Origin of the sequence: Verrucomicrobium sp., from assembly GCA_028283855.1 — a bacterium.
Lineage (GTDB): Bacteria > Verrucomicrobiota > Verrucomicrobiia > Methylacidiphilales > GAS474 > GAS474.
Genome location: JAPWJX010000003.1, coordinates 1 through 57175, shown reverse-complemented (window position 1 = coordinate 57175; position 57175 = coordinate 1). Strand labels below are relative to the sequence as shown.

The 57175-nt window shown below is 62.8% G+C and carries 51 protein-coding genes and 1 tRNA gene; 30 read left to right on the top strand and 22 right to left on the bottom strand.

Going from position 1 to position 57175, the window contains the following annotated elements; translation table 11 throughout:
- Window positions 1–53 precede the first annotated feature (53 nt).
- The 3 genes from PW734_01615 to PW734_01605 are packed head-to-tail and all read left to right on the top strand — an operon-like array spanning window position 54 to window position 2035.
- Entirely contained in the window at window positions 54–1172 is a 1119-nt protein-coding gene (locus PW734_01615; GenBank protein ID MDE1169900.1) for an LptF/LptG family permease, read from the top strand.
- A gap of 3 nt (window positions 1173–1175) precedes the next feature.
- On the top strand, window positions 1176–1496 hold the full coding sequence (locus tag PW734_01610; protein MDE1169899.1) for a multidrug efflux SMR transporter: 321 nt from the start codon (window positions 1176–1178) through the stop codon (window positions 1494–1496).
- Window positions 1497–1540: 44 nt separating this feature from the next.
- Window positions 1541–2035 (top strand): hypothetical protein, encoded by a 495-nt coding sequence (locus tag PW734_01605; protein ID MDE1169898.1) that lies wholly within the window; start codon window positions 1541–1543, stop codon window positions 2033–2035.
- Window positions 2036–2048: 13 nt separating this feature from the next.
- On the opposite strand, the gene PW734_01600 is transcribed toward PW734_01605, so the two are convergent.
- On the bottom strand, window positions 2049–4727 hold the full coding sequence (locus PW734_01600; GenBank protein ID MDE1169897.1) for a glucosidase: 2679 nt from the start codon (window positions 4725–4727) through the stop codon (window positions 2049–2051).
- 97 nt (window positions 4728–4824) lie between these two features.
- On the opposite strand from PW734_01600, the gene PW734_01595 reads away from it, so the two are divergent.
- Window positions 4825–6171, top strand: a complete 1347-nt coding sequence (locus tag PW734_01595) for an outer membrane beta-barrel protein (GenBank protein MDE1169896.1) — start codon at window positions 4825–4827, stop codon at window positions 6169–6171.
- An 85-nt stretch (window positions 6172–6256) separates the two neighbouring features.
- Window positions 6257–7072 (top strand): hypothetical protein, encoded by an 816-nt coding sequence (locus PW734_01590; protein ID MDE1169895.1) that lies wholly within the window; start codon window positions 6257–6259, stop codon window positions 7070–7072.
- Here PW734_01590 and PW734_01585 read toward each other — a convergent pair.
- Genes PW734_01585 through PW734_01540 form a run of 10 tightly spaced genes read right to left on the bottom strand, consistent with a single transcriptional unit; the run spans window position 7069 to window position 16213 of the window.
- A complete protein-coding gene (locus tag PW734_01585) occupies window positions 7069–8169 on the bottom strand; it encodes an 8-amino-7-oxononanoate synthase (protein ID MDE1169894.1) in 1101 nt (366 codons plus the stop codon). The two genes, PW734_01590 and PW734_01585, sit on opposite strands and share 4 nt — an antisense overlap.
- 14 nt (window positions 8170–8183) lie before the next feature.
- The gene (locus tag PW734_01580; GenBank protein MDE1169893.1) at window positions 8184–8840 is read right to left on the bottom strand and encodes an SDR family oxidoreductase; all 657 of its coding nucleotides are present in this window, start codon (window positions 8838–8840) and stop codon (window positions 8184–8186) included.
- Complete coding sequence (locus PW734_01575) at window positions 8837–10048, bottom strand: amidohydrolase family protein (GenBank protein MDE1169892.1); 1212 nt, start codon at window positions 10046–10048, stop codon at window positions 8837–8839. The genes PW734_01580 and PW734_01575 overlap by 4 nt, the downstream gene beginning before the upstream one ends.
- Window positions 10049–10057: 9 nt before the next feature.
- On the bottom strand, window positions 10058–10690 hold the full coding sequence (locus tag PW734_01570) for a phosphatase PAP2 family protein (protein MDE1169891.1): 633 nt from the start codon (window positions 10688–10690) through the stop codon (window positions 10058–10060).
- A gap of 3 nt (window positions 10691–10693) precedes the next feature.
- Window positions 10694–11431 carry a lysophospholipid acyltransferase family protein gene (locus PW734_01565; GenBank protein MDE1169890.1) on the bottom strand — a complete coding sequence of 246 codons (738 nt, stop codon included), beginning with the start codon at window positions 11429–11431 and terminating at the stop codon, window positions 10694–10696.
- Window positions 11413–12318, bottom strand: coding sequence for a phytoene/squalene synthase family protein (locus PW734_01560; GenBank protein ID MDE1169889.1), 906 nt, complete (start codon window positions 12316–12318; stop codon window positions 11413–11415). Before PW734_01560 ends, PW734_01565 begins: the two co-directional genes overlap by 19 nt.
- Complete coding sequence (locus PW734_01555) at window positions 12315–13361, bottom strand: polyprenyl synthetase family protein (GenBank protein ID MDE1169888.1); 1047 nt, start codon at window positions 13359–13361, stop codon at window positions 12315–12317. Before PW734_01555 ends, PW734_01560 begins: the two co-directional genes overlap by 4 nt.
- A gap of 7 nt (window positions 13362–13368) precedes the next feature.
- Window positions 13369–14535 carry a cysteine desulfurase family protein gene (locus PW734_01550; protein ID MDE1169887.1) on the bottom strand — a complete coding sequence of 389 codons (1167 nt, stop codon included), beginning with the start codon at window positions 14533–14535 and terminating at the stop codon, window positions 13369–13371.
- A 1-nt stretch (window position 14536) separates the two neighbouring features.
- On the bottom strand, window positions 14537–15319 hold the full coding sequence (locus PW734_01545; GenBank protein MDE1169886.1) for a dienelactone hydrolase family protein: 783 nt from the start codon (window positions 15317–15319) through the stop codon (window positions 14537–14539).
- Between the two features lie 6 nt (window positions 15320–15325).
- The gene (locus PW734_01540; protein MDE1169885.1) at window positions 15326–16213 is read right to left on the bottom strand and encodes a serine O-acetyltransferase; all 888 of its coding nucleotides are present in this window, start codon (window positions 16211–16213) and stop codon (window positions 15326–15328) included.
- Window positions 16214–16312: 99 nt separating this feature from the next.
- Between PW734_01540 and pdhA the strand changes: the two genes are divergently transcribed.
- From pdhA to PW734_01500, 8 genes are all read left to right on the top strand, one after another.
- Window positions 16313–17368 (top strand): pyruvate dehydrogenase (acetyl-transferring) E1 component subunit alpha, encoded by a 1056-nt coding sequence (gene pdhA / locus PW734_01535; protein MDE1169884.1) that lies wholly within the window; start codon window positions 16313–16315, stop codon window positions 17366–17368.
- A gap of 16 nt (window positions 17369–17384) precedes the next feature.
- On the top strand, window positions 17385–18362 hold the full coding sequence (locus PW734_01530; GenBank protein ID MDE1169883.1) for a pyruvate dehydrogenase complex E1 component subunit beta: 978 nt from the start codon (window positions 17385–17387) through the stop codon (window positions 18360–18362).
- A gap of 48 nt (window positions 18363–18410) precedes the next feature.
- Window positions 18411–19658 (top strand): pyruvate dehydrogenase complex dihydrolipoamide acetyltransferase, encoded by a 1248-nt coding sequence (locus tag PW734_01525; GenBank protein ID MDE1169882.1) that lies wholly within the window; start codon window positions 18411–18413, stop codon window positions 19656–19658.
- Window positions 19659–19691: 33 nt separating this feature from the next.
- The gene (locus PW734_01520) at window positions 19692–20753 is read left to right on the top strand and encodes a hypothetical protein (GenBank protein ID MDE1169881.1); all 1062 of its coding nucleotides are present in this window, start codon (window positions 19692–19694) and stop codon (window positions 20751–20753) included.
- A 25-nt stretch (window positions 20754–20778) separates the two neighbouring features.
- The gene (locus tag PW734_01515) at window positions 20779–21639 is read left to right on the top strand and encodes a Ku protein (protein ID MDE1169880.1); all 861 of its coding nucleotides are present in this window, start codon (window positions 20779–20781) and stop codon (window positions 21637–21639) included.
- A 9-nt stretch (window positions 21640–21648) separates the two neighbouring features.
- The gene (ligD, locus tag PW734_01510; protein ID MDE1169879.1) at window positions 21649–22692 is read left to right on the top strand and encodes a non-homologous end-joining DNA ligase; all 1044 of its coding nucleotides are present in this window, start codon (window positions 21649–21651) and stop codon (window positions 22690–22692) included.
- Window positions 22693–22779: 87 nt separating this feature from the next.
- Window positions 22780–23856, top strand: coding sequence for a transporter substrate-binding domain-containing protein (locus PW734_01505; protein ID MDE1169878.1), 1077 nt, complete (start codon window positions 22780–22782; stop codon window positions 23854–23856).
- A gap of 78 nt (window positions 23857–23934) precedes the next feature.
- Window positions 23935–24939, top strand: a complete 1005-nt coding sequence (locus tag PW734_01500) for a D-alanyl-D-alanine carboxypeptidase (protein MDE1169877.1) — start codon at window positions 23935–23937, stop codon at window positions 24937–24939.
- A 6-nt stretch (window positions 24940–24945) separates the two neighbouring features.
- Here the strand turns inward: PW734_01500 and PW734_01495 are convergent, their stop codons facing one another.
- The 9 genes from PW734_01495 to PW734_01455 all read right to left on the bottom strand — a co-directional run bounded on the left by PW734_01495 (window position 24946) and on the right by PW734_01455 (window position 36890).
- A complete protein-coding gene (locus PW734_01495; protein MDE1169876.1) occupies window positions 24946–26976 on the bottom strand; it encodes a GxGYxYP family putative glycoside hydrolase in 2031 nt (676 codons plus the stop codon).
- Between the two features lie 118 nt (window positions 26977–27094).
- Entirely contained in the window at window positions 27095–27580 is a 486-nt protein-coding gene (locus tag PW734_01490) for a VOC family protein (GenBank protein ID MDE1169875.1), read from the bottom strand.
- The gene (rnhA, locus tag PW734_01485) at window positions 27577–28086 is read right to left on the bottom strand and encodes a ribonuclease HI (protein MDE1169874.1); all 510 of its coding nucleotides are present in this window, start codon (window positions 28084–28086) and stop codon (window positions 27577–27579) included. Before rnhA ends, PW734_01490 begins: the two co-directional genes overlap by 4 nt.
- 110 nt (window positions 28087–28196) lie before the next feature.
- Window positions 28197–28481 (bottom strand): hypothetical protein, encoded by a 285-nt coding sequence (locus PW734_01480; GenBank protein MDE1169873.1) that lies wholly within the window; start codon window positions 28479–28481, stop codon window positions 28197–28199.
- Between the two features lie 110 nt (window positions 28482–28591).
- A complete protein-coding gene (locus tag PW734_01475) occupies window positions 28592–30301 on the bottom strand; it encodes a DEAD/DEAH box helicase (GenBank protein ID MDE1169872.1) in 1710 nt (569 codons plus the stop codon).
- A 34-nt stretch (window positions 30302–30335) separates the two neighbouring features.
- Window positions 30336–32444: a glucans biosynthesis glucosyltransferase MdoH gene (mdoH, locus tag PW734_01470; protein MDE1169871.1), complete on the bottom strand. Its 2109-nt coding sequence runs from the start codon at window positions 32442–32444 to the stop codon at window positions 30336–30338.
- A complete protein-coding gene (locus PW734_01465; protein MDE1169870.1) occupies window positions 32435–32983 on the bottom strand; it encodes a hypothetical protein in 549 nt (182 codons plus the stop codon). The genes mdoH and PW734_01465 overlap by 10 nt, the downstream gene beginning before the upstream one ends.
- A 1-nt stretch (window position 32984) precedes the next feature.
- Window positions 32985–34541 (bottom strand): glucan biosynthesis protein, encoded by a 1557-nt coding sequence (locus PW734_01460; protein MDE1169869.1) that lies wholly within the window; start codon window positions 34539–34541, stop codon window positions 32985–32987.
- A gap of 24 nt (window positions 34542–34565) precedes the next feature.
- On the bottom strand, window positions 34566–36890 hold the full coding sequence (locus PW734_01455) for a glycoside hydrolase family 3 N-terminal domain-containing protein (protein ID MDE1169868.1): 2325 nt from the start codon (window positions 36888–36890) through the stop codon (window positions 34566–34568).
- A gap of 619 nt (window positions 36891–37509) precedes the next feature.
- On the opposite strand from PW734_01455, the gene PW734_01450 reads away from it, so the two are divergent.
- The 5 genes from PW734_01450 (at window position 37510) to PW734_01430 (ending at window position 41700) form a co-directional block, all read left to right on the top strand.
- Window positions 37510–38565: a tyrosine-type recombinase/integrase gene (locus PW734_01450; protein ID MDE1169867.1), complete on the top strand. Its 1056-nt coding sequence runs from the start codon at window positions 37510–37512 to the stop codon at window positions 38563–38565.
- 10 nt (window positions 38566–38575) lie between these two features.
- The gene (locus PW734_01445; protein ID MDE1169866.1) at window positions 38576–39433 is read left to right on the top strand and encodes a hypothetical protein; all 858 of its coding nucleotides are present in this window, start codon (window positions 38576–38578) and stop codon (window positions 39431–39433) included.
- A 346-nt stretch (window positions 39434–39779) separates the two neighbouring features.
- Window positions 39780–40538 (top strand): hypothetical protein, encoded by a 759-nt coding sequence (locus PW734_01440; protein MDE1169865.1) that lies wholly within the window; start codon window positions 39780–39782, stop codon window positions 40536–40538.
- 118 nt (window positions 40539–40656) lie between these two features.
- Window positions 40657–41121, top strand: a complete 465-nt coding sequence (locus PW734_01435) for an ATP-binding protein (GenBank protein ID MDE1169864.1) — start codon at window positions 40657–40659, stop codon at window positions 41119–41121.
- Between the two features lie 105 nt (window positions 41122–41226).
- On the top strand, window positions 41227–41700 hold the full coding sequence (locus PW734_01430; GenBank protein ID MDE1169863.1) for a hypothetical protein: 474 nt from the start codon (window positions 41227–41229) through the stop codon (window positions 41698–41700).
- A 21-nt stretch (window positions 41701–41721) separates the two neighbouring features.
- On the opposite strand, the gene PW734_01425 is transcribed toward PW734_01430, so the two are convergent.
- Complete coding sequence (locus tag PW734_01425; GenBank protein ID MDE1169862.1) at window positions 41722–42432, bottom strand: sigma-70 family RNA polymerase sigma factor; 711 nt, start codon at window positions 42430–42432, stop codon at window positions 41722–41724.
- A gap of 75 nt (window positions 42433–42507) precedes the next feature.
- Between PW734_01425 and PW734_01420 the strand changes: the two genes are divergently transcribed.
- From PW734_01420 to PW734_01370, 11 genes are all read left to right on the top strand, one after another.
- Window positions 42508–43431, top strand: coding sequence for a WG repeat-containing protein (locus tag PW734_01420; protein MDE1169861.1), 924 nt, complete (start codon window positions 42508–42510; stop codon window positions 43429–43431).
- A 151-nt stretch (window positions 43432–43582) separates the two neighbouring features.
- Window positions 43583–43771: a hypothetical protein gene (locus PW734_01415; GenBank protein ID MDE1169860.1), complete on the top strand. Its 189-nt coding sequence runs from the start codon at window positions 43583–43585 to the stop codon at window positions 43769–43771.
- A gap of 383 nt (window positions 43772–44154) precedes the next feature.
- A complete protein-coding gene (locus PW734_01410; protein MDE1169859.1) occupies window positions 44155–44949 on the top strand; it encodes a hypothetical protein in 795 nt (264 codons plus the stop codon).
- A 1-nt stretch (window position 44950) separates the two neighbouring features.
- Window positions 44951–45868 (top strand): SUMF1/EgtB/PvdO family nonheme iron enzyme, encoded by a 918-nt coding sequence (locus tag PW734_01405; protein ID MDE1169858.1) that lies wholly within the window; start codon window positions 44951–44953, stop codon window positions 45866–45868.
- Between the two features lie 124 nt (window positions 45869–45992).
- Window positions 45993–46445: a very short patch repair endonuclease gene (locus PW734_01400; protein MDE1169857.1), complete on the top strand. Its 453-nt coding sequence runs from the start codon at window positions 45993–45995 to the stop codon at window positions 46443–46445.
- Window positions 46442–47971 carry a DNA cytosine methyltransferase gene (locus tag PW734_01395; protein MDE1169856.1) on the top strand — a complete coding sequence of 510 codons (1530 nt, stop codon included), beginning with the start codon at window positions 46442–46444 and terminating at the stop codon, window positions 47969–47971. The genes PW734_01400 and PW734_01395 overlap by 4 nt, the downstream gene beginning before the upstream one ends.
- Window positions 47968–49461 (top strand): ATP-binding protein, encoded by a 1494-nt coding sequence (locus PW734_01390; protein MDE1169855.1) that lies wholly within the window; start codon window positions 47968–47970, stop codon window positions 49459–49461. The genes PW734_01395 and PW734_01390 overlap by 4 nt, the downstream gene beginning before the upstream one ends.
- Window positions 49458–52313: a Z1 domain-containing protein gene (locus tag PW734_01385; GenBank protein ID MDE1169854.1), complete on the top strand. Its 2856-nt coding sequence runs from the start codon at window positions 49458–49460 to the stop codon at window positions 52311–52313. The genes PW734_01390 and PW734_01385 overlap by 4 nt, the downstream gene beginning before the upstream one ends.
- On the top strand, window positions 52310–53314 hold the full coding sequence (locus PW734_01380; protein ID MDE1169853.1) for a PD-(D/E)XK motif protein: 1005 nt from the start codon (window positions 52310–52312) through the stop codon (window positions 53312–53314). The genes PW734_01385 and PW734_01380 overlap by 4 nt, the downstream gene beginning before the upstream one ends.
- Window positions 53311–55305: an AIPR family protein gene (locus PW734_01375; GenBank protein MDE1169852.1), complete on the top strand. Its 1995-nt coding sequence runs from the start codon at window positions 53311–53313 to the stop codon at window positions 55303–55305. The genes PW734_01380 and PW734_01375 overlap by 4 nt, the downstream gene beginning before the upstream one ends.
- Window positions 55306–55388: 83 nt before the next feature.
- A complete protein-coding gene (locus tag PW734_01370; protein ID MDE1169851.1) occupies window positions 55389–55850 on the top strand; it encodes a hypothetical protein in 462 nt (153 codons plus the stop codon).
- Between the two features lie 228 nt (window positions 55851–56078).
- On the opposite strand, the gene PW734_01365 is transcribed toward PW734_01370, so the two are convergent.
- Window positions 56079–56154, bottom strand: a tRNA-Gly gene (locus PW734_01365).
- Between the two features lie 613 nt (window positions 56155–56767).
- Between PW734_01365 and PW734_01360 the strand changes: the two genes are divergently transcribed.
- Window positions 56768–57175, top strand: a 408-nt coding sequence (locus PW734_01360; protein MDE1169850.1) for a hypothetical protein, incomplete at its 3' end; no start/stop codon positions are given.

The window sequence follows — 57175 nt, the reverse complement described above, 5'->3', positions numbered from 1 at the left end:
AAAGGCTTACAAGCGGTCCCAAATAAGTTATTAGAAACGGTCCGCCATCGCCCGTGAAAATCTTTTACCGCTACCTCTACCAGGAGATCCTCGTCGTCTCGCTGGCGGCCACGGGCGTGCTGACTCTCTTCCTCCTCATCGCCAACGCGTTCCGGGACATCTTCGCCCTCCTCCTCAACAAGGAAGTGCCCGTCCTGGTCATCGTGAAGCTGGTCTGCCTCCTCATCCCCTTTATCCTCACCTTCACCCTGCCGTGGGGGCTCCTCCTGGCGGTCCTCCTGGTGTTTGGAAGATTGTCGCGCGACCAGGAGCTGACCTCCCTCAAGTCGAGCGGCATCGGCCTGGCCCCGCTCATCGCGCCGGTCATGCTCCTGGCCTTCCTCTTCAGCCTCTTTTCCTTCTGGATCAACGCCTCCCTGGCCCCGCGCAGCCGCGAGGCGTTCAAGGAGAACTTCGCCGAGCTGCTCCGCAGCGATCCCTTGAGCTTCTTCACCACGGGCCGGGTCATCGACGAGTTCGACGGCTTCCGCCTCTACGTCGGCGAGCGCAAGGGGGCGGAATTGACCGATCTGCACATCTGGGAGATCGACGACCACAACCGCGTCCTGCGCTCCATCCGCGCCGCCCACGCGGAGATCGTCCCGGACCTGCCGAACGACCGCATCCTCCTGAACCTTTCCGACGCGCAGCAGGACGAGCGTTCCAGCGTCGCCCCGGACGACATCCACCGCATCTCCTCCGGCACGCGCGCGCGGCAGCTGCCGCTGCAGATCTCCCTCACCCCCATCATCGCCCGCCTGCGGGAGCACAAGAGCGTGGGCGTCCTGACCCTGGGGGAGATCGGCCGCCTCATCTTCGACCCCCTCCAGATCATCCGCACGCCGAACATGACGCCGCTCCTCACCGAGCTGCAGAAGCGCCTGGCCCTTTCCATGGCCTCCTTCACCTTCGTCCTCGTCGGCATCCCGCTGGCCATCCAGGCCCAGCGGCGGGAAACCTCCGTGGGCCTGGCCCTCTCCCTGGGCATCGTCACCACCTACTACCTGGTCATCGTCGTCGCGGAGGCGCTCAAGACCCGCACCCACTTCCTGCCGGAGATCATCATTTGGATGCCGAACATCGTCTTCGAGATCGTCGGCTTCGTCCTCATCATCCGCGCCAACCAACGTTAATTTATGAAGTGGCTCTTTCTGGCTTTGGCCATCGTCTTTGAGATCGGCGGCACCACCTCCATGAAGCTTTCCGACGGCTTCAAGCACGGCAAGTGGGTCGCCTCCATGATGGTTTGCTACATCGGCTGCTTCGTCTTCCTCACCTTCACGGTGAAGCGGATGGAGGTCAGCACCGCCTACGCCATCTGGAGCGGCGTCGGCGTCGCCCTCCTCTCCCTGATCGGCTACTATTTCTTCAAGGAAACGATGACGCCGGTGAAGATCGGCGGCCTCCTGGCCATCATCGTCGGCGTCGTCGCCCTGCGGCTCGGCGGCGCGCAGTAATTTTTTAAGCGGCGCGGGAAAAATAGCCGAATTACTCCGTACCCATGAGCCGTCCGTCCTTAAAGAGCGTCGATCTGAGCCAATACTGTCACTTTAGCGCCAGCCGCCTGGCCGACGTGGCCCCCCGCATCCTGGACGCCAAGAAAGTCCACGCCTCCGGCGACGCCGAGCGCCAGGCCACCGCCTTTTACAACACCCTGCGGAACGCAGCCGACGGCCTCGTCTCCCGCTCCATGCTGGCGAAGGCCTCCCGCGCCGATTACGCGGAGATCGGCCGGCTCGTCTGGAAGCAGACGCCCCAGGCGCTGCGGGAGCCCATCGCGGCCAAGGCCCGGGAAAATCTGGAAGCCATCCGCCGCAGCGCCGATCCGCGCGGCCTCTTCACCTCCTCCCCGGCGTCCGTCCAGGCCCGCCATGACCACTTGAAGGCCTCCCTGGCCTCCTTCGGCCTGGACCTCTCCGGTTCCACCCGGCGGCCCGCGGGCGAAGGCGCCCGCCGCGTCGCCGAGGCGCTGCTGATGGCCGCCCGCTGCTGCTAGGCCTAGGCCTCGGCTAGCCTTTTTTATCCGCCGCCGCGCGGCGTTCCGCCTGCTGCTCCAGCAGCTTGGCGACCAGGGCGGTCCAGCCCGTCTGGTGGTTGGCGCCCAGCCCCGCGCCGGTGTCCCCGTGGAAGTATTCGAAGAAGAGGACTTCCTTCCGCCCTTTCCAGAACTCCCGCGCCGTGCCCTGGCCCATCCAGGCCGCGCCGCCGTCTTCCTGTGGCTCAAAGAGGCGCATGAGGCGTTTGGAGAGCTCGTCGGCCACGCACTTGAGGGTCATGTATTGGCCGGAGCCGGTCGGGCACTCCACCTTGAAATCGTCCCCGTAGTAGTGGTGGAACTTTTGCAGCGACTCGATGAGGAGGTAGTTGAGCGGGAACCAGATCGGCCCGCGCCAGTTGGAGTTGCCGCCGAAGAGGTTGCTCGTCGACTCCCCCGGCTCGTAGCTGATGCAGGCCTCCGTGCCGTCCTGGCGGAAGACGTAGGGGTTCGCCTCATGGTCCTTGGAAAGGGAACGGATGCCGTAGTCGCTCAGGAATTCGTTGGGATCGAGCATGCGGGCCAGGAGCCGCTTCATCCGGTGGCCGCGGACCAGGGCAACGAGGCGGCGCGACTTCTGCCCCGGCTCCTGCCAGTGGGAGATGAGGCCGGTCAGGTCGGGACGGTGGGTCAGGTACCAGTCCATCCGGCGGTGGAATTCCGGGAACTCCTCCAGCCGCTCCTCCTCCACCGTCTCCACCGCCAGCAGGGGAATCAGGCCGACGAGGGAGCGGACGCGCAGCGTCTGCGCGCGGCCGTCCGGCATGGAAAGGACGTCGTAGAAGAACTGGTCAGCCTCGTCCCACAGGCCGCGCCCCTGGCCGCTGAGGCGGTTGAGCGCCTCGGCGATGCCCAGGAAGTGCTCGAAGAACTTGGTGGCGATGTTCTGGTAGACGGGGTTTTCCCGCGCCAGCTCGATGGCGATCTTCGTCATGTTCATGGCGAAGAGGCCCATCCAGGAGGTGCCGTCGCTCTGCTCCAGCGTGCCGCCGCCGGGCAGCGGCTTGGAGCGGTCGAAGACGCCGATGTTGTCCAGGCCCAGGAAGCCGCCCTGGAAGATGTTGCGCCCCTCGGAGTCCTTCCGGTTCACCCACCAGTTGAAGTTCAGGAGCAGCTTGTGGAAGACCGTCTCCAGGAAGGCGCGGTCCGCCCGGCCGCCCCGGCGCTTGGCCTCGATCTTGTAGACGCGCCAGGCCGCCCAGGCGATGACGGGCGGGTTCACGTCGCCGAAGTTCCACTCGTACGCGGGGAGCTGCCCGTTGGGATGCTGGTACCACTCCCGCAGGAGGAGGTCGATCTGCCCCTTGGCGAACTCGGAGTCGACCAGCGCCAGCGGGATGCAGTGGAAGGCCAGGTCCCAGGAGGCGTACCAGGGATACTCCCACTTGTCCGGCATGGAGAGGACGTCGCTGTTGTAAAGGTGGTGCCAGTCGGCGTTGCGGCCGTATTTGCGCTCGTAGGGCGGGCTGGGCTGGGTGGCGTCTCCTTCCAGCCACTGGTGGACGACGAAGTGGTAATACTGCTTGTTCCACAGCAGCCCGGAAAGGGCGCGGCGGTGGATGTGGCGTTCGGCCTCCGAAAGGTGGTCGCTTTGGATCTCGCCGTAGAAGCGGTCGGCCTCCTCCCGGCGGCGGGCAAAGGCGGCCTCCGCCGGGGAGAAGGGATCGGCCAGGGGCGTTTCCTCCGGCTTCTCCTCCCGCAGGCGGAGGCGCCACAGGCGGCTCTCCCCGGCGGGAATGTCGGCGAAGAAGTGGACGGCGGCCTTCGTGCCGGTCCGCTGCGGGTTGACGGCATCCTTCCTGCCGCCGACCAGCCACTCGTGGACGCCGTCCTTGAAGAAGCCGGTCTTGCCGTCCTGGTAGAGGCGGGCGGTGTTCGTCTCGTTCTCCACGAAGAGGGCCTCTCCGCCTTGCTCGAAATAAAGCCGGTACGGGGCGAAGCGGTTTTGCGCCGTGGGCAGGGCCTCCAGGAAGTTGCCCGCGCCCGCCCGCAGGACCGGCTTTTCCCGGTCCTTCGCCCAGCTCCAGGTGTTGCGGAACCAGAAGGTCGGCAGGAAGTGGAAGGGGGCCGATTCCGGTCCCCGGTTGGTGACGCGGACTTCCACGTGGAGGTCGGTCGGCCCCTCCTTGGCATAGGCCACGTCGATCTCGAAGTAGCGGTTTTCGGCGAAGGCGCCGGTTTCCCAGATCTCGTATTCCGGCTCCTCCCGGGTGCGTTTTTGGGAGGTCTTTACCAGGTCCTCGTAGGGGAAGGCCTTTTGGGGATAGAGGTAGCGGGCGGAGAGGGAGGTGTGGGCCGGGGTGTTGTCCTGGTAAAAGTAGGCCTCCTTCACGTCCTCCCCGTGGTTCCCCTCCGGCCCGCTGACGCCGAAGAGCCGTTCCTTCAGGTAGGGGTCCCGGCCGTTCCAGAAGGCGTAGGCCAGGCAGAGGATCTGCCGGTCGTCGGAAATGCCCAGGAGGCCGTCCTCATTCCAGCGATAGGCCCGGGAGCGGGCGTGGTCGTGGGGGAAATAGTCCCAGGCCTCCCCGGTGGGGCTGTAGTCCTCCCGGACGGTTCCCCAGGCCCGCTCGCTTAGGTAAGGGCCCCAGCGGAGCCAGGGCTCCGGGTTCTCCTTCCGGTAGGCGGCGTCCAGGCGCTCCTGTTCGGGATTCATGCCTGTTCACTATACGAACAAAAGGAGGAAGGCCGCAACCGGCAGGAAAAAGTTGACTCCCCGGGAAGGTACGCCACCCTTTCCCGCCCCCAAAGCCATGAAAGCCTTCCTCGTCCGCGCCGCCGCTTTCCTCGCCCTGGTCGCCCCGTTCACGGCGGCGGCCCAGGATGAGACGAACGCGCCCGCCGCCGCCTCCTCTTCCATGAGCCAGGAGGAGATGCAGAAGCTCATCCAGGACCAGGGCATCTATCTGAACACGTCCAAGCCGGGCATCGTCCTCTCCGGCTACGTCGACGCCAGCTACACCTACGGCTTCCAGGGCAATTCCAGCGCCGTCCCCTCCCGCCTCCCTGCCGACGGCAAGCCGGGCAGCAACTTCAACCTCAACGCCCTGAAGCTGGCCCTGGAAAAGCCCCTTTCCGACCAGAACGAGATGTCGGCCGGCTTCCGCGCCGACGTCATGGTCGGCCAGGACGGCTCCTCCATCGACGGCACCACCAGCGGCGCGACCGACGGCGGCTACTCCGGCGCCAACAACGTCTTCCTGGAGCAGGCCTTCGTCCAGCTCAACGCGCCGGTCGGCAACGGCATCAAGTTCATCATCGGCAAGTTCGCCACCCCCCTGGGCTACGAGGTGATCGAGCGCCCCTCCAACGCCAACATCACCTACGGAAACCTCTACTCCCTGACGCCCAACTTCCACACCGGCGTCCTGGCCAGCTACAAGTTCAACGACAACATCGACGTGAAGGGCGGCGTGGTCGACGGCTGGAACAGCTCCACCGGCACCTCCTTCGGCAACGCCACGGGGACCGACGGCGCGGGCATCCTGGGCACCATCAATTTCACCGCCCCCGGCGGCAACGCCAACCTCCAGCACGGCGGCTACGTCGGCCTCAACCCCTCCTCCAACACCTCCGGCACCGGCAACATCCTGGGCAACCCGAACGACGGCTCCGCCTACACCGCCTCCCGCCGCACCGCCTGGCTCTACGACGTCTGGGGCCAGTGGAAGCCGAAGTTTGCCGGCAACAAGCTCTCCCTGGGCTTCAACGGCGACCTGGGCTCCTACGCCACCTCCGTCCCGGGCGCGGGCGACAACAACACCACCTGGACCGGCGCCGCCCTTTACGCCAAATACCAGTTCAGCAAGCTCTGGAGCCTGGCGGGCCGCGCCGACTGGATCCACAGCGACGATGGGCAGAAATTCCGCAACATCAACGCGGGCAACCTGACCGGCAGCCAGGACATCTACAGCTACACCCTTACCGCGGAATTCAACGCGTGGGAGAACGTCCTGCTCCGCGCCGAATACCGCCTGGACTGGGGCGCCACGGCGACCGACCTTTCCCCCAGCGCCTCCACGCCCACCGTGGCCAGCACCGTCTCCACCGGCAGCGGCCCCGCCCAGCTGGTTGACCTGGAAGTGGTGTACAGCTTCTAAGACGGCCACGCTGCCGCCTAAGTCCACCTCCCTAAGTAATCGCCCCATTTGCGGGGCTTTTCCTCCCGGCTTAAATTAAGCCGGTATGATCAAAAGCTACGCTCCGGGCCGCGCCGTCCTCTTGGGAGACGGCGTCGAAGGGCCCGCCCTCTTCATCGCCATCGAGCAGGGCATCCTCCTTTCCGGCAGCCGCCGGGACAATGACGAGATCCTGGTCTACGCCCGGGATATCCCGGCGACGTATGAGGGGTCGCTCCGCCGCCTGGAACCCTCGGCGGAAAAGCCGTGGGCCGACCCGCTCCTGGCCGTCTTCTCCGTCTTCCGCCGCAAGGGATTGCCCGTCGGCGGCGCCAACCTGACGATCCAGAGCGACCTGCCCGCCGGGGAGGGGCTGGGCGGCCCCGCCGCGCTGGCCTCCGCCGCCGTCCTCTTTCTCCACCGGGCCTTTGCGCCGGACCAGCCGGAGCCCGACGCCGCCGCGCTGGCCCACCTGGTCCAGGAAGCCCTGCAGGAATTCGCGCCCGGCCCCGTCGCCCTGGCCGACACCCTCTCCCCCTTCTTCGGCCGCGCGGGCCACGCCGCGCGGATCGAAAAGGGATCGGAGGAGATCGAGTATCTGCCGCTGCCCGCCGGGGCCAGCTTCGTCATCGCGCCGGTCGACGGCGACGAGAACCGCCGGGAGGACGCGCGGGTCGAGGCGGGGGCCGAGGCGCTCCGCCGGGGGGACGCGGCCGCCTTCGGCGCGCTCCTGGCCGACGCGGGCCGCGAAGGCATGGTCCCCATCCAGATGATCGACGCGGGGCGGGAGCCCCAATTCCTCAAGGCCCTGAACGCCGCCCTGCCGGGCGTCTCCTGCCTTTGCACGCAGGCCGCCGCGGCGGCCCGCGTCGACGGCTACTAAATATTCCGCAGCGCGTCGGCCAGCGCCGCGATCTCCCCTTCCGCCGCGGCGGCGGTGAGGGTCACCCGCAGCCGGGCCTGCCCCCGCGCCACGGTGGGATAGCGGATGGCGGGAATTTGAAACCCCTTTGCGGCCAGTGCGGCCTGGGCGGCCACCGCGCGCTCCTCCGCCCCGCAGAGGACGGGGAAAATGGGGGAAGGGGAGGAGAGCCCCGTGAGCGCGCCGAAGCGGGCGGCGTTCTCCCACAGCCGGCGGCAGAGCCGCTCCCCCTCTTCCGAGGCGGCCAGATCCAGAGCCGCCCGGGCCGCGCCGCAGGCGGCGGGATTCGGGCCGGTGGAGTAGATGAGGCTCCGCGCGTGGTTCAGGAGCGTGTCGACGAGCGCGCGCGATCCGGCGACGAAGCCGCCGCTGGTCCCCAGCGCCTTGCTGAGGGTGCCCAGCTGGACCTCGATCCGGCCGGTCAGCCCCTCCGCCTCCGCCAGGCCCCGGCGGCCGGGGCCGTAAATGCCGGTGGAGTGGGCCTCGTCCACCAGGAGCCACGCGCCGTGGCGGTCCTTCAGGTCGGCCAGGGCGCGCAGCGGGGCCAGGTCGCCGTCCATGGAGAAGACCGACTCGGTGACGATGAGGGTCCTCCGGTATTTCGGCGCGGCGGTTTTTTGCAGGAGCTTTTCCAGGTAGTCCAGGTCGTTGTGGGGAAAGACGCGGAGCGTCGCGCCGGAGAGGCGCGCGCCGTCGATGAGGGAGGCGTGGGCCCGCTTGTCCAGGAGGACGGCGTCCTCCTTGCCGGCCAGGGCGGGGATCGTCCCCAGCGCGGCGGCGTAGCCGGAGGAGAAGGAAAGGGCGGCGGGGCGGCCCTTGAAGGCGGCCAGCGCCTCGTCCAGCGCGGCGTGGGGTTCCAGGTTGCCGCCCGCCAGCCGGGACGCGCCCGCCCCCGCGCCGTAACGCGCGGCGGCCTCCCGCGCGGCCTCGATGAGGCGCGGATGGCGGGAGAGGCCCAGGTAGTCGTTCGTGCAGAAGGCGCGGGAAAGGCCGTCCGCGGGCGGGGCCAGGCGGCGGCGCAGCCCGGCGGCTTCCCGCGCGGCGAGGTCGTTTTCCAAGTCCCAGCCCATGTTCAGGACCAGCGGTCGACGCGGGAGTCGAATTGGAAAACCTGGCCGGAGACGTTCTTAAGGGTGGCCAGGAGCGCCAGGCCCCGCGCGGCTTCCTCCGGCGTGTTGAAGCGGCCCAGGGCGTGGTCTTCCAGCGCGCGGTGGCGGGCTTCCGGAGTCAGGGAGTCGGTCATCCGCGTTTCCAGGAATCCGGGAAGGACGACGTTGCAGCGGATCCCCTCCGGGCCCCACTCCCGCGCCAGGGACTGGGAGAAGCCGATGAGGCCCGCCTTGGCCGCCGCGTAGGCCGCCTGGCCCGCCGGGCCGCTGCGGGCGGAGCGGGAGCCGAGGAAGAGGATCTGCCCCCGCGCGGCGCGCAGGAGCGGCAGGGCGGCGCGGGCGCAGAGGAAGGCCCCGCGCAGGTTGGTCCCCACCACGCGGTCCCAGGAGGCCTCCGTCAGGGAGGGGACGGGGCGGTCGTCGATCACCCCGGCGTTGGCGATGAGGAGGTCCAGGGGCTCCGGGCGCGCGGAGAAATAGGCGTCGACGGAGTTTTCCTCCAGGACGTCGAGCGCCTCGCGCCCGGGCCGATCCACGTGCCAGCCCGCCGCTTCCAGCTCGTGGGCCGCCGCGCGGGCCAGGTGGCCCGCGCCGCCGGTGATGACCGCGCGGCCGCTCATGGCACGGAGAGGGCCTGGCCGTTGACGACGAGGAGGCCGGGTCTGCCGGCCGATTCCAGCAGGCTGGCGAACGGGTCGCCATGGGGAAGGAAGGGGAAGGCGACGAGGTCGGCCAGCGCGCCGGGGGAGATTTCCCCCAGCCGCCCGGCCTGGCCCAGGGCGCGGGCCGGGTTGCGGGTGATCATCCGCCAGGCGTCGGCGTCCGTCAGGCCCGGGTGCGCGGCGATCGCGGCGCGCGCCTCCGCGCGGAGGTCCAGGCTGGTGTTGCTGGCCAGGCTGTCGGTGGCCAGGCAGAGGTTGATCCCTTCCCCCTGCATCCGCTCCAGCTCGAAGGGGGCGTAGCCGAAGTAGGCGTGGGACTTCGGGCAGTGGACGACGCTGGCCCCGCTGGCGACGAGCAGCGGCCAGTCGTATTCCTGGAGGTAGTTGAGGTGGACGGCCAGGCAGCGCGGGGTGAGGAGGCCGTTCTCGACCAGGTGGGAGAGGGGGGAGCCCTGGCCGCAGTCGGAGGTGTCCCGGCCCAGCTTGTGCATCATCTCGTAGAGGGGCCCCTGGCCGTAGAGGAACATCTCCTGTTCCTCCAGGGATTCGGCGATGTGGGTGGTGAAGGGCATCCCGTATTCCTCGCTGCACCGCTTGGCCAGGTGGTAGAGGTCCAGGGAGGCGGTGTAGGGGGAGTGCGGGGAAAGGCCGAAGCCGCCCAGCCAGTCGGTCCGCTCCTGAAAGAAGGAGAGCATGCCGAAGTAGTATTCGTCCTGCGGGACGCGCTGGCGCAGGTCGGTCAGCTCCAGGAACCACCAGGCGCGGATCGGCGGCGGGCCCAGGCGGGGGAGCAGCTCCGGGAAGCTCTCGATGTTGGCTACCGTCGTCGTCCCGCCCTGCTGGAGGAGGGTGAAGCCGTAGGCGATCGCCTCCAGGTAGTCGTCGTCGGAAAAGCTCCGCTTGAGGGCGTTGATCGACTCGATCCACCGGACGAAGCGCTGCCCCGGCAGGAGGCCGCGCATGCGGGAGTAGTCCAGGTGGCAGTGGGCGTTGATGAAGCCGGGGGAGAGGACCTGCGGGCCCAGGTCGCGGACCTCCTCGCCCGGCAGCGGCGGCAATTCCGCGGCGGGGCCGACGGCGGCGATCCGCTCCCCTTCCACGCGCACGGCTCCGTCGGCGACGGGGATCCCGTCCCCGGCCAGGACGACGGCGGCGCGGTAGAGCATGCGGGAAGACTAGGCCGCCTTGCCCCAGAGGGGCAACAAATCCGGATGGGCTGCCCGCCAGCGGCGCGGCGTCCAGTGGTTCCAGGCCAGCCGCGCCAGGGCCAGCAGGGCCAGGGTATAGGCGGCGGAGAAGAGGGCGGAGAAGAAGACGTCCGTGGGATAGTGGGCGGCCAGGTAGACGCGGGAATAGCCCATGAGCGCCGCCCAGAGCCAAAGCCACCAGGCCCGGCGCAGGCCGTAGACCGCGCAGGCGACGACGGCCAGGGCCACGTTGTTGCACGTGTGGCCGGAGGGGAAGGAGCGCCGCCCGGGATGGGGGAGGACCTGGGATTCCTTCAGCCCCTGGCGGCTGGGCATGCGCAGCCCGGCGATCGCCTCGTTCGGCCGCGCGCGGCGGACCCATTTCTTCCCGTGCTCCACGATGACGCCGTCTCCCACGCCCACGGCCAGCAGGATGAGGAAGACGAAAACCCGCCCCCGGAACCCGCCGAAGAGGAGGAAGAGGACCGCCGCGATCAGGATGGGCCAGCGGAAGAAATTGGGATCGGAGACGATCGGCATCAGCCGGTCGAAGAAGGGGTTGGCCCAGGCCAGGTTGATCTGGCGCAGGATGGCGAGGTCGAGGGTGTGGAGCAGGTGCATGGTCTAATTGCTGGGATCGAAGCCGCGGAGCCTACCCGTCGCGGCGCGGCAGGCCCATTCCCATTTTTTGTTGATGGAAAGGCGGGGCGGCAGCAGGGGGGCGAAGCCGGCGAGGTCCCGCGCGCGGGCGGCCTCCGCCAGGCGGTCGGCGGCGGCCTGGCCCGCCGCGCGGAGCGTCTCCGCGTCCGGACTCTCCAGCGGCGCGCCGATTTCGATCAAAGCCACGGGCAGGTCGTCCCGGAAGAACTCGTAGCGGAAGGCGACGGGCAGGATCACGGCGCGCGGGGCCCGGCGGCAGAGGAAGGGGAGGCCGGGCCGGATTTCCAAGGGCTCGTAGGGCGTCGCCAGCCGTCCCTGGGGAAAGATCCAGAGAAGGGCGCGCGGGTCGTCCAATAGGCGCAGGGCGTAGCGGAGGGCGGCGGGATCGGGCCGCTCCAGGTCGACGCCGAAGCCGCCGATGGCGCGGAAGAAGGGATACTTGCGGAGGTGCTTCTCCTCCATCATGCCGTAGCACCGCTTCGGGATCTCCCGGGTCAGGCGGTAGAGGAGGAGGAGGTCCCACCAGTTCGTGTGGTTGGCGTAGGCGATCACGGGACGGTCCGCCGGGAGCGCGGCCAGACGGCCGGCCCCGCGCAGGTAGACGTTCTGGAACCGCTGCCGCAGCTTGCGCCGCAGGTAGGGGTAGAAGAGCGCGTCCAGGACGCGGCTGGGCCGGGCGGGGATCACCGGCTTTTCCTCCACGCGCGGAAGGCCAGCAGTGCCTTGCCCGCCGCGCCGACGCGGGCCCGGCGGGTGAAGACGTCGCTGCCGGCCGCCTCGATCCGGCCCAGGATGCCGCCGTAGACCTCCCGCATCGTCCAGACGGTGCGGCGGGTGCCGTCGCGCGGCAGCGCGTCGATGCCCGGCTCCGCCCGCCGGTAGTGGTCCCGCGCGCGGGCGATCTGGACGGCCATGAATGCCCGCCAGGCGGGGGTGACGCGGCCCGCGGCCAGGTCGGCCTCCGTCACGCCGTGGGCGGCCAGCTCGTCGGCGGGGAGGTAGACGCGGTCCCGGGAGAAGTCCTCCCCCACGTCGCGCAGGATGTTGGTCAGCTGCATGGCGGTGCCGAGGTCCCGGGCGGGGAGCAGGAGGCGCTCCTCCGGCTCCCGCAGGAAGACGTGGGTCATGACCAGGCCGACGACCCCGGCGACGTGGTAGCAGTAGCGTTCCAGCTCGGCCCAGTTTTGCAGCCGGACGCGGCCCCGGTCCATGGCCATGCCGGCGAGGAGGTCTTCCAGGTAGCGGCGCGGGATGCGGGCCCAGCGCCAGACGGCGATGAAGGCGGGCGCCCACGGCAGGCTCCCGGCGCGGCCCCGCTCCAAGTCGTCCAGGAGGGTGCGCTGGCGGTCGAGAGCGGCGGCCAGGGCGGCGCCGTCCGGGGCCAGGTCCACGGCGTCGTCGACGTGGCGGCAGAAGGCGTAGACGGCGTAGGCCGCCTGGCGCTTGCCGCGCGGCAGGGAATGGGAGGCGTAGTAGAAGCTGCGGGCGTGGCGGCGGGTCATCTCCTCGCACGGGGCGACGAGGCGTTCCCAGGCCGCCTCGGAGGCGACGGCCCCCTGCCACAGGGGGGGCGCGGCGGCTTCTCTCATCCGCGCAGGATGCGCCGGGCCAGGGAGACGACCTCCCCGCACGGCGCGGGGCCCGCCTGGGCGCGGGCCAGCAGTTCCTCCTGCCGCCGCTCCAGCGTGGCGGCGGCGCCCGATTTCTCGATCAGCTCGCGGATTTTCCGCAGGGAGACGCCCCGGCTGCCGGGCGCGTCGAGGCAAAGCTGGAGGAAGGAGCGGTCGGTCTCGCCCAGCCCCTCGTAGGCCGCGCGGAGGAGGAGGGTCTTCTTCCCCTCCAGCAGGTCGGTTTGAAGGGCGGGGTCGAGCAGGTCGAAGTGGGCGTATTCCTCCAGGTCGTTGCGGATCTGAAAGGCGAGGCCGAGGAGCTCGGCGGACGCCGCGAGGGCCTCGGCCGTCTCCGCGGGCGCTCCCGCCAGGAGCGCGCCCAGGAGGAGGGGCGCCTCGAAGGTGTAGCGCGTCGTCTTCAGGTGGTACATCCGCTCGATCTCCTCCGGCGTGACGCGGGCGATGTCCTGGGTGGAGAGGAGGATGTCGAGCGCCTCGCCGCCGCCGGTGTCCCCGGCGTATTGGAGGAAGCGGCGCAGGGCGGCCTCCCGGACGGGGGCGGGGAAGTCGGCCTCCAGCAGCGTGTCGACGGCCAGGGCGTGGAGCATGTCTCCCAGGACGACGGCCAGGTTTTCCCCCAGCCGGTCGGCGCCGGGCAGGCGGCCCAGCCGCTCCGCCATCCGGCGGTGCAGGGTGGGGCGGCCCCGGCGGCGCTCGGCGCGGTCGATCACGTCGTCATGGATCAGGATGAAGGAGTGGAGGAGTTCCAGCGCCGCCGCGGCGCTCAGGAGGCCGGGATCGTTCCACGGGCGGGCGCCGCCGCAGAGCCGGTAGGTTCCCAGAAAGAGGAGGGGGCGCAGCCGCTTGCCCCGGTGGAGGAGGTGCTCGGCCAGGTCGTCGTAGAGGGGTTCGAAGAGCGCGCCGTAGGCGTACCGCTCCGCGTTGCGGTGGAGGAAGCCGGAGAGGAACTCCTCCAGCCGCGCGGAGGCTTCCTGCAGGTCGGGAAGGAGGGCCGCGGTCATGGAAGCCTTAGGTTACGGCGGTTCCGCCGCGCTGCAAGGCGGCTTGCCGGGCGACGACGCGGGCGGTCCGGCGGACGGCCTCGTCGACGTCGGCCTCCGTGGTGGAGCGGCCCAGGGAGAAGCGGACGGCGGCGCGGGCGCGCTCCTCCGGCACGCCCATGGCCAAAAGGACGTGGGAGGGCTCCACCGAGCCGACCAAGCAGGCGGAGCCGGAGGAAAGGGCCAGCCCCTCCAGGTCGAGGGCCATGAGGAGGGCTTCCCCATCCAGCCCGGCGAAGGTGGCGGAGAGGGTGTTGCAGATCCGGTCGGCGGGATCGCCGTGGCGGGCCGCGCCGGGCAGGCCGCGCAGGCCCTCCCACAGGCGCTCGACGAGGGCGGCCTGCCGGGGCGCCTCCGTCTCCCGCGCGACCTCCGCGCGGGCCAGGGCCTCCGCCAGGCCGACGATGGCGGCGACGTTCTCCGTGCCGGGCCGCCGGGTGTTCTCCTGGCTGCCGCCGTGGTGGAGGCGGGCCAGGGGCTCCCCGGCGCGCAGCCGCAGGACGCCGGCGCCCGCCGGGCCGTAGAACTTGTGCGCGGCCAGGCTTAAGGCGACGACGCCGCCGCCCGTGCCGGGGAGGGGCTCCTTGCCCGCGCTCTGCACGGCGTCCGTGTGGAAGCGGACGCCCCGCGCCGCGCAGAGGGCCGCGGCGGCGGCGACCGGCTGGCGCGCGCCGGTCTCGTTGTTCGCCGTCATGAGGGTGGCCAGCGCGGTGTCCGGCCGCAGGGCGGCTTCCAGCGCGGCCAGGTCGATCCGCCCCTCCGGGCCGACGGGCAGGACGGTGAGGGCCCAGCCCTCTTTTTCCAGCGCGTGGCAGCAGTCCAGGACGGCGTGATGCTCCGTGGCGGCGGTGACGAGGTGGCCGCGCGCGCCCCCGGCGGAGGCCAGGGCCAGGCCGCGGATGGCCAGGTTGCAGCTCTCCGTGCCGCCGGAGGTGAAGACGATTTCCCCCGGCTTGGCCCCCAGGAGGGCGGCGACGCGGTCGCGCGCGTCGTCCACGGCGGCGCGGGCGCGGCGGCCCTCCGCGTGGATGGAGGAGGGGTTGCCGCCCTGGCCCAGGTACGGCTCCATCGCCGCGCGGACGGCGGGGTCCAGCGGCGTGGTGGCGTTGTGGTCCAGGTAGAGGCGCGTCGTCACGTCACCGGGCGAAGAGTTCTTCGAAGAAGTCGCGCATCGCCTGCCAGGAGCGGCGGTCTGCCTTGGCGTCGTAGACCGCGCCGGGGATCTTCAGGGCGTCGACGTCCTTGTCCGTGAAGGCGTGCTGGGCGTGGCCGTAGGAGACGATCTGGTAGTCGACGCCGCCGTCCCGCAGCTGCTTTTCGAAGGCGACGAGGTCGACGGCGGGCTGCATGGGATCGTCCGCCCCGCAGAGGGCCAGGACCTTGGCGCGGATCGCCTTGCCCGCCGGGCTGGGCTGGGCGTCCAGGCCGCCGTGGAAGCTGACGACGCCCAGGAGGGGCAGGCCGTCCCGCGCCATCTCGACGACGCCCGTGCCGCCGAAGCAGTAGCCGATGGCGGCGGTGCGGGCGGCGTCCGCCTGGGGCTGGCGGAGCAGCTCCTTGTAGGCCGCGCGGGCGCGCTCCCGGTAGAGGGCGCGGTCCCCCTTGTAGATTTTGATCTGCGCCACGTATTCCGGGACGCTCTGCGGGCGGACGCTCTTCCCGTAAATATCGGCGACGAAGGCGACGTAGCCGAGCTGCGCGAGCATGTCGGCCCGCTCCTTCGGCGTGGCGGTCATGCCGCGCCAGTCCGGCAGGACGACGACGGCGGGGCGCTTTCCGGAGACGGCGTCGTCATAGGCCAGGTAGCCCTGCAGGGCGGTGCCGGCCTCGTCGGCGTAGTCGACGTCGCGGGTGACGAGCTTGGCCCAGGCGGGCAGGGGCAGGCAGGCCAGGAGGAGGAACAGGAGGGGCTTTTTCATGAAGGCTTAAATTTCCCAATCGCCGCCGGCGGCGTGGTGGTTGCGGATCTGCATCCGCTGCTCCGGCAGGATGACCTGGGAATCGGGCGGGACGGACTGGACCAGCCAGACGTTGCCGCCGATGACCGTGCGGGCGCCGATGACCGTTTCCCCGCCCAGGATGGTGGCGCCGGGGTAGATGGTGACGTGGTCTTCCAGGGTGGGGTGGCGCTTCCTGCCGCGCAGCTGCTGCCCGCCGGAGGTGGAGCGGGCCCCCAGGGTGACGCCGTGGTAGATCTTCGCGTGGTCGCCGATCTTGCAGGTTTCCCCGATGACGATGCCCGTCCCGTGGTCGATGAAGAAATGGGTGCCGATCTCCGCGCCGGGATGGATGTCGATGCCGGTGCGGCCGTGGGCCCACTCCGTCATCATGCGGGGGAGAAGGGGGACCCCTTTCTTATAGAGAAGGTGGGCCATCCGCTGGACGGCGATCGCCTCGATGCCCGGATAGGCCAGCATGACTTCCTCCGTGCTGGTGGCGGCCGGATCGCCGTCGAAGGCGGCCTCCACGTCCGTCTGCAGAATGGCGCGCAGGGGTGCCAGCTCCTCCAGGAAGTCTTCCGCCAGGGCGGCGGCGTCTCCTCCGGGGGCGGCGAATTCCAGGCTCTTGGCGATCTCCACTTCCAGCCGGGGCCGGAGGGAGTCGAGGAGCCCGGAGAGGAAGGCCGGGACCTCCCGGGGCGCCAGGGCCTGCCCGGAGAAAAAGCCGGGAAAGAGGAGGTGGAGCAGCTCCTCCGTCAGGGCGCCGACGGCGGCCCGGGAGGGAAGATTGGCCCCCTGCAGGTGGTTGATCCCTCCGCAGGCCGCGTAGGAATCGAGCAGGGCGTCCAGGGGGCTGCGGCGGGTTTCGGCCATGGCCTGAACCTAGTAGGTATCCTAAAACGATCAATCCCTTCTCTTATTACGCGACGTGCTTGAAAAGCGCCTTGTCCCCCGCCATACTCTCCGCCGTATATGAGTTCCGCCGAGACCAAGTCCGCTCCCCAAAAAGGTTCTTCTCTGGAACTGCCGCCTGCGGAAAAGCTCCGGCTTTACCGCCAGATGCTGCTCATCCGCCGCTTTGAGGAAAAGGCCGCCCAGGCCTTTACCCAGAGCAAGATCAAGGGCTTTTGCCACCTTTACATCGGCGAGGAAGCCCTGGGCGTCGGCACCATTTCCGTCCTCCAGCCGGATGACGCCGTCATCACCGCCTACCGCGACCACGGCCACGCCCTGGCCCGCGGCATGACTCCGAAGGAGTGCATGGCCGAGCTCTTCGGCAAGGCCACCGGCTGCTCCAAGGGCAAGGGCGGCTCCATGCACTTCTTTTCCAAGGAAAAGCACTTCTACGGCGGCCACGGCATCGTCGGCGGGCAGACGCCGCTCGGCGCAGGCCTGGCCTTTGCCCAGAAGTATCTGGGCACCCAGCGCGTCACCCTCTGCTACCTGGGAGACGGCGCGGTGAACCAGGGCCCCTTCCACGAGTCGCTCAACCTGGCCGCCCTGTGGAAGCTGCCCATCATCTACATCATCGAAAACAACGAGTGGTCGATGGGCACCAGCCTGGCCCGCTCCTCCGCCGGCCTGCCGCTGGTCAACCGCGCCCACGGCTACGACATGGCCGGCCTGGTCGCCAACGGCATGGACCTGGACGACGTCCGGGCGAAGACCGCCGAGGCCGTCGCCCTGGCCCGCACGGAGAGCATGCCCACCCTCATGGAGATCCGGACCTACCGCTACCGCGGCCACTCCATGTCCGACCCCGGCAACTACCGGACCAAGGAAGAAATCGAAAAGCACAAGGAGTCCGACCCCATCCTCCTCTACAAGGCCCGCCTCTTGGAGCAGAAGGTCGTCAAGAACGAGGGCGATCTGGAAAAGCTCGACGAAGAGGTGAAGCAGGAAGTCCAGGAAGCCTACGACTTCGCCGAGCAGAGCCCGGAGCCCGATCCCTCCGAGATCTACGACGACATGCTGTCCCCGGAGGACCAGATCCCCGAGATCCCGCGCGGCAACTACAACCACTTCTAGAAAGACCTTCCCGACGATGCAGACGATCACGATGCGCGAGGCGCTCAACCAGGCCATGGCCGAGGAAATGGAGCGCGACGAGAAAGTCTTCCTCATGGGCGAGGAAGTGGCCGAGTACGACGGCGCCTACAAGGTCAGCCAGGGCCTCCTCAAGAAATTCGGCCCCAAGCGGGTCATCGACACCCCGATCAGCGAGGCAGGCTTCGTCGGCCTGAGCGTCGGCGCGGCCACCTACGGCCTGCGCCCCATCGTCGAGTTCATGACGTGGAGCTTCTCCCTCGTCGCCTTCGACCAAATCGTCAACAACGCGGGCCAGATCCGCTACATGTCCGGCGGGCAGTTCTCCGTGCCGCTGGTCCTGCGCGGCTCCTCCGGCGGCGGCCTCCAGGTCGGCGCCACCCACTCCCACACCCCGGAGAACTGGTACGCCAACGTCCCCGCCCTCACCGTCATCACCCCGGCCTTCCCGGACGACGCCAAGGGCCTGCTGAAGAGCGCCATCCGCTCCAACAACCCCGTCTGCTTCATCGAGAACGAGAAGCTCTACGGCTTTAAAGGCGAAGTGCCGGACGAAGGGGACTTCCTCGTTCCCATCGGCAAGGGCCGCATCCGCCGGGAAGGCTCCTCCGTCACCCTGGTGGCCAACAGCGCCTCCACCCACCGCGCCCTGGCCGCCGCCGAGGAACTGGCCAAGGACGGCATCGAGGCGGAGGTCATCGACCTGCGCACCATCAAGCCCTACGACTTCGACCTCATCGCCGAGTCGGTCGCCAAGACCCACCGCCTGGTCATCGTGGAAGAGAACAAGCCCTACGCCGGATGGGGCGCGCAGGTCGCCTACGACGTCCAGCGCCGCCTCTTCGACGAGCTCGACGCCCCGATCACCCGCGTCACCGGCATGGACGTGCCCCAGCCCTACAACGGGCGGATGGAACAGGCCGTCATGCCCAACGAGCAACGGATCATCGCCGCCGTCCGGGACGTGCTGCAATAACCCGCGGCGCTTCCCGCACCGCTTCCCAGAGAGAAAGAAAGACCCCCTATGGCTAAAGACGTCACCATGCCCCTTTTGAGCCCCTCCATGACGGAGGGCACCCTCGTCAAATGGCTTAAAAAAGAGGGCGACAGCGTCAAATCGGGTGATGTGATCGCCGAGGTTGAGACGGACAAGGCGACGATGGACCTGGAGGCCTTCGACTCCGGCATCCTGCGCAAGATCTTCGTCGCCGCCGGCTCCAAGGCCGCGGTCAATTCCCGCATCGCCATCATCGGCACCGCCGACGAGAAGATCGACGAGAGCGCCCCCGCCCCCGCCGCGGCCCCGGCGGCTCCCGCCAAGGCCGAAGCGGCCGCCCCCGCCAACGGCTCCGCCGCCCCGGCCCCCGCGCCCGCGGCGGTTTCCGCCCCGGCCTCCGCCGACCGCGCCAAGGCCTCCCCGCTGGCCAAGAAGGTCGCGCGGGAAATGAACGTTTCCCTTTCCGGCCTGATCGGCAGCGGCCCCGGCGGCCGCATCGTGAAGAAAGACGTCGTCGCGGGCGGATCTCGTGCCGGCTCCGGCGGCGGCTGGGGACTGCATCCCGCCGGCGCCATCGCCAAGGAGGAGAAGATCTCCCTCTCCAACATGCGCCAGACCATCGCCCGGCGCCTCCTGGAGAGCAAGACCACCATCCCCCACTTCTACCTGGAGATCGAGGTCGACGCGGCCCCCCTCGTCGCCCTGCGCGCGGAGCTCAACGCGGGCTTCGAGAAGCTGCCCAAGCCCTTCAAGCTGAGCCTCAACGACTTCGTCCTGAAGGCCACCGCGGAGGCCATCCGCCGCGTCCCGGCGGTCAACGCCTCCTTCCTGGGCGATTCGATCCAGCAGTTCGCTTCCGTCCACCTCGCCTTCGCCGTCGCCATCGCCCAGGGGCTCATCACCCCCGTCCTGCGCGACGCCCAGGACAAAAGCCTCAAGGCCCTCAGCGACGAGGCCAAGGCCCTGGCCGTCCGGGCCAAGGAAGGGAAGCTCAAGCCGGAGGAATACACCACCGGCACCTTCACCATCTCCAACCTGGGCATGTACGGCATCGACCGCTTCTCCGCCATCATCAACCCGCCCCAGGCGGCCATCCTGGCCGTCGGCAACATCGTGAAGAAGCCCGTGGTGAACGAGGAAGGGGGGATCGTCGTCGGCCACCGCCAGAGCTTCACCCTTTCCTGCGACCACCGCGTCGTCGACGGGGCGATCGGCGCCCAGTTCCTCCAGGAGCTGCGGACCCTGATCGAAAAGCCCGCGCAACTCCTCCTCTAAGGGGAAAGGCGGAAGGCCGGAACCGGGGCGGCCATGGGACCCACCGTCGCCTTCACCATCGCCATCGGCCCGGAGGCGCGCGCGGCGGCCAGGCTGCTGCGCCTCACCTTCAAGGCGCATCATCCGGAAATTCCCTTCCTCCTGATCGACGACGCCCTTTACGCCGCGTTCGCCGGGCAGGAGGAGATCGGCCATCCGGGGGAGATCGTCGGGCTGCGCCTGGTCGTCGGCGGTTTTCTTTCCCGCCTCTACGGGCGCGTCCTTTACTTCGACTCGGACGTTCTCATCCTTGACCGCCTTCCCGCCCTGACGGAGGGGGAGGAAAAGGCCCTCTTTACCCACGACGTGCAAAACGTCGACTACGGCCTGCCCGTCGCCCCCATCAACATCGGCGTCTTCGCCCTTTCCGATCCGGATATCTGGCGGCTCTGGATGGTGACGAATTATTCCCACCTTATTCCGCCGCTCGGCATTTTCTTCGACCAGTTTTCCCTGCGCATGCTCTGCATGAACAAGGCGGTGCCCTATCAAATGGTACCGGAGCGGGAGGCGCGCGATTACTACAATATCTCCTACTATGACGAGCCCGGCCCCTGGAGCTGGGACGGCGCGGTTCTGCGAAAAGGGGAAGCCCGCGTCCGGCTCTGGCATTGGGCGGGCTACGCGCAAAAGACCACCGTGCAGGAATTGCCTCCGGCCGTCGGACAGGCCTTTCAGGCCACGCTGGCCCATAAGGCCTCCTCCGGCGCCGCCGAGGCGGACCGCCGGGAGATGGAGCGTTTCCGGCGGGCCCTGGCCGACCTGGGCCCCCTCTTCCGTTTCGAGTTGCGGCAGGAATTCGCCTCCTTCTCCACCCATCCCCTCAAGAACCTCAAGAAGGACGGCGTGGCGGTCCAGACGGCCCTCTTCTGCGTCGACGCCCCCGCCTCTTTCGAGATGCTGCGGCCCGCCCTGCCCGGCCTCCACCGCCGCTTCCTGCCGCGCGCTTGCCGCTATTTCTATTCGGAAGATCGGGCCGTCCTCTACGGTCCGGAGACAGATTTCTACGACCAGCCCTGGCTCCGCGTCGCTCCAGCTTTGGGCCAATTTGCCTAAGCGCCTTTCCGGCTTACATTGGGCGATGAGAGCGCTCTGGAAAGGTTCCATCACATTCGGCCTCGTCACCATCCCCGTCGGGCTTTTCCCGGCCACCCGGCGGGAAGAGCTGTCCTTCCGCCTGCTGCGGAAGTCGGACCTTTCCCCGGTCAACTACAAGCGCGTCGCCGAAGCGGACGGAAAGGAAGTCCCCTGGGAGGAGATCGTGAAGGGATACGAATACGAGAAGGGCCGCTTCGTCGTCCTGAGGGAGGAAGATTTCAAGCGGGTCGACATCGAGGCGGCGGCGCAGACGGTCGACATCCTCGACTTCGTCCCCCAGGAGGAGATCAACCCGATGTATTTCCGGAAACCCTACTACCTGGAGCCGCAGAAAGGCGGCGACAAGGCCTACGCCCTCCTGCGCGAGGCGCTGCGTAACTCGGGCAAGATCGGCATCGCCAAGGTCGTCATCCGCGCGCGGGAGCACCTGGCGGGGCTCAAGGCGCAGGGCCAGGCCCTGGTCCTGGAGATCATGCACTTCGCCGACGAATTGGCCGACCCCTCCGAGATCAAGCTGCCCAAGGCCGCGCACACCCGGCCGCGGGAGGTCGACATGGCCCGCAAGCTGATCGACGGCATGACGCGGGAGTGGAACCCGGAGCGCTACAAGGACGAATACAAGGAGCAAGTCCTGGCCATGATCGAGGAGAAGGCCAAGCACCCCCGCAAGAAGGCCCCCGCCGCCAAGGAGCCGAAGGCGAAGGCCTCCGGCGTCGACCTGGTCTCCATGCTGGAGCGCAGCGTGCGGGAATATCAGCGGGGCAACCGGATGGCCGCCCCGCGCCGCGGCGTGGCGCCGAAGGGGACCTCCACCCGCCGACGCGCCGCCAAGCGGAAGCGCTAGGAGCCCGCCATGCGCGCAGGCTTCGTCGAGCCGATGAAGGCGGCCGTCACCGCGCCGCCGCCCCACGACGGCCGCTGGCTCTACGAGGTGAAGTTCGACGGCTTCCGCGCCCTGGCGGTGAAGCGGGGGAAAACGGTCCATCTCTGGTCGCGCAACCGCAAGCCGCTGGAGGAGCGCTTTCCGGAGGTCGCCGCCGCCGTCGCCCGGTTGCCGGTGCGGGAGTGCATCCTCGACGGGGAGGTCTGCGCCCTGGATGCCAAGGGAGCTTCCTCCTTCCAGATCTTGCAGAACCAGGCGGAGAGCGGAGCGCCGCTCGTCTACTACGTCTTCGACGTCCTCATGGCGGAGGGAAAAGACCTGCGCGCCCTGCTGCTCCTGGAGCGGAAGGAACGGCTGGCCGCGATCCTGGCCCGGGCGCGCGATCCCGTCCGCCCCTCCGCCTTCTTCGCGGAGGACCCGGCCCGGGTCCTGGAGACGCTGCGGAAGCTCGGCGGGGAGGGGGCCATCGCCAAGCGGAAGGACTCCCGCTACGAGGCCGGCCGCCGTTCCCGCGCGTGGGTGAAGATCAAGTTCGTCCGGGAGCAGGAATTCGTCGTCGTCGGCTACAGCCTGCCGCGCAAGAGCCGGAAACACTTCGGCGCCCTCCTCCTGGGCTGCCGCGACGTCCGGGGAAAACTGGTCTACGTTTGCAAGGTCGGCACCGGCTTTAACGGCAAGTCCCTGGCCCTGCTCCACAAGAAGCTCCTGGCGCTGGAGGTGCCCGCGCCGCGCTTCGAGGGATTTCGGGAACCAGGCGGCCGCTGGCGCCCGCCCGGCTGGAAGCCTTCGGAAAACCGCTGGGTTAAGCCGAAGCTGGTCGTCCAGGTCCGCTTCACCGAATGGACCGATGACGGCGCGCTGCGGCATCCCTCTTACATCGGCCTGCGGGAGGACAAGGGCGCTCGAGGGGTGATCCGGGAGCCTGCCCCGCCGCCGTCGAGGGAGAGGCCTTCTCCCCAAGCCGCCGTGGAGCGGCGGCCCCGTGGTAAAGCTTCATCCCGGCGGCATTCGTAAAGTCCGCTGCGCCGCCCTTTCCCGATAAGGCCGGTAGAGGGGCGGCCCAGCCTTGTCTCGCCAGAGATCCGGCGTAAGCTGGCCCGCATGCTCCGGGTTTTCCTCGGCTTTTTCCTGGCCGTCTTCCTTTGCGGCGCGCGGGCGGCTCCCGCGCATATTCCCGGCAGCGGCGGCTCTTTGACCGTGGCGGTGGAGGAGTTCCCCCCCTTCGTCATCAGGGACCAGGGCGGCGCCTGGCGGGGGATCTCCGTCGATCTGTGGAAGCAGGTGGCCCACGACCTGGGGATTCCCTACCGCTTCGTCGAGGTCAAGCCGGACACCTCCCTGGCCTGCATCGCCGGGGGGGAGGCTGACGTCGCCCTGCGCCCCTATCCGATGAACGAGGAGACCGAGTCGGTCGTCGATTTCACCGACGCCTATTTCCATACCGGCCTGGCCATGCAGGTGCTGCCGGGGGGCAAGTCCATCACCCGCCTGATGCGCCAGAGCGTTTTTTCCTGGCCGGTCCTGAGCGTCGTCGGCCTGGTGGCGCTCCTGGTGATGGGGGCCGGATTCCTCATCTGGTTCCTGGAACGCCGTAAGAACGCCTCCTTCGCCGGCAGCGGCTGGAAGGGAGTCGGCTCCGGCCTGTGGTGGTCTTCGGTCACCGTCACGGGCGTGGGCTACGGGGACAAGATTCCCCACACTTTCGCGGGCCGGTCGGTCGCCGTCGCCCTCATGTTCGCCAGCCTGGTCGTCACCTCCATCTTCACCGCCACCATCATCTCCGTCGTCACGGTGAAAAACATCCAGGACGGCTCCTCCCTGCGCGGTGACCTGGGGAAGCTCCGCGTGGCCGTGGTGGCAGGATCGGCGGGGGACGAGTTCGCCGCCGCGGGCCATCTCCGACGCACCGTTTTCCCCAGCGTCTTCGAGGCCCAGTCGGCCCTTCTGCGCGGCCAGTGCGACGTCCTCATCCATAACGAGGCGATCCTCCGCTACCTGGCCCGGGAGGACGCGGACAGCCCGCTGGTTGTCCTGCCGGAGATCCTGGCCCCGTCGAATTTCTCCATCGCCCTGCGGGAAGGGAGTCCCTGGCGGGAGGCGCTCAACCGCCAGCTCCTGCGCATCGTCCGCAGCGCCGCCTGGACGGAGAGTGAGGCGGTTTACTTGGGGCCGATGTAGCCCGGGCGGCGTCGGTTTCTTTTCTGGGCGTGAACTTTTGCCGGTTTTTGGCCTGAAAATAGCTTCCTGCAGGACCGCATGAATCGCGCGTCCCTTTCCCGGCGTTCCTTTCTGGGTCTTGGCAGCCTGGCGTTCCTGGACGCCTGGGCGCATCCGGCGCAGGCGCTTACCCCGCGCACGCCCGCCGCTTCTGCGCCGAAGCGGCTTCACGAAGCTCCGTCCAAAGACCCGCTCAAGGGTCTGAAGGCCACCGCCGCCCTCCTGGTCGATCCCCAGACGGGCGAGATCCTCTTCCAGAAAAACGCCGACATGGAGCTGCCCCCTGCCAGCACGACGAAGATGCTCACCGCCCTCCTGGTCCTGGAAAAGACCGGGCTGAAGGGTGACGTCCGCATCGAGAAGGGGGACCTCCTCCAGCCCACCCACGTCCCGCTCAAGGCGGGGGAGACGGTTTCCGTGAAGGACCTGGTCCACGCCCTCCTCATTTCCTCCGCCAACGACGCCGCGCTGGCGCTGGCGCGGCACGTCGCCGGGTCGGTCCCCGCCTTCGTCGACATGATGAACGAGCGGGCCAAGGAGCTGGGCTGCACCCGCACCCACTTCGTCAACCCCAACGGCTGGCCCGCGCCGGGTGTCCACACCACGGCCGTGGATCTTTTGAAAATCTTCCGCGCCGCCGTGGAGCAGCCCGCCTTGCGGGATATCATGCGGATGAAGTCCTACGCGCTGGAGAGCAAGAAAGCCGTCGTCCACAACCACAACCGCCTGCTGGGCGTCTACCCCGGCATGGAAGCGGCCAAGACCGGCTGGTACCGGAACGGCCCCAGCGGCGGCTCCAAGGACGGGGCGCTCCATACCTTCGCCGCCTCCGTCATCCGCAATGGGCGGGAGCTGCAGCTCATCATCCTCCACAGCGCGAACAAGTGGACCGACGCGCCGCTCCTCCTCAACTACGGCTTTTCCCGCAAGCCGACCCCGGCGCAGATGCTGGCGGGAGGCGGCCTCGACGCCGCGCGGCGTCCCGGCGTGGCGGCGGCCGAGGCGGGCCAGGGCCCCACGATCGAGGCGGTCAAGCCGCGCTAGCGTCCGCTACGGCTTCAGCCGTTTCGTCCACAGGTCGACCAGCGCGTCGGCGTCAACCAGCCTCACGTCCGGCGGCAGGGAGGCGGCCAGCTTTGCCGCCAGGGCGGGGCGGAGCGCGCCCAGGGGAAGCAGGGCGCTCATGTAGGCGGGCCGCTCCTTCGGCGCGCTGCCCAGGAATTCCCGCAGTGCGTATTCGGCCGCCGCCTTTTCCCCCGCCAGGAGGTCGAGGCGCGTCCGTTCCCGTGTCAGCGTGTGGAAGACCGGCTTGCCGTCGACCGCCTCCACCGGGTTGAGGGCGGTGGCGCCTTCCTGCCGGTCCAGGCCGGCCAGGATGCCGCGCAGGGCGGGCGCTCCCCTGAAGAAGCGCGCGTCGGCCGCCGCGCCGCCCGCATGGAGGCTCAGGATGTCGAGGTCGAGCGCGCGCAGCGCCCCGTCCAGGCGGCCCAGGTAGGCGTTCCAGATGGCATCCCGGTCCGCGGCCCGGTAGCGCAGGGCGTAGAAGCGGGGGTCGATGGCGCCCAGGCCGGAGTGGGCGCAGAGCAGGAGGTCATGCGGCGTCGCCTGCCGGTAGAACCAGGCCAGGACGGGCGGCATCAGCTCCGCCGCGGCGGGCGGCACGGACCAGTTCACCGGCACGCGGCCCCGGGCGGGATCGCGCCACAGGGCGGCCATCTCATGCTGCCACATGCCGGGGCTCTCGCCGCCGGAAAGGGCGCTCAAGGTGGCGTAGAGGAGCCTGGGCTCCTCTACGTCCGGCTGGGCGGAGCCCGACCAGACCAGGCCGACGCTGTGGGCCGATTGGCGGAAGACGTCGGGCGGGACGCGCAGGCCGCTCAGGACGGAGAGGTTCGTGCAAAAATCGCCCCCCACGATGAACTTCGCGTAGGAAGAGGCCAGGCGCAGGGCTTCGTCGGGAAATAGGCCGTGGACGTCGTTTTCCTGCCAGCCCAGGACCGGGGTGTTCGGCGGCAGGGCGGCCAGCACCTCGTGGGCGAAGTCGAGTTCCGCCGCAGGATCTCCGCCCGGGTCTTGGTCGCGCGGGCCGGAAACCCAGAAGGTGAAGACCCGTTTTTGGACAAGAAAGTCGAGGCCGCCGGGACGGCTCCGCAGGGGATTGTGGACGGCCAGGGAGGCGCCGTCGAAGCGGTCGCGGTATTTGGCCCACAGTTCCCGGTAGGCGTCGACGTTCCGTTTCCAGCGGCCGGTCAGGTCGGAGGCCACGGGGAGGCCCAGGGTGTTGGCCGTCTCCCGCCCGGTGGCGGGGCAGCCCTGCAGCGCGCCGAGGAGCGCGGCGGCGTGGCGGCTGGCGGGGAGGGCCGGATCGTAGACGACTACGGCGGGGATTTCCGCGCGAAAGGCGGCGACCAGCGCGGGCAGGCCGGACAATTCCTTGATCGCGCCGACGTAGCCCGCCTCCACCAGCCAGTCGGCCCAGAAGCGGTCGTCCGGCTTGTGGAAGAGGTAGAGGCGCGGCTGGCTCCGGTTGACCAGTCCCTGGAGCGTGACGGCGAAGAGGATGGCGTCCGGCGGCAGTTTGGAGACGTCCAGGGCCAGCAGCTCCCGCGCGGGCGCGGGGGTGGGGGGAAAGAGCGTGTCCCGCGCGGGCACGCCCAGCGGGGCGCGCAGGCCGGTGCGGGGCAGCAGGGGGTAGCCGACGGAAAGGGCATTGAGCCAGAGGGCGTCGGTCGCCCCCAGCACCGCGCCGATGACGCGGGCCTGCGTGGCTCCCGGCGGGACCAGGAAGGATTGGGTGAAGAGGCGGCTCTCGAACGTCCCTTCCGGCAGTTCCAGCCGGGCCTCGCCGCCCGTCGGCTCGAAGCGGACGGCCAGAAAGGCAGTTCCCGCGCGGCGGCCGGCGGCGCGGACGCGCAGGGCCAGTTCCTCTCCCGCCTGGACGGGGAAGGAGCCGGGGGCGGCGAAGTCGAGGATCGCGCCGAGGGGGGCGCGGCGGCCAGGCGGAGGGCGGGGCTGCCGTCGGGGGATTCCGGGTCGAGAGCGGCGGCGCCCTTGGCGTCGCCGTGGGTTTCTACCCGCCATCCGCCCAGGCCAGGCCCGGCGAAGTCCTCTTTCCAAAGCGGCGCGGACGGCGCGGTCCCGGCACAGGCCAGAAAGGCGAGTCCGAGGCAAAGGGCGAGGAGGGGCCGCATCGGTCTGCCTATATTGCGCGCAGGAGGTCGCCCAAGTCGAGGGGCTCGGTCACCATGGCCAGCTCGCCCGTGGCGGTGCGGGGCCATTCCGCCTGCGGGCGGTCCCAGTAAAGTTCCAGCCCGTTGCCGTCGGGATCGCGGAGGTAGAGGGCCTGGCTCACGCCGTGGTCGGCCGCGCCGTCGAGCGGGATCCCCGCCTCCACCAGCCGCCGCAGGGCGTCGGCCAGCGCGGCGCGGGTGGGATAGAGGATGGCGGCATGGTAGAGGCCGGTGGTGCCCGGCGCGGGAGGGGAGCCTCCGCGGCTTTCCCAGGTGTTGAGCCCCAGGTGGTGGTGGTAACCGCCCGCGGAGACGAAGGCCGCCTGCCGGCCGAAGCGCTGCATGAGCTGGAAGCCCAGGACGCCGCGGTAAAAGGCCAGGGAGCGTTCCAGGTCGGCCACCTTCAGGTGGACGTGGCCGATGCGGACGCCGGGGTCGATGGGGGCGGGGTTCACAGGAGGGTTGGCTCCGCCGGGGGCTGCTGGGCGCGGACGAATTCCTCCAGCAGGGAGCGCAGCTCCTCCGCCCGATAGCCCGCGCGGATCTGGGCGACTTCCGCCGTGGCCAGCGCGTCGCACCGCTCGTTCTCCGTGTCGCCCGCGTGGCCTTTCACCCAGCGCCACTCGATCCGGTGGGGCGCGGCGGCGGCGTCCAGCTCCCGCCAGAGGTCGGCGTTCTTCACCGGCGTCTTGGCGGCCGTCACCCAGCCTTTCCGCTTCCAGGAGGCGATCCAGGAGGTGATGCCCTGGCGCAGATATTGGGAATCGGTGTGGAAGAGGACGCGGCACGGCTCTTTGAGGGTGCGCAACGCCTCCACCGCGCTGGTCAGTTCCATCCGGTTGTTCGTCGTCGCCGGGTCGCCGCCGGAGATTTCCTTGCGCGCGCCGCCGGAGACGAGGACTGCGGCCCAGCCGCCCGGCCCGGGGTTGCCCTGGCAGGCGCCGTCGGTGTGGATCGTCACTTCTTTCACCCGGCCAGCATGGGGGATCGGCCCGGAAAAAGAAAGCGGCGCTCCGGGGAACCGGAGCGCCGCGGGCAGGCGTGTTGGTTGTCGGTGGTGGCGGAAAAACCTTAGAGGCCGGTGGGGCTATGGGCGGACCGGTCGAAGCGGTTGCTTAGGATGAAGAACGTAGGCGCCCAGAGGCCGATGAAGATGCCGAAGCGCTCGCCGTGCGCCATGGCGATGGGGTCGGCGCTCAGGCCGCCGGAATTGTACCAGAATAGGATGGAGGCAATGATCGAGGCGAAGCCGCCGACGAAGCAGAGCCACCCCATCACCTTGGCCGTCGTCCGGGCCTGCGGGCTGACGGCCACCGTTTCCAGGTCGGAAGGAGTATATGCAGTATAGGTAGTCATGCCTGCTAAGGTGCAGGCGGTATGCCACCCAAAATAACTTGTTTGTAATAAACAGGTTAAAGAATATCCGGGGGGCGGCGATTTCTTGCAAACCGCCCGATGAAAGGGCTTTAGGCGGGCCGTTTGCACCAGAGCTTCCGCCCCTTGAAGGAGATGCCGGAAAGCTTGGAAACGATCAGGTCGGCGTGTTCCTCCGCGACGTCGACGAACGTCTGGCGGCCTTGCAGGCGGATGACGCCGACGGCCTCCTTCGGCAGCTTCGTCGTGCCGAGGATGACGCCGATCACGTCGCCCGGGCGGACGTCGTGCTCCTTGCCCACGCCCAAAAGGAGGCGGACCATCCCGGCCTCGTGGGAGACGGCGCCGCTTTCCCGCGTGGAGCGGTCCCCCTGCAGGGAGGGGTAGTCGTCGCGTCGGCCGGGACGCTCGCGCCGTTCCGGGCGTTCCGGGCGCTCGCGCTCATAGCGATCCTCCCGCGGCCGGTGCCCGGGCCGGAAGGAGGAAGGCTCCTCCTGCGCGCGGGGCTTTTCCTCCTTGGCTCGGAAGAGGTGGATGAGGGCGGAGGCGATGTCGGTGGCGGCGTGGCCTTGGTCGAGCAGGCGGCCGATGAGGGCGTCCTGCCGCTCGTATTTGCCCTCTTCGAGCACTTGGCGCAGGGAGTCCTGGAAAACGTCGGCGCGCTTCTGCTCGACCTCTTCCTCGGAGGGGACGCGCTCCCGCCGCACGGTGCTCTTGGTGAAGCGGATGATGTTCTGCATCTTGTAGATCTCCCGCCCGGCGACGAAGGTGATCGCCCGCCCGCTGCGGCCGGCGCGGCCCGTGCGGCCGATGCGGTGGATGTAGTCCTCCCCGTCGTTCGGCAGGTCGTAGTTGAAGACCGCCTCCACGTCGTCGACGTCCAGGCCGCGCGCGGCCACATCCGTGGCGACAAGGAACTCGATCCCCCGCTTGCGGAACTTGGCCATGACGCGCTCCCGCATGGTCTGGGTCATGTCCCCGTGCATCTTGTCGGCGGCGTAGCCGCGGGCGGTGAGGTGCTCCGTCAATTCGTCGACCATCGACTTGGTCGCGCAGAAGACGATGCCGAACTTGATGTCCTGCAGGTCGATGAGGCGGCAGAGGACGTCGACTTTGGCCCGGCGGTCGACCTCATAGTAGACCTGGTCGATGGCGGGCATGGTGCGGGCCTGCGCTTCGATGGCGACGTGGACGGGGTCCTTGGTGAAGGTCTTGATGAGCCCCTGGATGGGGCGGGGCATGGTGGCGGAGAAGAAGACGGTCTGCCGCTTCGGCGGGGCCTGGTCCAGCACCTTGCGGATGTCGTCCAAAAAGCCCATGTCGAGCATCCGGTCGGCCTCGTCCAGGATGACCATGCGGATCTGGTCCATCTTCAGCGTCCCCCGGTCCAGGTGGTCCATGATCCGGCCCGGCGTGCCGATGATGATCTGCGCCCCCTGCTGGAGGCCGCGAAACTGGCGCTCGTAGGATTGGCCGCCGTAGACGGGCAGCTCGCGCACGCCGCGCTTGAAGGCGGCCAGCTTCGCCACTTCCTCCGCCACCTGCACGGCCAGCTCCCGGGTGGGGCAGAGGATGAGCACCTGCGGCGCGCGCAGGGCGGGGTCGACGGCCTCGATGGCGGGGATGGCGAAGGCCGCCGTCTTGCCGGAACCGGTCTGGGACTGGCCGACGACGTCGGACCCGGCCAGCAGCGGCGGGATGGCCTGGGACTGGATGTGGGAGGCTTCCTCAAAGCCCATCTGGGCGACGGCTTTGAGGACTTCGGGGGAAAGCCCCAGTTCGGAAAACGGCTTCTTCTGCATCAGACCTTGTAGGCGGCTCCGGGGCGGGTGGCCATCAAGATCGCTCGGCGGGGACTAAGTAACGCCGCAGGAGGAAGCTTTTTCCCGCGCGGTCCATGAGCGTTCGCCAGTCGGGGTGGAGGGCGGCTTCCGGCGCGGCCCACAGCGTGCGGTGGAGCTGGACCAGGAAGCCCGCGCTCCCCAGCAGGCGGAAGCGGTCTTTCCGGTCGAGCGCGGCGGGGCCCGCTTCCACGAGGCGCTGGCGCAGCAGCGCCCGGGCGGGGTCCGTCTCCTCGTCGGGCACCTTCAGGCGGCGGCGCATCATGGAGAGGTGGACGGCCAGCACGTAGGGGCAAAGGATCGCCTGGGCCCAGAGGTCGGGTTCGGGCGCGGCGGTTTCCTCCGCCAGGCCTTCCAGTTCTTGCGGCGGGGCGATCTCTTCCGGGATGAGAAACAGACCGGCCCGGCGGGCCGCCGCCCCGGCGTCGCCGCGGGCGGTGTACCAGGCCAGGAGGGGGGCCAAAACCCAGCCCAGGCAGATGGGCGCCAGCCAAAAGCCGGGTTTCCCCAGCCAATGGAGCGCGGCCAGTTGGGCCAGGACGCCGCAGGGCGTCAGCCAGCCGTAGGCCTTCAGGCAGTGAGACCAGGAGAGGCCGTGGTCGACGCGGTTCTGCGTCGACCACTGGATCTGGATCTTGAGGATCGCCGCCGCGACGAAGATGGTGTGGAAGACCATGAGCACGGGCGCGGTGAGGATGGAGAGGGCCGTTTCCAGGAAAATGCCGCGCAAGAGGGCCGCAAAGCCCCCGAATTCCCGCCGCCGGAAGAAGCCGACGAAGAGGCCGAAGATCTGCGGCAAAAAGAGGAGGAAGAGGGTGATGAGCCCCAGGGGAATGGCCGCCGCGGAGGCGGAGGCGCCCAGCGCGCCCAGTTCCTCCGGGCCGGCGGAGAGATTGAGGAAGCGCGTCCGGTCGTAGAGGCCCCAGGAACCGGCCAAGAGGAAGCCGAGCCACAGAGGGGAGCTGAGGTAGGCCATGAGGCCGATCCAGATCTGCAGGCGGCTGCCCAGGCTGATGCCGTGGGCGAAGAGGAACCAGAAGTGCTGGAGGTTGCCCGCGCACCAGCGGCGGTCCCGCTTGAGCATGTCGCTCAGGTTGGGCGGGCCCTCCTCGTAGCTCCCTTCCTCCTCACCCGCGATCCAGACCTCGTAGCCCGCCTTCTGCATGAGGGCTGCCTCCACGGTGTCGTGGCTCAGGATGTGGCGTTGGGAGCGGTCCGGCACGGGCAGGAAGGGGAGGCCGCAGTGCTCCATGAAGGGCTCCAGCCGCAGGATGGCGTTGTGCCCCCAGTAAGAGCCGGAGGCCGTCTGGAAGAAGCTGCACCCGCGCACAAAGATGTCGCCATAGAGGGCGGCGGAAAACTGGCGGACGCGGCGGAAGAGGGAGCTGCCCAGGACCAGCCGGGGATGAGTCTGGAGGATGCCCACGGTGGGGTTGGCCTCCATGGCCCGCACCAGCCGGACCATGAGCGGGCCGGACATGACGCTGTCGGCGTCCAGGGCGATCATGTAGCGGTAGCGGCGGCCCCAGCGGCGGCAAAAGTCGGCCACGTTGCCGCTCTTTCCGTGGATGGCGTGGCGGCGCTTCCGGTAGAAGATCCTCCCGAAGCCGCCCAGGCGGCGGCAAAGATGGAGCCAGGCGCACTCTTCCTCAACCCAGTGGTCGGGGCTGTTGGAATCGCTCAGGAGGTAGAAGTCGAAATTCTCGATCTGCCCGGTCTTTTCCAGGCTGCGCCACATGTTCTCGATCCCGCGGCTGACGCGGGCCACGTCCTCATTATAGACCGGGATGACCACGGCGGTGGCGGCCAGGGGGATCTCTTCCTCCCGCTCCCGCCACTCCCCGCGCATGAGGTGCCAGGGATCCCCTCCGCGCAGACGGTCAAAGAAGCCGAAGAGGGCCAGCACGCAGCCGATCACCACCTGGCTGAAAAGGAGGGGAAAGAGGGAGAGGGCGATGTAGTCCCCGGTGCTCAGCCGCTGGTCGGCGAAGGTGTCCAGGAAGAAGGAGAAGCCGACGCCGGTCAAAAGCAGCACGAGCCCGACGAAGAGGGTGCGCCGCAGGCCGTCGAGGCGCGGGGGGCGGGAAGGGGAGGTCACAGCCATTCGGGGATCCAGTGGTAAAGGAGGATGCCGATGGTCGTCCATAGGAGGACGGCGACGAGGGCTTCCCGCGGCTCCCAGCGGTGCCAGGTCTGGCTGGCCAGGCCGCGCAGCGCGCCGTAGTCCAGGTGGCGCGGCGTCATGCTGGAGATGGCCAGGTCCGGGCCGACCATGAGGAGGGGTTTCTGCATGGCCTGGCGGACCGCCTCGGACGGGGGCTCCGCCAGGAAGGCGGCGGGCTGCCGCTGCGGGATGCCGCTGAGGAGCAGCGGCAGGCAGGCGGTGCCGTGGCGTTCCGGGGAGGCGTCCCCCAGGCCGGCCGCCAGCCACGCGGCGACGCGCTCCTGCGCCAGGCCCATGGTCACGGAGACGGGATCCCGGGCGGGCTCGGCGGCGTGGAGGGACTGCGCGTCCGCGCCGATTTCCAGCGCCATTTGCGCGACGCGACGGGCGTCGGCCCAGGCGAAGGAGTCGAGGTAGTCGACGAGGCGGCGGTGGGCTTCGTTCCAGGCCTCCTGGTTAGCGGCGGAAGGGGAGCTCATCTTATTGATGCCATGTGTACGTCCAGGTTTCCGTCATCGGCTTGCCGCCGCGCAGGAGGCGGCAGCGCAGCACGGTGGGCACCTGGCGCTTGAGCGGCTCGGCGGTGAAGGTGACGCGCCAGGAGCCGTCGTAGCCGTTGCGCTCCAGCTTTTGCGTGCGGATGACGGTGCCGGCGGGTTCGGCGGCCAGCTCCAGGTCAGGCGGGTGATGGGCGGGGAGGGCCTTAAGAGCGTCGCTCCAAAAATCGATGACGAAGGTGACGGGCACGGTGCCCGTGGGGGAGAGGACGGGCTTGGCCCCCGGCGCGGGCGGCGGCGGGGTGCTGACGTGGGTCGCCTCCGCGGTGCCCAGCGGCGGGCGCTGGTTGTCGGTCATGTAGAAATCGATCGTGTAGGAGAACTCCATCCGGTCGCCCGCCTGCGGGGCCTTTTCCGGCTGCCAGAAGAGGACAACATTGTCCGTGTTCGTGTTGTCCGTCGGCAGCTGCATGAGGGTGACATTCCCCTTGCCCCAGTCCCCGTGCGGCGTCACCCAGGCGCTGGGCCGCACGTTGTAAAGCGTCTCCAGGTCCTGATAGTGCTGGAAGTCCCGGTCCCGCTGGAGAAGGCCGAACCCGCGCGGGCTCTTTTCCGGCCGCTGATAGAGCTGGATGAAAGGCTCCGTGTGCAGGGGCTGCCAGACCCACTCGTCATTGCCCGTCCAGAGGAGGAGCCCGTCGGAGTCGTGGATCTCCGGGTGGAGCGTGTCGCCGTAGTGGCTGCCGCTGTTCTCCCCGTAGAAATACATGCTGGAGAAGGGAGCCAGGCCGACCTGCCGCATGCTCTTGCGGAAATGGAGGACGGCATGGACGTCGACGGCGGTGTGGTTGCCCGGCCTCACCTTGAACTCGTAGGCCCCGGCCACGCTGGGACTGTCCAGAAGTGCGTAGAGAGTCATTTCCGTGGCGTCGGAGACGGGCCGCTGAAGCCACCATTCGGTGAAGGCGGGAAACTCCTCCTTGTGCTCCGGCGAGGCGGTGTCGATGGCCAGGCCGCGCGCGGAAAGGCCGTAGACCTCGTGCCGCCCGATGGCGCGGAAATAGCTGGCCCCCATGGCGGAAAAGAACCCGTCGAGGGAGTCGGGCTTGTTCAGCGGGTAGCGCAGGTAGAAGCCGGCGTACGGCAGCGCGGCGGGAAGCGGAGGACGAAGGTCCAGGTCCTTGAAGTCGAAGAAGGAAGGCGCATAAGCCAGCGGATGCGGCCCGCGGCGGTCGACCACATTGATGCGCGGCCCGGTGGGGAACTCCCGGGTAACGTGGTAAAAGTCGACTTGGAAGGGGAGCCCCTTGTCCCGCCAGACGCGGTAAGCCTCCTTCCAGGTAATCTTCCCCTCCTGCTCCGGGGTCAACTTCCGCAGCGCGGGCGGGAGCACGTCCGGCGCGGGGACAAACCTCTCCTGGGCCAGCTTCGCGGCCATCGCCTCCACCTGCGCGAAGCGGAAAGCCCGCCCGGGCGTATGCCGGATCGCCACGTAGAGAATGAGCGCGGTGACCAGGGCCAGGGTGACGTGCAGACGCATGCGGAACGGAAACGGGAAAAGGGCTTACGGAGTGATCTGGAAAGAGGCGCTCTGCTCGGCTTCCGAGCTGCCGCCCACCCACACCGTGCAGTCGCTGGGCTCCACGGCGGGCTCCATTTGCAGATTGTAATGGGAAAGTTCCCCGAAGCCCAGGGAGAATTCCACCTGCTTCGCCTGGCCCGGCGCCAGCGTCACGCGGGTAAAGCCTTTCAACTCCCGCACCGGCTGCTCGATGCTGCCGCCCACATTCCGCACGTAGAGCTGCACCACCTCCGTCCCCGCCACAGGCCCGCTGTTCCGCACCGTCGCGGTGACGCGCACCTGCTTCGCGCGGGAAAGGGTCTTGCCCTCCGTGCGGTAAGCCAGGTCCTGAGCGGAGATCGTGTGGCGGTCCACCTTCACGTCGGAATAGGAAAAGGAAGTGTACGAAAGGCCGAAGCCGAAGGGGAAAAGCGGCGCGTTCACCTCGTCGATATAGCGGGAGAGGTATTTCTCCGTCGGTCCCGCGGGCGGCCGCGTCAGGTCGACCCCCCGCGCCGGGCGCCCGGTAGGCAACTGATTGTAAAAGAGCGGCTCCTGCCCCACCGTGCGCGGGAACGTCGCGGGGAGCTTGCCGGAGGGATTTACCTCGCCGAAAAGCACATTGGCCACCGCGTTGCCCGCCTCGATGCCCGGGAACCACGCCTCCACGATGGACGCCACATGCGCCGCCGCCCACGTCACCGTCAGCGGGCGGCCGCTGAAAAGGACCAGCACCACCGGCTTCCCCGCGGCGGCCACCGCCTCCAGCAGGCGCTCCTGATTGCCCGGCAGATCCAGGCGCGTCACGGAAGACGACTCGCCCGACATCCCTTCGCCCGACTCGCCCAGGGCCAGCACCACCACATCCGCCTTCTTTGCCGCCTCCACCGCCTCCGCAAAGCCGCTGTCCGAAGAGGTCAAAATCTCCGTCCCCCGCGCGTATTGAAAGGCGATGTGCGCCGCCTCGCAACGCGCCTGCAGCGCGGCGCGCAGCGTCACCACATCGTCGGAATCGCCCGCCGCCGGCCAGGAGCCCAGCATGTCATCGGCCGAGTCGGCCAGCGGCCCGATGAGCGCCACCGCGTGCGTCGCCGTCCTTGAAATCGGCAGCGCGGGCAGCGTCCCGGCCGGCACCCCGCCATTCTTCAGCAGCACCAGCGTCTCCTCCGCCGCCCGGCGCGCGGCCTCCCGCTTCGCCGGCGTCGCCACGTAGGAAGGCTTCTTCTCGTCCGCATAGGGATGCTCAAAAAGCCCCAGGGCAAACTTCAGCCGCAGCACCCGCCGCACCGCCTCATCCAGCGTGGAGACGGGCAGCTTCTTCGCCTGCACCAGCTTCGCCAGCGTCGCGCCGTAAAGGCCGCTCTCCATATCCATATCCACGCCCGCGCTGATCGCCTTGCGCGCCGCCACCTCCTCCGTCTGCGCCACGCCGTGATTCATCAGCTCCTCCACCGCCCCGTAATCACTGTCCACCACCCCGGCAAAGCGCCACTCGTGCCGCAGCAGCGTCGTCAAAAGAAAGCGGTTGGCCGTCGCGGGCACCCCGTTAAGAGGATTGAGCGCCGTCATCACCGTCGCCGCCCCCGCGTCGATCGCCGTCAGATAGGGAGGCAGGTAAACCTGCCGCAGCGTCAGCTCCGACATATCCACCGTATTGTACTCCCGCCCCGCGTTCGGCGCGCCGTAGGCCGCGAAGTGCTTCACGCAGGCCGCCACCGATCCGGGCTTCGAAAGCCTCTCCCCCTGATACCCGCGCACATAAGCCGCCGCCAGCACCGAGCCTAGATAAGTGTCCTCCCCCGCGCCCTCCGTGATCCGGCCCCAGCGCGCGTCGCGGGCAATATCCACCATCGGCGAGAAAACCCAGCGCACCCCGTCCTCCGCCGCCTCATGCGCGGAAATATGGGCAACCTCCTGAATCAGTCCCGGATCAAAACTGGCCGCCAGCGCCAGCGGCACCGGGAAAATCGTCCGGTCCCCATGAATCACATCGTAACCAAAGAGAAGAGGAATATGGTGCGGCCCCTTCTCCACCGCCAGGCGCTGGAAAAAGTTCACATCCTTCGCCCCGACGACGTTAAAGAGCGAGCCGATCTTCCCCTCCGCCACCAGCTTATTGTAATCCGGCCGCCCCGTCCCCGGCCCCGTCTTCACCCCGCCGGTATACTGGACCAACTGCCCCACCTTCTCCTCCAGCGTCAGCGAGCGGAGAAGCGTCTCCACCCGCCGATTCAGCTGCCTATCCACCAGCTCCGGACTGGGAATCGACCCCTTCGGCTCAATCCGCCGCTTATCCACCCACCGCTGATAGCCCCGAGAAGCCGCCACCAGAAGAATTAAGCCAACCAAAATCCCCGCCGCCCAGGCAGCCGGATATTGGATGCGGAATGTCACCACCCGTTGTGAATCAGAACTCGAATGCGTCATGAAGAAGCCCCAAAGGGCGGTCAACCATCCATAGAGCCCATAAGCCTGTCAATGCTTGAGGGCCTGGGAGGAGAGCTTGTGCTCAAGCTTGAGCGGGCGAGAGTCTAAAACCGGAAAAACATATGAAGGCCGACTACACCAAGTTCAAATTCAGCATCACCTGTCATACGAAAGACGAGGCAATCGTTCACTGCCTTAGAGCCATAGGTCAGCGCCGTCTACCATGAGGCTATAAGCCGACGCCTCTTGATTTTTGAAGTAACGACTGAAACTGGAGCGAATGATAGGACTCGAACTCGCGATTCTATCTCGGCCTCTTTAGCTCGCATAAATCACTTATAATAAGCATTGACGCACATCAAAAACATGGGTGAATATTCTCACTTATATTCTCACTATGGCCAGCCTTTGGAAGCGCGAAAACAGCCCCTACTGGATCTGTTGCTACACCGCCCCTGACGGGAAGCAGCTAAAGCGAAGCACTAAACAACGAAACCGTGCGCAGGCCATGCAGGTGTGCATGGAAATCGAACGTACCGCTCAAATTGCCCGCCAAGGACAGCTGACTGAGGTTCAGGCTCGAAAGATCATCGGGGACATCTATCAGCGTGCCCAAGGAGAAAGCCTCTCGTTTACAGATACAAAAAGTTTCCTTCTGGAGTGGGTTCAAAGCAAAACGATGACCAAGGCTCAGGGGACATCTCTCCGTTATCGGAAGACAGTCGAAGACTTCATTGTCTTCTTGGACAAGAAAGCCACTCAGCCCCTTTCCGCCATCACTCCCAGGCACATCGAGGGATTTCGCGATCTGCAGGTGGAGCAGGGCAAAAGCTCAACCACCGCCAACATGGCGGTGAAAACCCTCCGCATTCCATTCAACACCGCCAGGCGACAAGGTCTGATTTTAAGTAACCCTGCCGAAGCGGTTGATCTTCTCTCTGCCAGCCATAACACCCGTGACACCTTCACCCGTGAGCAGATAGGAGCTCTTTTTTCGGTGGCTGACATTGAATGGAGAGGAATGATTCTTTTTGGGGCCTGTCATGGTTTGCGAATTGGTGATGCCGCAAAATTGACGTGGGAGAACATCGATGCCGAACGCCAAAGCCTTCGCTTAAGGCCGCAGAAGACCCGGCATACCAACAAGGGAAGGGGGGAAGAGTATCCCCTGCATCCCGACATCATTGACTATTTGAGTGGTCTGTCCGTCAACTCCAAGACTGCTAAGGCCTCTTTGTTCCCATCACTGAGTGCAAAAAAAACCGGAGGTGTGGGCGGTTTGTCTTTGGCCTTCCGTCGCCTAATGGCTCAAGCCGGTATTTATGCTGAAGAGGAATCTGTCCCCAAAGCCCCTGGAAAGGGACGTCGTTTCTTCTCACTCGGCTTTCACAGCTTCAGGCACACAGCCATATCCGAGCAGGCTAATCAAGGAGTCTCTCAGGAGATTCGAATGAAACTCTCGGGGCATAAGAGCAAAGTGCATGAGCGATATACCCACCATGAACTCGAAGCGATGCGCAAAGAAATCCAAAAAGTCCCCTCATTCCTCACCTCCTTCCAAATTAAGGAAAAATAGCGATCTCAACATGGGTTTGAGTCGCCCACTTTCCTACGATGTTGACCCGAACCGATCCCTGAGTGCTCACCTGCAAAGCGAAGAAGACCAAAAGGAGTGGGAGTTTACCGGGCTTACGTTCAAGAAAATCAAAAAGGCGTTGGACGATTTAAAAAATGGAAAAGGTCGCCTTTTGACAGTTTTTGATAGGACTGATCATGAGCTCTACAAATTCGCTTTTACTTCGCTTGTGAAGGAATTTCACATAAGGGGTGAAAACCTATCGCAGTGGAATTTCAGCACGAGCTTTCGACGGTGGTTTACCGTTCGCTTTTACGAATGGGCTTTTGCGGCCAACAACTATCTCAGTCTTCTCAAAAGAAAAGGATGTCCGGAGCACGATCATCCGGATGAAGGAATGGCTCTTGCCTCTCGAATGGGTTGGTTAGCCGCTAATTATGCAATGAGAAGCGACCCGCGGATTTGGGAATTCATTCAGAATGCGACCCCCAAGCAATACAAGGTGTTTAGATCGAAAGCTCTTGATCCCCAGCCGGCAAGATGGGCGCACCCGGAGTTGGACGCTTGGTTAACCCTGATTGCGCCGATAATTGAGGAGTACAATTGGAATTGTGATCAGCTGCAGAGGGTTGCGGCAGAAAAGTTCGATAAAACCGGATATCCTTACGATAGGGCGGAGGACATGGGGATCCACTGCCGCAAAATCTTGAGGCTGCAGCTTGTGGCGGCTCCCCGAGGTAGAAAAAACCTGAATGCAAAGCTGCCCCGCATGGCGAAGCTTGCTCTTCAGATTGATCCCCAAGGTTTTATGCATTCCTTTTTTGCTGACATTAAGGAGATGAAAGCGCGTCGCCAATTGCCGAAATAAGATTACCCTTCTGTTTCGGCAATTCATCCCTGAGACCGTCGTACAATACGGTCCAGATGAAACAAAACACCTTTACCCGACCCAGTCAGGCCGGGGCATTGTTGGCCGAACGGCATAATTCACGCCCCGTTTGGATTAGGGCTCCTAAGGGGGGCTTGGAGTTCTACTCGGGCCTCAGCAGAACCAAACTCTACGATTTGGCGACCAAAGGCCTGATCCGGTCGGTCTCCATTCGAGCATCTGGTCAGATCAAGGGTACCAGGCTTTTCGAACTGGAATCCATTCTCAGCTTCCTGACCGCCATCCAGGAGAATTGTGGCCATGTCGTGTCAGCATCGGAGTAGGCATGAAGATGCCGGCCTTCCAGTTCTATCCAGCCGATTGGCGTAAAGACCCCGGCGTGCAGTCGATGTCTTTTCACCAGCGAGGCATCTGGTTTGAAATTCTCTGCCTCATGCATGAGTCGCCGGTTCGTGGGGTGCTCTTGCTGCCAAATGGAAAGGCGATGTCCGAAGAGTCGTTGGCGCACATTCTGGGTCTGAAGAAGCAAAATTTAACTGAGACCCTAAGCTGTATTATGGAACGAGGGGTGGCCGATCGAGACTTAGAGAGCGGTGCTTTGGTGAACCGGCGAATGGTCCGGGACGAAAAGCTGAGAAAGATGCGTACGGAATTCGGAAAGTTAGGGGGAAACCCTATTTTGGTTAACGGAGGGGGTAAGCAAGCTCCAACCATCCAGGTTAACCAAAACTCAACCCCTTCATCTTCAATTTCATCTTCGATTAAAGAACAAGTACATTCCCCACAACGTGATCGGTTGCCGTTCTGGCCTGGTTGCTTGGAAGATGTTCTGGCGGTTGGAGCCAACAGGCGCATGTCTCGGGCCGAAGCGGAGGAATTTTGGCATCACTACGAAGCCGTCAGCTGGGTGGACGGTGCAGGTCGGGCCATCACCAATTGGCAGTCCCAACTGGAAAAGTGGTGCAAAGGAGAAAAACCCCAAAAGAAAGGAACCTATGGAAAGAATAATGACAGCAAAGGCTGCGGCGGAAGCGGCCCTCTCGACATGGAGCAGCGAGCCAAGAACCCCCTTAAACGGCTCTAAAACAAGCTTTATACCCACTGAGAAGGAACGGGAGGAAAAACGTGTCCTAGAGGCGCTTCAAGAGGCGGGATACCCCCTACGGCATATTCTCAAGCTTCATAAAATGCGGGGCCCCAGCTTGGCAAAGGCTCGCGAACTGGTTGGGGCTCTCAGCGGCAGCACGGTGCTTCTTTTGGGCGATCGAGGACCTGGAAAGACCCAAATTGCCACATGGCTTGCTAATCGTCGGGCGGTAGCCAAGAAATCGCCAGGCCGTTACTACCGCGCCGTCGATCTCTTCGGAGCTATCAAGGCTACATGGAGTGAGCGCACGGGCACGCCGGACCAAGGAGCGATCATGGAGCGTTTCCGCACCGTGAAATTCTTGGTGATCGACGAACTAAATGAGGCCTTGGGAACCTCTTGGGAGCGTCAAGTTTTCAACAATATTCTAGACCATCGGTATGGCAGCATGCTGACGACTTTGCTCATTGCCAATCTCACCGAGCGGGAGGCGGAAGAAGTGCTTGGTCCATCCATTTGGACTCGAGCCTGTGAGACGGGTGGCGTCGTTATCTGCGATTGGCCTTCTTATCGAAAATAACCGAGATGTCTTAACTTTTTACAGACGTCTCAATTTGGACGCTGTCTTATAGAATCACTAGTATTACATGAAAATCCCTCGCGCCCGCGTGCGCGTACAGTACATATGAAACCTCAAAGTATTTCAGCTAAAATAAAGGCCGATATGCAGGCACGAGCGGAGAAAATCCTCGCAGGCCACACGCCTACTCCTACAGAGATCGCTCCATCCATTACGCGGGCAATGGCGACACTATGCCCACCTGAGGTATTTGCGCAGAACCTTCTAAACCTGATGACTGCCACCAAGCGGGCATTGGTGAATCATCAAGTTTACGGAGATGTGCCTGATTGGAGTGCCCGCGAGGCTGGTGCAAAGATGTACGCCTCCTACATGATTGGCTTGCCCATCCAGCGTCAGGAGATTGTCAGCGTGCAAAAGGAAAGCCTCGACACCATCCGCGAACGGCTGGAGAACAGCCCCGCCATGCGAAAGTCTCTCCAAGCCGTTCTCGACCAAGCGGCGGCTAAGGCCGCCAAAAAACTCAACCCGTCCGCTCCAGATGATCAAATGCCGAGCGTGAACTTCCAAGATGGATAGTGTTTCAGAACCTAATTGGGTCTATCTGGAGCCTGTCTGTTGGATGGCACGCGCTTCATTTAAAAGCTCCTGATAGGCAAGAAGCATCTCCTCGCCGGAGATTTCCCGATGGGTACGGGGAGCATAGAGGGCGCTCCCGTCGCTTTGATATCCCCCCTCGTATAGCCTTTGCCGCAGGGTTTTGAAGGCATCATGCAGAATGGTGCATATCGCAGGTCGGCTTATCCCCATTTCCTCGGCCAAAATAGCGTAGGTTTTTCCTGCCATAAAACCGCGCACCATTATTTGGGTTCTTTCCGGCAATCGGGCAATTTGGCTGGCGATGATGGCATTGGACTCTCTTTTTTCAATTTGCTGGTCATTTTCCCGTTGCTCTGTCGTCACATCATAGCCCGTTAGATTGTCCTCATTCCTCTCGCCCTCTCTGAAAATCGGTTCTTCCAAATGGACGGCTTCCATTTCTTTGATTTTCTTTTGGCGGCCATAGAGATCCTTCAGCGTATTGCGAATGGCTTGGCCCGCGTAACTGGAAAACTTCGTTCCCCGTGAGGGATCAAATTTCAGGGCGGCGTGGATTAAGGCTTTCCGGGCCTCCTGAAGAACATCGTCACGGTCCAGCCCAGAAATATTGCTGTAGTCACCCGCCACGACCTGCGCGAGGTGAAGGTGATCCGTGACCAACTTGGAGTGATCTTCCGTCAAAGAGGCATCATCCGGGGATGGGACGGGCATGAAGTCAGCTTACCAACCCCGTTCCGTCAGTCAAAAACTGGTTAACAAAATAGGCGGCAGAACGTAGAGGCTATTATGTACCCAGCTCTTCGCAAGGCGGATGGCTCTTACTATCGGGCAGCCCATGGCCATGAATCCATGCTGTACCATCCACGGCTTCTTAACGGAGACACATCTCCCGACGAAGCATGGAACCCTGAGCTTTCCCATGAGCTTGAACAGCAGGTGATCGAAAGCCTGAAGCTTGAAATGCTCTATGACCATGTTCCTCGATTTGCAAGAGGAAGAGGGCAGGGATTCATTCGGGTCAGGAGACTGAATCAATTCGGTCTTTATAACTATCTGGGGGAGCAGTTGCTCGATGCGGAATGGGATGAAATCAGGATTATTAACCATTACGCTCATGTCCGCCGGGGTGATTTATTCGGTGTATTGTCAATGGATGGAACCTGGGTTCTTCCGCCCCGCTATCATATGGTCACCTCTTGGAGCGATGGCTATTTTGAGGTGGGCCTCAATCTTTACCGTCATCCGAAGGGTATCAATATTACCCCTGCTCTTTCACTTTTTTGCGGGTTATTAATATGCTTTGGCTATCACGGAGCCCCCGCCCATGCGGTGCGAACAGGAAAACCTTTAATCTTCAATGGGCGATGGGGAGTCTTCGATGAAAAGGGCTTGGAGGTCCTTCCCAAAATCTACGACGACATCTCGTTTATGAGCCCTGAGCGCATCTTGGTGCTTAAGGATGGTTTTTTTGGAATGACCAACGTGGCACGAGAAGAGCTTGTGCCCTGCATATGGGATTACGGTAATGGAAGTGGGGAATTTTGTAGCATCAACGATTCTGCGGGTTGGAAGCTGGACAATAACAACCGCCTGAAGCGCCTCGATAAACTACCGATAGAGTTCTACCATGACATGGACGGGGTCGTTGAATGTGTGCGCCAGAACCTTCTTGATCCTCCTGGTAAGCCACCAGAAGCTGAAGAGGACTAGCTAGAGTTGTATTTTCAAATTCAATGCCCGCGATGGAGCAAACTATTGAACGGGTGTGGGAGCGGCTTCTTAAATCATTCGGCTATAGGTCCGAAGAGGATTGTGATTGAGGCTTTAGGGGCAGGATCAAGTTGTCACTGAAGAGCACTCCATGATTTTCAAAAAGAATAAGCCTCCGGAACCGCCCATTGATCCAGTTCTCTTCAATGCAATGCTTGAGATGGTAGGCAGTCTGAAAGTGGAGGTGGAAATGCAGGTGAAGATAAGCAAGTGCCTTCAGGAACGCGTCGCTACCTTGGAGCGCCAGCTCGATCAGAAAATAATTTTAAGCCAGTCTTAAAAACCGGTTAACAAAGCCATCCCGCCGCCGTAAGGATAGGGATAAAGGTCGTCTTTTTAACCAATTTAAGGGCCCAGCAGGTCAGTCGCACCCACCTTCAGGGCCCGGCTAATGCGGTAAATGGTCGTAGCAAGGATATTGAGGCGGCCCGCTTCGATCTTCTGGACCGTTCTCGGATTCAGATCAGCCTTTTCTGCCAGCTGCTCCTGTGTGGAGCCAGAAGCAACGCGAGAGCGTCGGACATTTTCTCCCAGTCTCTTCAGAACTTTGTGTTCTTCAGCCGTCAAGGGCATACGCCCCATTACGCCGTATTTGAATGTTGACCAACACGGCCCAACGGGGCGTACTTAATTCATCTTACTAACGCTTTTCGGAACAAATTTATGGGCATCTTTCAACAGGCTATGGGGGCATTGATATCGGCAATCATCTGCACAACGGGAGGAATGATTCTTGTTCACCAATATGAACGCCAGAAAACGGTGTCCATGATGGAGGCTGCCAGAAAAGACTCCCAGACAGTGGTAGAGGGACTTCAAAACGCATTGGCGGAGAAACAGCAGCTTCTTGCTGAGATGAACGGGCAGCAGGCATCGCTTAAGGAAAATCTAAAAAAGCTCCAAGCAGATCGGGAGGAGGCTTTGCGCGAAAAGGAGAAGGCTGTGCAAAAAGCGGAAGCAGAAAGGTCGGTGGTTGCTGCCCTTTCCCAAAAGGACAGTGAGTTGTCTGACGGGCTGGCTCACGCCTTGGATGCCGCGAATGAAAAGGAGGAGATGATCAACAAGCTTCAGGAGCAACTCAGGGGCATTCAAACCAAGCTGGCTCAAAATGGTGCCCAAAAATCGGTTGATTCGACGTCTCCAAAACCGACCGTCAATGGCTTTAGGCGCTATCTCAACGAATTAAAGAGCCAATCGGGACGGTACATATTGAACAACAAAGGAGCGCATTATACTGGAGGTCCGCTCGCGGGCTTGAGCAATGCCCAAGCGGAAATATACGCAGAGCAGGAGTGGCAGAAGCTTTCTCCAGGCGTACAAATGGCTTACGAGAGAAAGGCGGAGTTATACGGCTCGAGCTTGTCAGATGAACAAGGCGACCCAGCAGGAAAAAGCGATCCCTCCAGTTATTCGGTGATCGGACTGGGTGGCGGTAATGCCTTTGTCATCCCTCATTAACATGCAAGACTTCAGCAATCGCGAGTGGCGTCTGCTTGGGGGACTTCCTTTTGTTTTTATCCTCGTTTTTCAATTTGGAATCTTTGCCGCAGAGGGTATCGATCTTAAGGATGGGGAACCTTGGCAAAATAGTTTGGGAATGAAATTTTGTCCTATTCCCGATCGCCAAGTTCTATTTGGGATATACGACGTGCGTGTAAAGGATTTTGAGGCTTTTGTGGCACAGTCTGGATACATCCCGGAAGGGGTTTATCAGGAGAATGACCCCGATGGAAAACCCTCAGGGGATTGGAAAAAGCCCGGTTTTAAGCAGAGTGCGGATGACCCGGTGGTGGATGTAAGCTGGGACGATGCCATGGCCTTTTGTGCTTGGTTGACGGGGAAAGAGCGTGCCGACGGAACGTTGAAGGCCGAACAAGAATATCGCCTGCCGACGGATGACGAATGGAGTCAGGCCGCCGGCCCTGGAGTGTATCCTTGGGGCAATCAATGGCCTCCTCCCAAAGACGCGGCGAATTTTGCGGGAGAGGAAGTGCGTGCGCCCGATTGGCCGACAAACCTTGAGATTATCTCAGGGTACAATGATTCATTTCCTCGAACGAGTCCGGTCGGTAGCTTTCTTCCAAATGTTTACGGGCTTTACGATATGAGTGGGAATGTTTGGCAGTGGTGCATGGACTGGTTTGGCGAAGAGATCCGAGTGAAGGATCCAGAAATGACCGCCGGGCCGGACGGAATGCCTTTTTCGCAAAATTTCGTTGAGAAGCAATATGTGCCGGACGAAGGAAAGACCCATCGGATTTTGCGAGGTTCTTCATGGCAGGACGGTTTGGACATCAAGACTTCAGCACGTGATTACGCCTTCCCTGGCACCCATCGCTCCACCATTGGCTTTCGAATCGTTTTAGTGGTCAGGTGATCGAGTCTCACAGACGGGTTCAATTTTGGGGATCTGATCACTGTACATTTCGATCCTTTAAAATCAGCCTCGCCCTGTATTTTTAGGCCATCTAGCCTCTCATCTCTCACCCTGTTCCGTTCAGATGTGTCCCGATGTTTTTACAGTGGAAAAGCGATCTCTGGTCATGGCTCAAATACGGGGGGGCGGCAATGCCTCGACGGAGCTTTGCCTGATCACTTTGATGAAGAAATTTGGAATTACAGGCTGGAGAAGAAGGCAGAATCTTTACGGACGACCTGATTTCGTATTCCGGTCCATCCGGCTGGCGGTGTTTGTGGATGGTGATTTCTGGCATGGACATCCAACCCGCTCAAAGCTTCCAGGAACCAATGTGGAATTTTGGCGGAAAAAAATTGAGGGCAACCGGAGGCGGGATCGTCACGTCAATCGGATCCTAAAAGAAAAAGGATGGATGCCAGTCAGATTCTGGGAGGGTGATCTGCGCAGAAATCCAGGATACTGCATCTCCCGTCTCACCAGATTAATTTCCCAAAGATCTAATGCTTTTGAAAAGACCGCTTTGAAGGGCAAATGAACATTCCTGTAATTGACTTGTTTGCCGGACCTGGTGGACTCGGGGAAGGATTCTCATCCTATTCCAAGGTCGGCAGCCACCCCTTCCACATCAGGCTTTCGATTGAAATGGAGGAGTGGGCGCACTCCACGCTCAGTCTTCGTGCCTTTTATCGCGCATTCACGCGTCGAAAACCGGACGACTACTACAGGATGATCCGTGGGGAAATCTCACTTGAGAATCTTTACGAGGCGTGGCCATTTCAAAGACAACAGGCGGAGGAGGAGGCTTGGAGAGCCACCCTGGGTATCACCCCGGCCGGTGAAGTCCATCGCAGAATTGCGGCGGCCCTGAACGGCGCAAAGGACTGGGTTCTTGTTGGCGGCCCCCCCTGTCAGGCTTATTCAACAATCGGGCGCGCCAGAAACAGGGGCATCAAAAAGACCGATGTGCGAGTCGGGCTCTATCGGGAATATTTGGGCATTGTTGCGCGTTTTCGTCCATCTGTTTTTGTAATGGAAAACGTGAAGGGATTGTTGAGTGCCGACATTGATGGCTCGATTTTCCAGAGAATTCTTGAGGATTTGCGTGATCCCGGAGGCGCGACAGGAATCATTGGTGGAAAGCGCTACCGGATATTTTCATTTTCAAAAGAGGCTAGGAGCCGTCCCTCTGGAAAGTCTCCGGAATTCAAGGCGGCCGATTACATCATTGAATGTGAAAATTATGGCATACCACAGATGCGGCATCGTGTGATCCTTCTCGGAATTCGGGAGGATCTGGATGTGGATCAGCCTAGCATTCTTCTCAAGTCATCAAAACCATGCTCAATTTCACAGGTTCTTCAGGGACTGCCAAGACTTCGAAGCGGACTGTCCCAGAGTGGGGAGGATAACTTTGAGAAATGGGTGACGGCGGTGCGTGGCATCCGCACACATCTTTCCTCAATCAAAAGGAGGGGGGGTGAAAAGCTGGCTGAAACCATTGAGGAGTCCTTGGATGGAATCAACCGCCCTCAAAAAGATCGTGGCGGTGAGTTTGTTGCATGCAGGCCCTACACCCTCCACTCGGAAGCAACATGGTTTATCGACCCGCATATGGGGGGTGTTGCCAACCACAGTTCGCGGGCGCACATCGAATCCGATCTACACCGATACCTATTTTCCTCCTGCCATGCCAAATCAGAGGGGGTCTCGCCCAATCTTCAGAAGTTTCCAGACGAATTGCTTCCGGATCACGCCAATATTTTCGATCAAAACAAGGAGCGGTTTTTCAATGACCGTTTTCGGGCAAACCCGGCATCACAACCTTGCCGAACCATAACCAGCCATATTGCAAAGGATGGCCATTACTACATTCATTATGATCCAACGCAGTGCAGAAGTTTCACTGTAAGGGAGGCGGCAAGAATTCAGACATTTCCCGATAATTACTTCTTTTGTGGATCCAGAACAGCCCAGTATCGTCAGGTTGGAAATGCGGTTCCCCCTCTTCTTGCCCGCAAGCTTGCAAACGTGGTCTGGAAAATAATGGCAGGGAAGAGATGAGCGAGGCGGGTGTCACCATTCCTCCCCGTCCATCAGTGATGGTGGAGTCATTAAGATCGGTTGGCTATGAGACGACAACAGCATTGGCCGATATCATTGATAACTCCATCAGTGCCGGTGCGGATGAGATAAGAGTCAATTTCCATTGGGCCGGAAGGAACTCCTTCATCACGATCTGGGACAATGGGAATGGAATGGATCAGGCCGAGCTGATTGAGGCAATGCGGTTGGGGTCGAAAGATCCTAGGGAAAAGCGAAAAAAATCGGATCTCGGGCGTTTCGGCCTTGGTTTAAAGACCGCCTCCTTCTCTCAATGCCTGAAGCTAACCGTCATAACCAAGCGGGCTGACGAGGAGACAATCTCACTCTGCTGGGACTTGGATCACGTCAGAAAGACAGAAAGCTGGGAGGTCACGCCAGGCCGGGGGGATAATCTTAAATCAGCCGCAAAAAGCATTCGAACATCAGGGACTGTGGTTCTCTGGGAAAATCTCGACAGGGTTTGCGATTCTGAGTCCGATGATGCGAATATTTTTTCAAGCCAGGAAAGCTTTCTCGGCTTGGCAGCCACTGTGGAAACGCATCTGGGAATAACTTTTCACCGATTTATATCCGGACCCGGGAAAATTCATCTCCAAATCAATGGAAACACCGTAAAGCCTTGGGATCCCTTTATAACGGGTCATCCGGCGTGTCAGAATCCGGAACAGAGCGAAATCCATTTCAAGGGAGAGCGCATCATTGTCTCCTGTCATATCTTGCCCCACCACACCAAGCTTCCTGAGCATGAATGGCAGGAGGCGGGGGGCTCGGCGGGCTGGCTTGCGAATCAGGGCTTTTACGTCTACCGAAACAAGCGGTTGTTGGTGGCGGGGGATTGGCTTGGTCTGGGACCCCGCAAGGAGGAGCACTACAAACTGGCCCGGATCAGTGTGGATATCCCCAATACAATCGATCGTTATTGGGATCTGGACGTAAAAAAGTCCCGTGCCGTTGTTCCTCATGGTTTGAGGAGAAGGCTCACCCAGCTTGCAAAGGCAACCCGGGACCGTGCGGCAGCAGTATATCGTCACCGAGGAAAAATCATAGGTCGGGAAAAGGCGGAGGCATCGTTTGTCTGGATACAGAAAACTGTCCGATCCAAGCTTCATTACGAGATCAGTCGAAAGCATCCCACAGTAGCCGCCAGCCTAAAGGCTGCGGGCGAACGGAAATCAGAGATGGAATCTCTGCTGCGGCTGATCGAGGAGTCCATCCCGGTGCCAGCCATAGTTCTTGAATGCTCCCAGAAGGAGGACGCCTTGGCTGGACCATTTGAGGGCGTGCCGGAAATCGAAATCTACAAACTCTTTGCCCAGTGTGTGGAATCTATCATTAAAAGTGGAAGGTCAAGGGAGGATGCCATGAACCATCTCCGTAATGCCGAGCCCTTCAACCTGTATCCGGCCATCATGGAAAACCTTCTTGAATACATGGAGAAACAGCAATGAATGATGTTCAAGACCGGATCAATCAGCACGCTTTGACGGTTGCAATGGCTCTTCTGATGCACACCCGTGCGCCCTCCATGGATGAAATCCGGGAGGCGGTGGCAAAGGCATGTGAAAGTGTCCCCCGCAATGCGGACACAAAACCCGATTCTGAATGGGTAATATGCAGGGTATTGGCAAATTGCAATGTGACAGTCGGTGTTGAATCCGTCTTGGTCGACTCAACGCTGCATATTCCTTGGCTGCCCACAAAGAAAGCGTCGATCAAATGGCGCTTCTGGGACCGATATGCAACATGGCTTCGTACAAAAAAGGATGGCTGGCCGGAGCCCCTCGTGGCGAAGCTCGACAGCGTAACGGATAAGATCCTGTCCCTGCTTCAGGATCCCACCCGTGCCGGGGCTTGGGATACCCGCGGAATGGTGATGGGGAGCGTTCAGTCCGGCAAGACAGCGAATTATGCCGGATTGGTCTGCAAGGCGGCGGATGCCGGATATAAATTGATAATCATTCTGGGTGGAATGCAGAAAAGCCTTAGAAGCCAGACGCAGATACGTCTCGACGAGGGTTTTTTTGGATTCAACACAACAAGAGCGACAGCCTATGGCCAAGGCACCAAGAGAACAGGGGTCGGATTGGTAAAAACACCGGAAGAACTGCGATGTGACGCCCTGACCGGAAGCGCCGACAATGGCGATTTTTCAAAGGCGGCGGCTACCAGCATCAATGTGAAGCCGGGCGGTGGTACGCCGGTGTACTTGGTCGTCAAAAAAAACAAAAGCATCCTTCAAAATCTGATCGTGTGGCTCTCGCAGCAGGCGGAGGATGATGGCAATGGAGGAGCCAGCCTTATTCGCGATCTTCCGTTTCTTCTCATCGATGACGAGGCTGATAACGGATCGATTAACACCAAGGCGATACCTGTCGATTCCGACGGAGTTCCCCTTCCGGAATACGATGTCACGGCAATCAATGGAAAAATCCGGGAACTTTTGGGTCTCTTTGAGAAAAGCGCTTATGTCGGTTATACCGCCACGCCCTTCGCAAATATCTTCATCGATCCCGAGGAGAGTTCGGAGAAGCACGGTGCCAATCTTTTCCCCCGCAACTTTATTATCAGCCTTCCAGTCCCTTCCAACTACATTGGTCCCGCAAAAGTCTTTGGATTTGATGGGTCTTCGGATGCGGGGATTCCCGCCGAACCAGGCCTTGGGATTGTTCTTGAAGTTGACGATGCGTCATCATGGCTGCCCACACCTCATAAAAATGGCACCCGACCCACGGGCCCTCTGCCCGAATCACTGAATACCGCCATCCTCGATTTTATCTTAGCCTGTGCCACCAGACGGGCCCGGGGACAGACCCGGGTTCACAACTCGATGTTGGTCCATGTTACGCGTTACACTTCAACCCAGAACTCGGTTGCAGAGCAGATTGGGGAACACCTGACCTTGCTTCAAAATCGGATCAAATATGGTGACGGGGAACGCACTCCCTCGATTATTGATGAACTGAGGAATCGTTGGGAAACGGAATTTCAACGTAAATTCGCTTCCATAAAATCCGTGACGGATGATCCAATGATCACCGCGTTAAACTGGGGGAAAATTGAAGCGGAAATCAAAGATTCGGCCGCCTTGATTCAGGTCAGGGTAATCAATGGGTCGGCCGGCGATGCCCTTGATTATCACAATCATCCTGATGGTCTTTCGGTGATTGCAATTGGTGGGGACAAGCTTTCCCGTGGCCTTACGCTCGACGGCCTTTCTGTAAGTTATTTTCTACGCACATCAAAAATGTACGACACTCTCATGCAAATGGGGCGTTGGTTCGGATACCGACCAGGGTATGTGGATGTTTGTCGTCTGTTCCTGCCGGGGGATCTAAGGGAATGGTATCGGCATATTGCGCTGGCATCAGAGGAGCTTAGATTGGAATTGGATCACATGGCCGATATCCATGCGACTCCCATGGACTACGGGCTCCGAGTGAGGATGCATCCCAGCGGGATGCTCATAACGGGATTGAACAAAATGCGCAATGGCACACCAATGCGCGTTTCATTTAATGGAACCCTGAACGAAACCATCATTTTTGATCTTACGCCACCACGTCTTGCCTTGAATCTTGAGGCATCCAAAGGATTGCTTGCCTCGCTGGCGGCAAACGGCCCTTTTTCACTGTCCACGCAGGGGTCGGCCCGAATTTGGCGGAATCAGTCGCCCGACTTGGTAGTCGGGTTTTTGGAACAGTACAAAACCCATGTTGATGCCAAACGCGTTGATTCGGCAATGCTGGCAAAATTCATCAGGCGCCGAGTCTCCCAAGGGGAATTGACATCCTGGACAATCGGCATTGTCAGTAATGAGGATAAGAAGAAGGAAGTGGTTCTTCCGGGTTTTCCTCAGGGAGTTGGTCTCTATGAACGAAAACCTCTTGAGATAAAGCTCTATGAAGGTTTGGAACCTCCCGTACTACCGTTGACAAAGTATACCATCAAAAGATTGGTCAGTCCAAAACACGAGGCGGCCGATCTGAGCAAGGAACAGTATGATGCGGCCTATTCCGCAAGCAAAGAGGCGGCTGCCAAAAAAGACAAGGAGGTGCCCGATTATGCATTGGGTCCGGATATCCGCAACCAACGGGGAAAAAACAATGGGCTCCTTCTCCTCTACCCACTCGATCCCAAGTATGTCGCTGGGGAGGGGAAACCTATTTTTCTACCGATAGCGGAAGAGGTTGTTTTCGGTTTTGCGATAAGCTTTCCTTCCGAGACAGCCAATGTGGGTGATGGGGTTGATTACATGGTGAACCATGTCTATGCGGCAACGCAGGATTTTGATTTGGAATGAACATCAAAGAGGCGTGGTCTAAAATCGGGGAGTCCGGTGTCCACGGATTCATCGCCCGCCGTCTTTCCCCAAACCCATCCGATCAGCTTTATGCTGCAATGGACACTGCGCGGAATGTCAGAATGCTGGTGCTTGCCTGCAAGGGACCTCTCACTAGGGAAATTCGTACGATTCTTACGTCAAGTGAGGGTTATGCCACAAAGTATGCGGTTCTGGATCTGTCCTCGCGTTCACAACCCAGCATCATCATAGAAAGCACGGCGGGCACACCCATCGCGGTGTTTGAAAGCCTATGCGAGGATGTGGCCACATCTGTTTTACAGCGATCTCCCTCCCAGGAGGCAGAGGAGGTTTTTTCAGGACGTCTTCTGTTATGGAGGCGACTTTTTGAAAGCAGGCGCACGGAAGGACTCGGATTTGAGGAGCGCCTTGGGTTGCTTGCCGAGCTGACACACCTCAAGGATCTCATTTTGGCGGGAGGGGATCCTCTTTCGGTACTGACTTGGTGGACCGGTCCGGAAAAACTGACAACCGACTTTCAATCGCCCCATGCAAGAACCGAAGTCAAGGCAACTGCCACCAAACGGCAATACAAGATACGAATACACGGCGAACGACAGCTTGAATCACTGGATCATCGCCCGCTTTCATTGGTGGCGATGATGTTTGAGCGTGTTGTGGCCGACGGGGTTTCCCTTCCTGAGGAGGTGGCGACAATCAGACACCTGCTTGGCACGGGGGTTGCCGAACAAATGTTTGGCTCGAAACTGCTTGAAGGCGGTTATCTATCAGCACATGAGGAGGAATACCGGGGCGAAAGCCTTCGTCTGGTTGAAAGGCGCGAGTATCAGGTGGGAAAGGAATTCCCGCATATTGCCTCGGAAAGCATTCCTGAAGGCGTTGGGGACTTGGGGTATAGTTTGGATTTATCGGCCTGCGAGCCATTTCGCATGAAGGAAGGGTCGGCAATAAGTGCCCTGTTGGGCAAGGGAGGAGAATGAATCTTGAGGAATGGATATTGGAATTTCGGCAATCGGTTTCCTCAAATGCGGAAAGCAGTGACAGGTTTCCGGAGGATGTCTTCACGGAAGAGGCCGTAAACATCATCATGGCGGCAGGAGAGGCTGAGGACTTCCATCTTTGTTCCTATAAGGCCCGCGGGATGAAGGTGAATGCCTACAATATCTCCTCTGACGGGGATTGTGTGGATTTGTTTGTAACGTGCCGGGATGAAAGCACCCCCCCGGGAAGAATTTCCAATGCAGAAGTCGAAAAATACTTTGAATGGTTAAGGGGTTTTCTTTCGACATGCCTGCAGTCGAATCTTCGGCTGAAATTGGAGGAATCGGCGCCGGAGTGGGAGGCGGCACATGATATTCATCATCACCGTGATCAAATCACCAGAGCAAGGCTCTATCTTATCACAGATGCGATTGCCCGGGAGCAGTCCATCAGCGACCAGAGTATCGGTGACATTAAGCTGACCCATCATCTCTGGGACATTAATCGTCTTCACAGGGTTTCCACCTCTGGTAGTGCGGTGGCTGCCATCGAAATTGATTTCCAAAGCGATTTTGAGGGCCATCTCACCTGTCTGGGTACCGCAAGCCAGGATGGCGAATATGCCACCTATCTTGGTTTTCTGCCCGCAACCTTGCTGGTGCGAATATATGAAAAATATGGGCCGCGGCTTCTTGAAAGAAACGTGCGCACTTTTCTTCAGTCCAGAGGCAAGATCAATCAGGGCATTCGTAATTCCATTTTGAAGGAGCCGGCACGCTTTCTGGCATATAACAACGGTTTATCCGCTACTGCAGATGAGGTGCGCTTTGCACAAAATGAGGGGGGAGTCTGCTTTCTCACTCATGTGAAGAGTCTCCAGATTGTCAACGGAGGGCAGACGACGGCCTCACTCTACACAGCATGGAAAAAGGATAAGGCGGATATCTCCAATATCCTCGTCCAAATCAAACTCACCTGTCCTTCCGATCCCGCTTCCATAGACATTCTGGCACCGAAAATTTCCCAGTATGCCAATACCCAGAATAAGGTGAATACGGCGGATTTTTCCGCCAACGATCCCTATCATCTTGCGATGGAGAAGTTGTCCAGGTCCATATGGGCTCCGGCGCCGGCTGGCTCCAACATTCTCACCAAATGGTTCTACGAAAGAGCCAGAGGCGCTTACATGGACGCGATTGGACGGGCTCCGACTGAGGCAAAGAAAAAGGAATTCAAGATTCAGCATCCTCCGCATCAGAAATTCACAAAGACAGATCTCGCAAAGGCTGAAAATACTTGGGGACAGCATCCAAATCTCGTGTGTCTTGGGGCAGAGAAAAACTTTGTCGAATTTACCGAAAGACTGAGGGAACAGCCGACGATGCCGGATGAATTGGCTTTCCGGAGTCTTGTTGCCAAACTCATCCTGTTCCGAACCACCGAGCGGGTTGTCCAAGCTCAAGCTTTTGGGGGTTATCGTGCTCAGATTGTGACCTATACGCTGGCATGGATCTCCCATCAAACCGGTCAACGGCTTGAGCTTGATCCGATATGGCAGGAACAGGGGTTATCTGAAGAACTGAAGGAAGTCATCGCCAAGGTGGCCGAACAGGCACATTACCACCTTGTTCACAACGCTGGTGGAAGAAATGTCACAGAATGGGCCAAACGGGAGGAGTGCTGGGTTGGATTTCGAAAGACTGAGATTTCAGTGAAAATTCCCATGCGCAAATCCGGAACCAATGGCGAGGTGAAGACGCCCGTGGGAATTCTGATTGATCCCGGTCATCCCGTGCTCCTTCTCGGTGGGGCCGGGTGGAAAAGCCTTGCGGCTTGGGCAAAGGAGACCGGGAATCTGCAATCCTGGCAGCGTTCTTTGGCCTACAGCGTGGGAAGGGTTTTAACTGACAGGAAACAGCCAAGCGAGAAGCAACTCCAGCATGCCACGCGCATTCTGGAGGAATCCTCTCGGCTTGGTTTCAAAATTTGATTCCTCATTTTATGCCGTTTCGGGATCTCAGCTGCATATGATCGCAAAATCGTTGGTTTTATCTCCAATCTTTTATTTCTGTTTTGGAGCTGCAGCTTTTCAGTGAGGCAAAAAGTTTCGGAAAGGAGTGTTTTCTTGACGATGATTTTGACCGAATGATGGAAATCGCGGAAACATTTCCATGCTCAATCATAGTTTTTGCGACGATGAAGGAGGCCTCCGAACTCAGCAAAGGAGAACTCAAGAAATTACGTCGATTTGCTGAATGGGGACGCGAATTTGATAAGGATCGGCAAAAGACCAGAGTGGCGGTCATTATGCTAACTGGAACCGAGCTTTTCTGCGAACACCACTTAAAAGAGACCTATCGCGAGAAGAAGGGTAAGCATGCTCAATTAGTTGAGCCCCCTTTCGTGCATGTCGATAATTTACGACATCTTGCAGATATCACGCAGCAGCTTTATCTCGACCTTCCGAGCTATTGGGAGTGGCATCACAAACGTAAGGTTCGGCGAATGAAGGGGAGACGAACAGCATCTGCATGATCTTCCGCGATAATCGCGGCAACAGGACTTCACCGGTTTAATAAGCTTCTTTAGAGCCCTAATGGAATCAAACCCTAGCCATGGGCGCATTCTAAATGCGTGGGGTTTCTGAGCGGGACAGTTTAAGCATTTTCGAACGTCTATGAACGTCCCAGAACACGGGTGTGTTTATTCTCACTCGCATTCTCACTTTCGATGGATTTTATCTTAAACTATTGATTATAAGAGTGGAGCGGGTGACGAGACTCGAACTCGCGACATCAACCTTGGCAAGGTTGCACTCTACCAACTGAGTTACACCCGCATTGCCCGAAGGGACGGGAATTCAAGGCGATTCCTCCCTCCTTGGCAAGGGCAAAATGCCTCGGCATCCTCTCTCCCATGGAGCCGGTGATCCTTGCGGAATTGGACGATTTTTTGGTCGTCGATAAGCCGGCTCATATCCTTTCTCTCCACCCGACGCGGCTGGATGGGCAGCCCTCTCTTATCACGTGGCTGCGGGCGCAGCGGGCCGGGCGCCTATCTGACGCTGGTGCATCGGCTAGACCGGGAGACGAGCGGGCTGGTGCTGGTCTCGAAGAATCTGGAGACGACGGGGAAGCTGGGGAAGCTGATCGAGCGCCGGTCGCTAGACAAGGAGTACGAGGCGATTTGCTGGGGGGAGATGGCTTCGGCGCTGGATGCGTTGGAGATTGAGGCTTCGCTAAAGGAACTGGGGATCACGGCGGAGAATCCGGTTCGTATTCGGCAGGGGGTGGTGCCGCGTGGGGAGGGGGTGGCGGCGCAGACGCGGGTGTGGCGGATTGCTGCGGGGGAGGCTTTACGCATGTGGGGGCGGCGCCGCGGACAGGGGCGGCTGCATCAGATCCGGGTTCATTTGGCGACGATCGGGATGCCGGTGGTGGGGGATAAGATTTATGGCCCGGATGCTGGACACTTTTTTGGGGTTTATCGAGGGCGGCTGGACGCCGGAGATGGAGCGGGAGCTGCTTTTGCCGCGCCATGCGCTCCATGCGGCGGCGTTGCGCTTTTGGTGGCAGGGGAAGCGGCTGGAGTTCCGCGGCGCCGTTGCCGGCGGATATGCGGGAGTTTTTGGCGGAGCGGTGCGGGCAGGGGGCGGCGGCGTGACGGGGTTTCTGATGCCTTCCGGGGCGGAGGTGGTGGAGGCGCTCCCGGCGATCGGCTCGCTGGTGGTGATTGAGGGGCTGCTTTCGGTGGATAATGCGCTGGCGGTGGCGGCGCTGGCGAAGCGGCTGCCTGTGGCGCAGCGTAAGCATGCGCTGACGCTGGGGTGGGCGGGGCGTATTTGTTCCGATTTGTGGCGT

What these genes read in the sequence shown, in the direction of transcription:
- PW734_01465 (MDE1169870.1), bottom strand. Translation starts at nt 32,983, where the DNA reads ATGAGCTCCCCTTCCGCCGCTAACCAGGAGGCCTGGAACGAAGCCCAC.
- PW734_01570 (MDE1169891.1), bottom strand. Translation starts at nt 10,690, where the DNA reads ATGCACCTGCTCCACACCCTCGACCTCGCCATCCTGCGCCAGATCAAC.
- PW734_01500 (MDE1169877.1), top strand. Translation starts at nt 23,935, where the DNA reads ATGAATCGCGCGTCCCTTTCCCGGCGTTCCTTTCTGGGTCTTGGCAGC.
- PW734_01460 (MDE1169869.1), bottom strand. Translation starts at nt 34,541, where the DNA reads ATGCGTCTGCACGTCACCCTGGCCCTGGTCACCGCGCTCATTCTCTAC.
- PW734_01505 (MDE1169878.1), top strand. Translation starts at nt 22,780, where the DNA reads ATGCTCCGGGTTTTCCTCGGCTTTTTCCTGGCCGTCTTCCTTTGCGGC.
- ligD (MDE1169879.1), top strand. Translation starts at nt 21,649, where the DNA reads ATGCGCGCAGGCTTCGTCGAGCCGATGAAGGCGGCCGTCACCGCGCCG.
- PW734_01555 (MDE1169888.1), bottom strand. Translation starts at nt 13,361, where the DNA reads ATGACCGCGGCCCTCCTTCCCGACCTGCAGGAAGCCTCCGCGCGGCTG.
- PW734_01590 (MDE1169895.1), top strand. Translation starts at nt 6,257, where the DNA reads ATGATCAAAAGCTACGCTCCGGGCCGCGCCGTCCTCTTGGGAGACGGC.
- PW734_01530 (MDE1169883.1), top strand. Translation starts at nt 17,385, where the DNA reads ATGCAGACGATCACGATGCGCGAGGCGCTCAACCAGGCCATGGCCGAG.
- PW734_01430 (MDE1169863.1), top strand. Translation starts at nt 41,227, where the DNA reads ATGAAACCTCAAAGTATTTCAGCTAAAATAAAGGCCGATATGCAGGCA.
- PW734_01600 (MDE1169897.1), bottom strand. Translation starts at nt 4,727, where the DNA reads ATGAATCCCGAACAGGAGCGCCTGGACGCCGCCTACCGGAAGGAGAAC.
- PW734_01410 (MDE1169859.1), top strand. Translation starts at nt 44,155, where the DNA reads ATGGGCATCTTTCAACAGGCTATGGGGGCATTGATATCGGCAATCATC.
- PW734_01580 (MDE1169893.1), bottom strand. Translation starts at nt 8,840, where the DNA reads ATGAGCGGCCGCGCGGTCATCACCGGCGGCGCGGGCCACCTGGCCCGC.
- PW734_01400 (MDE1169857.1), top strand. Translation starts at nt 45,993, where the DNA reads ATGTGTCCCGATGTTTTTACAGTGGAAAAGCGATCTCTGGTCATGGCT.
- PW734_01390 (MDE1169855.1), top strand. Translation starts at nt 47,968, where the DNA reads ATGAGCGAGGCGGGTGTCACCATTCCTCCCCGTCCATCAGTGATGGTG.
- PW734_01545 (MDE1169886.1), bottom strand. Translation starts at nt 15,319, where the DNA reads ATGAAAAAGCCCCTCCTGTTCCTCCTCCTGGCCTGCCTGCCCCTGCCC.
- PW734_01560 (MDE1169889.1), bottom strand. Translation starts at nt 12,318, where the DNA reads ATGAGAGAAGCCGCCGCGCCCCCCCTGTGGCAGGGGGCCGTCGCCTCC.
- mdoH (MDE1169871.1), bottom strand. Translation starts at nt 32,444, where the DNA reads ATGGCTGTGACCTCCCCTTCCCGCCCCCCGCGCCTCGACGGCCTGCGG.
- PW734_01425 (MDE1169862.1), bottom strand. Translation starts at nt 42,432, where the DNA reads ATGCCCGTCCCATCCCCGGATGATGCCTCTTTGACGGAAGATCACTCC.
- PW734_01380 (MDE1169853.1), top strand. Translation starts at nt 52,310, where the DNA reads ATGAACATCAAAGAGGCGTGGTCTAAAATCGGGGAGTCCGGTGTCCAC.
- PW734_01420 (MDE1169861.1), top strand. Translation starts at nt 42,508, where the DNA reads ATGTACCCAGCTCTTCGCAAGGCGGATGGCTCTTACTATCGGGCAGCC.
- PW734_01540 (MDE1169885.1), bottom strand. Translation starts at nt 16,213, where the DNA reads ATGGCCGAAACCCGCCGCAGCCCCCTGGACGCCCTGCTCGATTCCTAC.
- PW734_01415 (MDE1169860.1), top strand. Translation starts at nt 43,583, where the DNA reads ATGATTTTCAAAAAGAATAAGCCTCCGGAACCGCCCATTGATCCAGTT.
- PW734_01475 (MDE1169872.1), bottom strand. Translation starts at nt 30,301, where the DNA reads ATGCAGAAGAAGCCGTTTTCCGAACTGGGGCTTTCCCCCGAAGTCCTC.
- PW734_01405 (MDE1169858.1), top strand. Translation starts at nt 44,951, where the DNA reads ATGCAAGACTTCAGCAATCGCGAGTGGCGTCTGCTTGGGGGACTTCCT.
- PW734_01525 (MDE1169882.1), top strand. Translation starts at nt 18,411, where the DNA reads ATGGCTAAAGACGTCACCATGCCCCTTTTGAGCCCCTCCATGACGGAG.
- PW734_01575 (MDE1169892.1), bottom strand. Translation starts at nt 10,048, where the DNA reads ATGCTCTACCGCGCCGCCGTCGTCCTGGCCGGGGACGGGATCCCCGTC.
- PW734_01595 (MDE1169896.1), top strand. Translation starts at nt 4,825, where the DNA reads ATGAAAGCCTTCCTCGTCCGCGCCGCCGCTTTCCTCGCCCTGGTCGCC.
- PW734_01395 (MDE1169856.1), top strand. Translation starts at nt 46,442, where the DNA reads ATGAACATTCCTGTAATTGACTTGTTTGCCGGACCTGGTGGACTCGGG.
- PW734_01480 (MDE1169873.1), bottom strand. Translation starts at nt 28,481, where the DNA reads ATGACTACCTATACTGCATATACTCCTTCCGACCTGGAAACGGTGGCC.
- PW734_01450 (MDE1169867.1), top strand. Translation starts at nt 37,510, where the DNA reads ATGGAAATCGAACGTACCGCTCAAATTGCCCGCCAAGGACAGCTGACT.
- PW734_01375 (MDE1169852.1), top strand. Translation starts at nt 53,311, where the DNA reads ATGAATCTTGAGGAATGGATATTGGAATTTCGGCAATCGGTTTCCTCA.
- PW734_01440 (MDE1169865.1), top strand. Translation starts at nt 39,780, where the DNA reads ATGAAGATGCCGGCCTTCCAGTTCTATCCAGCCGATTGGCGTAAAGAC.
- PW734_01445 (MDE1169866.1), top strand. Translation starts at nt 38,576, where the DNA reads ATGGGTTTGAGTCGCCCACTTTCCTACGATGTTGACCCGAACCGATCC.
- PW734_01520 (MDE1169881.1), top strand. Translation starts at nt 19,692, where the DNA reads ATGGGACCCACCGTCGCCTTCACCATCGCCATCGGCCCGGAGGCGCGC.
- PW734_01385 (MDE1169854.1), top strand. Translation starts at nt 49,458, where the DNA reads ATGAATGATGTTCAAGACCGGATCAATCAGCACGCTTTGACGGTTGCA.
- PW734_01610 (MDE1169899.1), top strand. Translation starts at nt 1,176, where the DNA reads ATGAAGTGGCTCTTTCTGGCTTTGGCCATCGTCTTTGAGATCGGCGGC.
- pdhA (MDE1169884.1), top strand. Translation starts at nt 16,313, where the DNA reads ATGAGTTCCGCCGAGACCAAGTCCGCTCCCCAAAAAGGTTCTTCTCTG.
- PW734_01605 (MDE1169898.1), top strand. Translation starts at nt 1,541, where the DNA reads ATGAGCCGTCCGTCCTTAAAGAGCGTCGATCTGAGCCAATACTGTCAC.
- PW734_01495 (MDE1169876.1), bottom strand. Translation starts at nt 26,976, where the DNA reads ATGGCGGGTAGAAACCCACGGCGACGCCAAGGGCGCCGCCGCTCTCGA.
- PW734_01515 (MDE1169880.1), top strand. Translation starts at nt 20,779, where the DNA reads ATGAGAGCGCTCTGGAAAGGTTCCATCACATTCGGCCTCGTCACCATC.